Raw genomic sequence first — 53,467 nt, 5'->3', positions numbered from 1 at the left:
CTTTCTTGATAGTTGACCTTCATAAAATATCCCTTATTTTTCTGGCATTGTAGCACTTATTTGGCAAAATGGTATAAATTGTCATAATTCCGCAAGAGTGCGGGGCGAAGGAATTGTTTGGGGTGATGGTTGAGCATTTGAAGTATCAGGTAGTTAAGGGAATGATCGCTGAAATTTCCGATCCCACGATGCGGGTTCTCAAGGGTTGCGGTGTGGAAATGCTGATTATTGATGAAGCGGATCGGTTTAAGTCTAAGACGTTTGCTGAGGTGCGAGATATTTTTAAAAGTTGGAAATTCCGGTGATGGCGGCGATTCTGGCCTTGAATAAGGGATTATCAAGGATTGATTTGGAGACTCTCAAATTAGGATTTGGGGAGCGATCGCTAATCCAGTCCCAATTGTGGAAGCAGATTTAATATCCCTACTTTGTAGTTTGAGAGATTCAGGAAGCCTTAATAATAGTATGTCCATCAAATATATACACATTTCTAAGCCTGTTACTCGGGCTAGGAGAATGACCAGTAATCCCTGACTTCTCTTGATATCCAATTAAAACTATAGCTAATGAACTAGTTTCAAGAAAGTTTTTAAGATAATCACTTTTAATCAAAACACCAGAACTACTTTGTGTAGATATTTCATTAATCTGAATAGTTTTAGACTCATCTAACCAACTAGATTTACCATCCCATTTTAAGTTGTTAAAATTAACTAAATCTGGTACAGGAACCTTCAGGCTGGAAATATATTCATTTTGACTACAATCATATTCCCATTCATTACCTCTCAGAAGTTCAATTGTTGTAGATTGAGCATTTTCTGTACCTATAAGTTCATATCTTAAAGATATTTCTCCAGTTTCAAAACGCTGTTGATAAGCTATTGTCTTGGGGTACTCTGCCATTAATAATTTGTAGTCATGTGCAATATCTAAATCACCAAAGAAGGAAGTATTAGATAATGCTTCTATAATATTCTGAATATCAGAACTAGGTACATAAACACTTCTCAAAATAGTTATTAACCTTCGCTTGGACTCTTGTGCATTAGCTTCATTAGAAATAACTTTCTTTAATGAAGAATCAAGTGATAGATGTACCCATCGTTCTCCTTGATTATCAGTAATTTGTATTATTTGTTCCAGGTCAGGAAAATCTGGCAATGCAATCCATTCATCATGAGTTAACTCGGAAACTGTAGTTAAATCGTAATTAACAGGTTGATACCATTCTGTATTAATCTTTAATTCAGTTGAAAAAGCCCGTAAATCAGTTGGGTCTATATCCCGTAAATCTATACCTTGTAATCTTGGAAGAGAAGTTTCGTTTTCCCATGAATCTATCTGTCTCGGTAAATGATCTGCTAAAACTCCTGCTAAACGCTGCAATAAAATCCAGTAATATTTTTTTCCAAGTCGTTCTACCCAAGTTGGTCGCCCTCTTAAACTACCATATTTATCCATCAGATCCCGATCGTACTCGTAGCATTGTTCATCTAAACCAGGATAGCCTAATTCAGAAACACTTTTAATAAACCAACGATGTATGTTTTGTTGTTCTATTCCTAGATTTTCAAAGCTGTAATAATGACGAAGAACACGAGGTTCTAAAATATATCTGGCAAAATCAGTTCCACCAAATCCACCTGGGAATTCGTCCAGATTCATGTTTGTCTGAAAAGCTTCTTGCTCTTTTAAATGAGCGATGTCTTCTTCTGAGGGAATCTGAATAGGCAGACTGTTGTAAGGTGGTCTAAATTTACTGATATTAATAGTATTATTTAATAGATGACGACTAGAAGCTAATTCAACAATTAATCTTAGCCAATCACGAATAAGAGCATTTTCTGGGATATTACCTATATCAAAAACATGAGTATAAATTGTGTTGGCAACATCCTGAAGTAAATCGTTATCATCTACAAGCAAGATTGAACTATAAGCAGCTAAACTAACTCTTTCTAAGACATAATCATCATCAACATCAAGAAATTTAGTTAAAGTTATTTTAATAATACTAGGATGACTCACAAAAAACCTGGTTAAGCCTTTGGTTGCTCTATCTCGAACTCTTCTATCGGAAGCAGCACAACACCAACTTAAAAACAATGCCCATAAACGACTGCTTTCTTCGCTAAATGAAGATAAATCTGCTTTAAGCGACCATTCAATTAAGCGCCAAGCTCCTTTTTGCTTTTCAAAATCTTCGTGAAGCAAAGCACACCAAAATGGATCTCTAGTTGTTAAATCCTTTTTATTTAGGAAATCATTAATAAATTCAGCATTAAGGGGATGATTGGGAATTGCTGTAATTCCAAAAAGGGAATCTAACATTGTTGAACAACAATTAGAATTAGATAAACCTTCATAAACTAAATCTCTAGTTATTTCAGAAAAACTCTCAATAGCACGCCATTGAAATCCCGAACCAATAATTGGCAATAAAATTTGATAACGATCTATATTGTTATTGTTAATAACATCAGTTAGCTCAAATTTAAATTTTTCAGGTAAAATAATCGAAAATGCTTCTAGCAAGGCTTTATTTTCATTAAAAGTTTCCTTGTCAGAATCAGGTCTAACAATATTGCTTAGTTGAGCAAGTGATGGTATGGCATTGGGATTGGTAGGATTAAGCTGGTTAGTTTCAATTCCTTCCAAGAAATATAAAGCAATTAAAAAGTCTGCTACACGCTCGAATGTAAAGCGACAACACCATTTTTTAGGTGCAAGATGTCTAGTTCTTTGTTCAATAAGAGCAATTAACCCTTCTTTTTCTAATTGAATAAATAGTGAGCGTTCACTATCCTCAACAGAAAATATCTGGTTAACAACTTCCCGGGCTGTCTCTCTTGAAAGTAGTCGAGTTTTTTCTTCAGCCATTTTTGTAGCTAAAGCATTAACAGCCTTAGTAACATTGTCATCTCTGTTATCATAACGACAAACTTCTGCTATTCGTTTATTCTTCTCTTCAAAGAATAAATGTAAAAGATCAGTAAATCCCAGACTACCAAGAGGTATTGATCTAGATTCAATTCCTTGTATAGCTTGACAAACTAAATGTAAAAACAAAGGATTTGCAAACTCGGATTGTAATAATGGTGTAGCTGGTGGTTCTAACTGATAAAATTCAAAAAATTGCTTAATTGCATCAAACTCACGTCCAAGAAAACCATTATGTTCAAACTCAACCCATTCACTTGTTTCACCAAATACTTCATCTAAATAAGTATCCCGACAGGAGACACATAATTTTAATCTGGGAAAGTTAGTAATTTGTTGACATAAAGGTTTTAACCAAGATGTTTTCCATTTTCTTTTTTCTGGTGATTCATTAAGAGCATCAATATAAATTATTGCGGGTTTTTCAGTTGCTTCTGCTGCGGAATCAATCATTCCCCAAAGTTCATCTCGGCTAATATTGCTAGATAATCCCAGTTTATTAAGAATAATTTTCCAAGGTTCATCTCCAGTAAAATCTTCACCATAAAATACTAAACATATTTGTCCTGTTTTACTGATATGTAGAGCGTGATCCACAATAGCGTGGGTTTTACCAACTCCAGCGCAGCCACGAAGGAGCATAAACTGACTTATAGGTAAAAGAAATTTTGGATTACTGCTCCATTCAGCAATTTCATGTAAACATTTAAGTAAATCACGAGTTGTATCTAACTTTGCAGCAGGAAAATTACATTGATGCTCAGCTTGAAACTGTCGAAATTGGGGAGTATCTGCATTTTTACCATGGTTTTCCAGAAGTTCATTGAGAAATATTTCTTCTACTTGTATTATGTTTTCTATTAAATTATTAACCTGTAAGCTTGCTGTCTGTAAATCATTGGAAGATTGAAGATCAATAGGTTTCCTTAAAACAGATGTCAATGAAATAAGTTGATCTGTGATATTTTCAACTGTTTGATAGCTATCCTGGGCTAATTCATTGGCATTTCTAACATGACTATGCCATTCTTGAACATTTTTATTAAGTTCTTGTAAATACTGTTCAACTTGTTTTTGCCAAGTATCTTGATAAGCGAAAGCTTCTAAAGCATCAAAAGCAGGAACATTCACGGAAAGTTTTGGAGAATAACGTTTACCTGCTTGAGCTTCAGCATCATTTAATCGTTTTTTAAGCCAATCATTTGTCATCACTTCATGGTCAAACCAATAGCGACGTAAACCACCTTCTTTATCTACAGCAAGTAAATAATCTCTGAGTTTACTTTCTGTCCAAAATTCAATATCAAGATTAATATTCTTATATCTTAAGTTTTTGAGTTGTTCTTCTTTCCATTCATTAAGTTTTTCTGTTTGGCTTTTTCCTTGCTTGCCTTCTGCTTTTTTTCCTGTAGGGTTAAATGGAATACAGTATATGTATAGGGTAATTTCAGGATGATTATTCACTGCCGTTTCCAGTGAGTTTCTCATTTGATTAAATTCAGAGCTTTCTAATTTATCCTTTTCAAAAAATTTAGATTGAAGTCCCCACTTTTTACCGTTGGGTAAAATCCAAAGTGCTTCAACTCCACCATCACCCCCTGCTCCTCGAAAACGTTGAAATTGGCTTCCTTGCGGTAAGTGAAAGTTTTGAATTGAATTATCAGATAATCGGTGAAATATTTGACATGATAACTCTTCAAATGCGTCTGTCACTCCACGATTATAAGGACGAATATGTTGAAAGTTAATTTCTAGCATTACTTTTGAATAAAAATAGTTTAAACAAGAGATTGTACTTTTCTCATGGGAGAACTGCTATCTTAACCGATTGCTTCTCTAATTTAACCTCCAACTGCTGAGGTATCCAATCCAACCACACCGGAGTGACAGGCTCACCAGACTTTAAGAAATTGTTCCCCTTGCCATATCAAACTCTACCAGATCGATCGCCATGAATGAATTCCACCACAGCATAAACCGCCACGGCGAAACCGGATGCGTATACTCTGGTTCCTTCTCCCTCAATGGACAAAACTCTGTTATCAGTGACAAACAACTTGTTACTGTAGAAATTAAAAAAGGCGGCACCCAGATTTGAACTGGGGGTGGAGGTTTTGCAGACCTCTGCCTTACCACTTGGCTATGCCGCCGTCACGTCTGAAATTTGACGTTTTCTTATAGTACACCAAATCTCGAAAATTTTAACATACCTGTCAAAAATTTCGTAAAGCGCAGCTATCCCCAACGCGCGTGGGTTCCCCAAGGGTAGGGAATCGCCCTTTTTTCCCATATCCCCAAAACCCTTGTGGGAAGCTACTCTAGAACTATAGCAACGACCCGCCACACCAGCCATGACACCAGTTTCTCCCCTACTCGTCGCCCAAATCACCGACACTCACTTGTTTGCAGAGATCGATCGAGAATGGAAAGGCCTCTCAACAACCCGCACCCTCCAAGCAGTTCTCGATCGCTTGCAACAGATACAGCCGCAGCCCGACTTACTCCTACTCACAGGCGACTTGTCCCAAGACGAAACACCCGAATCCTACCAGCGCCTCGTCTCCCTCATCGCCCCCCTCGGAATACCCGCCTACTGGATACCTGGGAACCACGACAACATCCCAGTCATGGCAGAAATCTTAAATCAGCCGCCCCTTTCCCCTGAAAAATCATGGATGCTAGGAAACTGGCAATTTCTATTACTTTCGAGTGTGGAAGCCGGATGCGACGGCGGGCGGCTTTCCCCAGAAAGCTTGCACTGGCTGGACTCTCAACTGCAACAAACCGGCGATCGACCTGTTATCATTGCCTTGCACCATCATCCGCTGCCGATCGACTGTGAAATAATGGATGGAATGATGCTGCACAATGCCAATGAATTTTTAGCAATTGTCGATCGATACCCTCAAATCAAAATAGTCCTCTGCGGCCACATTCACCAAGAATTTCACCAACAGCGAAGCGGAGTTTCCTACTTGGGAACGCCCAGTACCTGTCTCCAACTTTTACCCAAAAGCCATCCGATTATAGTTGACGAAATCCCGCCGGGATTTAGATTGCTTGAATTGGCGATCGACGGTACTTGGAACACCAGAGTTGAGCGAGTTGCCGCGCAATCGCCACCAGATTAATATTTTTCGTTTTGCCTAAAATAATTATTATCAAACTCACATTCTGTTGTCAATACATCAACAGATAGATTGTTTTTAGCAGCCCCATCTATTATGATATTTATAGACCATAGATTGCAGACATAGCTAGAGCGATCGGCAACTAACAAAAATATATCTAGCAACTTTACAAAACAGGCAAAACTAAATATATGTCTCAAGTCAATGGCGTGATGATGCAGTATTTCCACTGGTACAACCCCGCTGACGGCAGCCTTTGGAATCAACTAGCGAAATCTGCAAAAGATTTAGCCAAAATAGGCGTTACATCCCTTTGGTTGCCACCCGCCTATAAAGCAACAAATGGCGATAGTGATGTGGGGTATGCCGTCTACGACTTATTCGATTTAGGCGAGTTCGACCAAAAAGGGTCGGTACGAACGAAATACGGGACAAAAGATGAATATCTGCACGCGATAAAAGCTGCCCAAGATGCAGGAATTCGGATTTATGCCGATGTTGTCTTCAACCACAAATTAGGTGCCGATGCAGAAGAAGAAGCCGAAGCCACACCCTTCCATCCCGATGACCGGAATTCCCCAGTAGGCGAATATCAAAACATCAAAGCTTGGACGCATTTTACTTTTCCCGGTCGCGACAAAAAATATTCCAGCATGGAGTGGCATTGGTGGCATTTTGATGCCATTGATTACAACGTTTACAACACAGAAGCCCATGCCATTTACCTACTCAAAGGCAAAGAATTCGATCGAGGAGTAGACTTAGAAAAAGGCAACTTTGACTACCTCATGGGTTGCGATTTAGATATGGCTCACCCAGAAGTCACCGGCGAATTAAAATACTGGGGTGAGTGGTATGTCGATACAACAAACGTTGACGGCTTTCGCTTCGATGCCGTCAAACACGTATCAGCAGAATTTTTCCTAGAATGGTTGGAACACGTCCGCCACTATGCCCAACGCGACCTATTTGCCGTCGGCGAATATTGGTCTTATGAAGTGGAAGCTTTGCACTCCTTCATCGAAGCAACGAACGGTAAAGTAGCCTTATTTGACGTACCCCTCCACTACAACTTCCAGGCTGCTAGCAAAGCCGGCAATAGCTACGACTTACGAACAATTTTTGATAACACCCTCGTCCAAGACCAGCCCACCCTCGCCGTTACCTTGGTTGACAACCATGATTCCCAACCCTTACAATCCCTAGAATCGGTTGTCGAGGCTTGGTTTAAACCCCTTGCCTACGCTTTAATCCTGCTGCGGCGCGAAGGATATCCGTGCATTTTTTACCCGGATTATTACGGCGCTAACTATAAGGATAAAGCAAATGATGGCAATGAATACGAGATTTGGTTAGACAAACATCAGTTTCTTCTTGATAAATTCTTGTTAGCGCGCCAAACTTATTCCTACGGCAATCAGTACGATTACTTCGACCACGCCAACACCCTTGGCTGGACGCGACTCGGAGATGAAGAACATCCGGGCGGCATGGCTGTGGTACTCAGTAACGGAGGCGATGGTACTAAGTTTATGGAAGTCGGACAACCGAATCGAACTTATATTGACATTACCGAACACATCCAAGAACCAATCGCAACTAATGAGGATGGTTGGGCTGATTTTAGGTGTAACGCCGGTTCAGTGTCTGTCTGGGTTCCGCAGCCGTAAGGACTGTGTTAACGGTAAAAAGTAAAAAGCAACATATCTTTTTACTTTTTGCTTTTATATCTTTGATAACTAAAATCTATCTATAGTTAGGACTAAAGTTCTCTCTCTAGTTCTATTTTTAGGCTATGCGATCGTATATTATAATGTGATTTTACATAAAAAATTATGAAACTCTCACAAAAAGTTGCCGTTATTACCGGCGGAGGGTCGGGGATTGGTCGTGCAGCAGCAATTTTAATGGCCAAGGAAGGCGCAAAAGTTGCTATTATCAATCGCACTTTAGAAACTGCGCAAGAAACCGTCCGCCAGTTGGTCGATGAAGGAGGCTGCGGGCTAGCTGTTGCAGCAGATGTGGCCGATTCGATGCAAATGCAACAGGCATTTCAAACTATTTTTGATGAATATCAAAGAATTGATATTTTGTTGGCAAATGCAGGTATTAACGGTGTATGGTCGCCGATAGAAGAGATAGAACCCGAAGAGTGGGACAAGACAATTAATACCAACCTCAGAGGAACATTCTTGGCTGTTAAGTATGCTGTTCCTTATCTGAAAAAACAAGGAGGTTCTATCGTCATTACATCGTCGATTAATGGCACCAGAAGTTTCAAGAAAGTTGGCGCCACAGCTTACTCTTCCAGCAAAGCGGCCCAAGTAGCTTTAGCGAAAATGCTGGCGCTAGAACTTGCCCCCAGCAAAATCAGAGTAAATGTTATCTGTCCGGGCGCGGTCGAGACTGACATTGATGAAAGCACGGTTAAGCGCAATCTTGATGACATTCCACTCGAGCCTGAAGCCATTCAAGACCTGATTCCTTTGACGGATAATACTCCCGGTTCTAGCGAACAAATAGCCCAATTAGTTTTATTTTTAGTATCCGATGCGTCCAGCTTTATCACAGGCACTGAAGTGTGGATTGATGGTGGCGGTTCTTTGATTTAAAATCTCTATAGCAGCAATTTAAAGAATATTGCTACCAATTACCCATTACCCATAATTAATGACTGACTATCAAGCAATTTGAGCCGGGGCCCCCGGATTTATCAGTAGGCTCAATTGTTCAATCGAAAATCGAAAATCGAAAATCTAAAATCGGTAGGCTCAATTGTTCAATCGAAAATCGAAAATCGAAAATCTAAAATCGGTAGGCTCAATTGTTCAATCGAAAATCGAAAATCGAAAATCTAAAATCGATTGAGTCTCCAGTGTTTAACAGCAGTTTGCAATGTCTGCGGCAGCCACTTATCGTACTGAGGATAAACAGGCAAACGCTGCACGAGTTGCCATCCCGATGCTGCTAAAATTTCTGTTAAAGTTTGGTGTTGCAGGTGAGGATAATCGGGATTAACTTCATCCCGCGGTCCAATTCCTCCTAAATCTCTAGCACCTGCTTCTAAACAAGCCAGCAATATCTCTGGCTGTGCAACTAAATTTGGCGGAATTTGCAACCTGATTTCAGATGGTAAAATGCTGCGGGCGATCGCAATTACTTCGGGCATTTTTGTAGAATCAAAAACTTCACCGTCCCAACTTTGCTGATTTCCCGGACTGTGTGGCTGGAGGATAACTTCTTGAATGTGATTGTAACGCGAATGAATCCGGGCGATCGCCTTTAATGTCTCAATCCAATCGGCCTCACTTTCCCCAATTCCCAGCAGCAAACCAGTTGTAAACGGAATCTTTAATTTCCCAGCCCATTCTAACTGTTGCAGCCGCAGCGCCGGCACTTTACTCGGTGCGTGCCGGTGAACAGTTTCTAACAAATGTGGGGCGAGTTGTTCTAGCATCAGCCCCATCGATACATTGACCTTTTTTAACTGTGCCATCTCCTCAAAGCTGAGCGGGCCCACATTAGTATGCGGCAAAAATCCCAGACCAAGTGCCAGTTCGCACAAATCATAAATCCGCTGCAACCAAGCTTTTCGCCGTTGACTGTGAGGGTGTACCTCGCCGCTGAGGATGAGAATTTCAATTACACCTTGAGTTTGCAACAGCAAAAGCTGTTTTTCGGCGGATGGTAGTGTCAGCCAAGGACTTTGCAGGGGTTCTGCCCGAAAATTGCAATAGGTGCAGCGGTTAAAACACTCGTAAGTGGGAACCAGAGTATAAGCAGGGCTGTAGGTGACGGTGCGGGACATTCCTTGGGACTTTTATCGATCGGACTTGCGCAACAACATATATCTGTACAGTGCGAGTTTTGCGGTTGGCGATCGCAACCCTTCATCTATCTTAACACGGACGCCAGTCCCCAATCTCGTTGCTCCGGTAGATTATGAGCATTCTTCTGCTCGTTCGATCGCCCGCAAATTCCGCCTTCTGCTTTTAAACTCCGGATACAGCAGGCCTTATAGCTTTTGATAAGCCTAGCTTATGATAACTATAAGAAAAAATGTGCTTAAAAGTCCTTTACAAACTGAAATAAAAGCTTTATGTTTATTTACATGGCGGAACACAAAGCCGTCACGAACATTGAAAACCAAATAAAGCAATCATAAGCAAATGACAACAACCTTACAGCAACGCGAAAGCGCCAATCTGTGGGAACAGTTTTGCAACTGGGTCACATCCACCGACAACCGCATTTATGTAGGCTGGTTCGGCGTCTTGATGATTCCTACCTTGCTAACTGCCACCATCTGCTACATCATCGCCTTCATCGCTGCCCCTCCAGTGGACATCGACGGCATCCGCGAACCAGTAGCAGGTTCCTTAATGTTTGGTAACAACATCATCACAGGTGCTGTTGTTCCTTCATCAAACGCGATCGGCTTGCACTTCTACCCAATCTGGGAAGCAGCTTCCCTCGATGAGTGGTTGTACAACGGCGGCCCCTACCAATTGGTAGTATTTCACTTCCTGATCGGCATTTTCTGCTACATGGGTCGTGAATGGGAACTGTCCTACCGCTTAGGTATGCGTCCTTGGATCTGCGTCGCTTACTCTGCACCAGTTGCAGCAGCCACCGCAGTATTCTTGATCTACCCGATCGGTCAAGGTTCCTTCTCTGACGGTATGCCCTTGGGTATCTCCGGCACCTTCAACTTCATGATCGTGTTCCAAGCCGAGCACAACATCCTGATGCACCCGTTCCACATGTTGGGAGTAGCTGGTGTCTTCGGTGGTAGCTTGTTCTCCGCCATGCACGGTTCTCTCGTTACTTCTTCTTTGGTTCGTGAAACAACCGAAACTGAATCGCAAAACTACGGTTACAAATTCGGTCAAGAAGAAGAAACCTACAACATCGTTGCAGCCCACGGCTACTTCGGTCGTTTGATTTTCCAATACGCTTCTTTCAACAACAGCCGTTCTTTGCACTTCTTGTTAGGTGCATGGCCAGTAGTAGGCATCTGGTTTACCGCTTTGGGTATCTCCACGATGGCTTTCAACTTGAACGGTTTCAACTTCAACCAATCGATTATCGACTCTCAAGGTCGCGTCATCAATACTTGGGCTGATGTCATCAACCGCGCTAACTTGGGTATGGAAGTAATGCACGAGCGCAACGCTCACAACTTCCCTCTCGACTTGGCTGCTGGCGAAACAACTCCCGTAGCAATGGTTGCTCCTTCTATCAATGGCTAAGTTTTAGCTATCGATTGACAAAAAGCGCTCCTAGAAATAGGGGCGCTTTTTGTTTGGGGAAAATATTTTTCAAACAGTCATGGATCCATGTACCCGTCGGCGAAGACACCGCAACTACAAAAATAAACAGTTCGCGATCGCACTCCTATCAAAGAAACCGGCTTTTTTACCCAATCTACGGGGTGCAACCCATCTTTTCATAAAAAACCCGGTTTCTGACCACCCGTGCCTCCTGGACTAATATTGATAGGTGCGATCGCCCTTGAATCCAACATCAATAATCCCGATGATATTTGAAACAGAGAGATTAGTTTTGAAACCGATTGTGGAGAGCGACCTCAACACGCTTCATAGAATTTTTATCGATGCCTATGTGAGGAGATATCTGTGCGACGGCGAAATTTGGTCGCTACAAAAGGTTGAAGAAATGCTTGCCGAAAACAAAAAGCTGTTTGCCCAAAATCAATTCGGTATGTGGTTTATCGAAACTAAGAGCGATCGAGAAACTATTGGATTTGTTGGTTTGTGGTATTTTTTTGAAGAAGCACAGCCCCAGTTAGTTTACGCACTGCTGCCGAAAGCACTTAAAAAAGGTTACGCTACTGAAGCATCAACCAAAATATTGGATTATGGTTTTGATGAACTTGGCTTTAACTATCTTGTCGCAAGTTGCGATCGCCCAAACATTGAGTCGCAAAAAGTCGCAGAAAGACTCGGAATGAAACAAGTAGAAGAAAGAATTATGAATGGAAATCCGATATTATTCTTTAGAATCGATAAGTAGTAATTAGCAGTAAAGGCGCAATGCACAAATGGCTTTCGGTGGTGGGGATTGGCGAAGATGGACTTTCGGGGCTCGGCCCGATCGCCTCTACCCTCCTCTCTCGATCTCAAGTCGTTGTTGGTGGCGCCCGTCACCTAGCAATGCTACCAACCGACGATACCCGCGAAAAATTGGTTTGGGCATCGCCTTTGCAGACAACAGTTGACGACATCCTCCGCCGCCGGGGACAGTCTGTGTGCGTGCTCGCAAGCGGGGATCCCATGTGTCACGGCATCGGCGTCACGCTGTCGCGCCAGATTCCCATGGAGGAAATGACTGTGATTCCGGCGGTATCGGCTTTTAGTCTTGCTTGCGCCCGTTTGGGTTGGCCGCTGGCCGAAGTTGAGACTTTCAGTTTGACAAATCGCCCGATCGCATCGATCGCCCTTGCTTTGTCGCCCGGGGCGCGCTTGCTGGTGTTGAGCGCTGACAGACACACGCCGGGAAAGGTGGCACAATTCTTGACGCAGCAGGGGTTTGGCAGCAGTTTGATGACCGTGTTCGAGCGGATGGGATCGGAATCGGAACGGCGGATCGAGGGGGTCGCAGCAGCCTGGAATGCAGCGGATTTGGCGGATTTGAACGCGATCGCGATCGCAGTTGCAGCCGATCGCGAAACTGTGATTTTCCCTCGTACCTCGGGTTTGCCGGATGCTGCTTATCGCCACGACGGACAACTTACCAAGCGGGAGGTTAGAGCCGTTACTCTGTCAACGTTAGCACCGATTCCCGGAGAGTTGCTTTGGGATGTGGGGGCGGGCTGCGGCTCGATCGCGATCGAATGGATGCGGAGTTATCCTCGGTGCAGGGCGATCGCGATCGAACGCCATCCGACTCGATTGCAATACATCGCCCAAAATGCCTCGACTTTCGGCGTTCCCGAACTCGAAATCGTGGCGGGAGAAGCGCCGGAAGCCCTAACAAATTTGCCTCAACCGAATGCTATCTTCATCGGTGGCGGTGTCACCGCAGAAGCTGTGCTGGAAACTTGCTGGAATGCTTTAGGTGAAGGCGGTCGATTAGTTGTTAATGCGGTGACAGTTGAGAGCGAGTTGAAAGTTTTGCAATGGCACGATCGTTATGGCGGGGAACTAATTAGAATTGGGATTCAGCGATTAGGGGCGATCGGTTCTTTTCAGGGTTGGAAACCGCTTGCACCGGTGACTCAGTGGGCGGTAGTTAAAAGCTAAAGTAAAATATTCCGAGGGCGCCATCTATAGCCTTTCTCAGATAGATGAGGTACAAGTTTAGATTTGAGATTTGAGATTGGAGATTTTAGATTGGGGGATTGGGGGATTGGGGAATTGTTAATTAATTGGTGAATACCTCATCTTTCCGAGAACCGCTATAAAATAGAGTAAGGTGCGTCAGATGCCTCAACCCTTAATAATCGCTCTCTAACTCCGCCTGAGGCCACCTACGAGTTGATTTGAGTATGATACTTGGCTTGAGCCCGATTAAAGTAAAATATTCTGAGGGCTCCATCTAAAATGTCAAATCTCAAATCTAAGAACTCAAATCTCAAATCTCATGAGACGTTAAAAAATGAGTTTTTATTACCGACTGTCAGCAGCGCTAATCACGGCAACAATTGCGAGCGTGCAACCTGAACTTGCTGTCGCGCAGTTGTCAGCACAACAAGTGGAAGAAATTGACAGAAATGAGTGCAATCCGTCAGGAGCAATCGATTTCAATGAAGCTATTCGCCTCAATCCTAACGATGCTGAAGGGTACAACGGTCGGGGTGCTGTCCGCTATGACCAGGGAGATATAGAGGGTGCGATCGCTGATTACAACGAAGCTATTCGGCTCGCTCCTAGCTATGCTGCAGCCTACGGGAATCGGGGTTATTTGCGCTCACAACAGGGAGATATAGAAGGTGCTATCGCCGATTTTAACGAAGCTATTCGCCTCGCTCCTAATGATGCTGATGCTTACTACAATCGCGCTTTTGTTCGTTCACAGCAGGGAGATCTAGAGGGTGCGATCGCCGATTACAACAAAGCTATTCGCCTCAATCCTAACGAGGCTAAGGCTTACAACTATCGCGGTTTTGTTCGCTCGCAACAGGGAGATATACAGGGTGCAATTGCCGACTACAACGAAGCTATTCGCCTCGATCCTAACTATGCTGAAGCTTACAGCAATCGCGGTTTTGTTCGCTCACAGCAGGGCGATAAACAGGGTACGACCGCTGACTACAACGAAGCTATGCGCCTCAATCCTAGCTATGGTAAAGTTTACGGAAATCGGGGTTATTCCCGCTCACAAGAGGGAGATATACAGGGTGCCATAGCCGATTTTAACGAGTTTATTCGCCTCGATCCTAATGATGCTAAGGCTTACAACTATCGGGGTTATTTGCGCTTACAAGAGGGAGATATACAGGGTGCCATAGCCGACTACAACGAAGCTATTCGCCTAGCTCCTAAGTATGCTGATGCTTACTATGAGCGGGGTTATTCCCGCTCACAAGAGGGAGATATACAGGGAGCGATCGCTGACTACAACGAAGCTATTCGCCTCAATCCTAAGTATACTTATGCTTACTTCAATCGGGCTCTGCTCCGCGATGAACTGGGAGATAAACAAGGTGCACTAGCCGATTTCAACGAAGCTATTCGCCTCGCTCCTAACGATGCGGATTCTTACTACAAGCGCGGTTTTGTTCGCTCACAACAGCGAGATATACAGGGAGCAATAAATGATTTTCAGAAAGCCTCTGAGTTGTATCAGCAACAGGGAAATACCGATTCATACAGAGATGCACAAAATGCAATTAGAGAACTCCAGAAAGATCTTGAAGTCTAACTATTTATCATAGGTACGCACCCCTCGATTACCAATTACCGGGCGTACCTCATTTAACTGAGAATTTATATAAAAATAGGTTGGGTGTCCTAAAAGTTCAACCCAACCTATTAATTAAATGAGACTTAAGAGTTTAGCCTTGATTCACCACAGTCGGTTTTAAACTTTCCTGTGACTTCGATCGATCTAAACCATTTTGAACTTCCACAGATTCCTTAATCGGTTTCCGGGCTTCAATTAAACTCAAAGCTTTGTTGACACCTTCAGGTAAAATCACTACTAAACTGCCGGCCGGCGCCTCGTCTAAAGCCTTGTTAACGGCCGTTGTTTCGTCGAGAATCAACTCGTATTCAACTTGAGATTTGTTTGCGGTTCCTGTAGAAATCGCCTCTGCAATTCCCTGGCAAATTAACTGTGCCACAACACCCGGCTCTCGCCCGCGCCTGTCAATATCTTCCTTCACAATAATGCGATCGAACATCTCGGCCGAAAGTTTGCCCAGCGTGACAAAATCTTCATCTCGCCGATCGCCCGGGGCGCCGACTACCCCGATCCGCTGTCCCGGCCAATTCAGCACGAAACTGCCCAAAGCTTTGTAGCTGTGGGGGTTGTGGGCGTAGTCTAGCAAAGCGTGATAGTTGCCCAATTTAAACAAATTCATCCGTCCGGGAGTTTGACCCACGGATGCTTGGAAGCTTGACAAAGCCGATCGAATATCTTCTATTTTCAATCCTTGGGCAAAAGCCGCCAAACAAGCTGCTAAAGCATTAGCAATCATAAACGGCGCCCGCCCGCCCATCGTCAGCGGCACGTTCACAGCCTGCTCAATTCTCAGCGTCCAATCGCCTTTCAAGATCGACAAATACCCATTTTCGTAAATCGCTGCCAGCCCGCCCGCAGCGGTATGTTTGGCAACCAGTTCGTTGTCCGGGTTCATCGAAAAATATGCAATTTGAGCCTTGACACGCTGCGCCATTTGTGATACTAGCGGGTCGTCTGCATTTAAAACTGCATAGCCTTTGGGCATTACCGACTCGACGAGGACGCTCTTGAGTTTGGCCAGTTGTTCCACGGTGTCGATGTCGCCAATTCCCAAGTGATCGGCCGCGACGTTCAAGACGACGCCGACATCGCACTGATCGAAGCCGAGGCCCGAGCGCAAAATTCCGCCTCTAGCCGTTTCCAGCACCGCTACTTCCACCGTTGGGTCAGACAAAATCAATTGAGCACTCTGCGGCCCGGTATTGTCTCCGGTTTCTACCAAATAATCGCCGATGTAAGTGCCGTCGGTAGTCGTGTAGCCAGTAATCTGACCGGTCTGCTTGACAATGTGGGCAAGCAGGCGAGTGGTTGTAGTTTTGCCGTTGGTTCCGGTTACCGCTAAAATCGGCACCCGGCTGGGTTGAGGCGAGGGGAAAAGCATATCGAAGACGGCGCCGGCGACGTTGCGGGGTAAACCTTCACTCGGGGCGACGTGCATTCTGAAACCGGGTGCTGCGTTGACTTCGACGATGACGCCGTTGACATCGCGCAGGGGTTGGGAGATGTCGGGAGTTACTACGTCAATCCCGGCGATGTCCAAACCGATAATTTTGGCGACTCTGGAAAACAGCCAGACGTTTTCTGGGTGGATTTCGTCGGTGCGATCGACTGCAATTCCACCGGTACTCAAGTTTGCTGTCGCGCGCAAAAATACTCTTTCGCCCGCGGGCACTACGGAGTCCATCGCGTATCCTTGTTTTTCCAGCAAATCCAAGCACAATTTGTCGATCGTGATCCGGGTGAGCACGTTATCGTGTCCGTCTCCTCGCTGCGGGTCGCGGTTTACTTCTTCAATAAGCTGTTCTACTGTAGACTTGCCGTTGCCCACGACGTTAGCGGGGACTCGTTCTGCCACTGCTACGACTTGCCCGTTGACTACCAATACTCTGTGGTCGCGGCCGACGTAATAGCGCTCGACAATGACGCTTTTTGTTTTTGATGCTGCGCTGGCTAAGTCGTAGGCTTCTTCTGCTGTTTCCCAGGAATTGATGTCGATCGTAATGCCGCGGCCGTGGTTTCCGTCTAGGGGTTTGAGGACGATCGGATAACCGCCGACATCTTCGATCGCCCCGCGCAATTCGTCCAAATAATGAATCACCGTTCCTCTGGGAACCGGCACACCGGCGCTGCCGAGGATATTTTTTGTCCCTTCCTTATCGCAGGCTAGTTCTACCCCCAAAACTCCCGTGCGGTTGCTCAGAGTTGCCTGAATCCGCTTTTGGTGAACCCCGTAGCCGAGTTGAATCATAAACCGGGCGCTCAACGGTATCCAAGGAATGCCGCGAGCTTCTGCTTCCTTGATCAGTGTTTCCGTACTCGGTCCGAGTGCCGCCGACGCCGCAAACTCTCTCAGATCTCTCAAATCTTGGACTAATTCTGCTTCTGGATAAGTGCCAGTATCGGCAATCCTCTGGCACATCCGCACGCCCGCCCGGGCGGCATAGCGACCTGCCTGTTCGTTTTGATACTCAATTACTACTTGGTAAATGCCTGGGGTCGCAGTTTCGCGGGTACGGCCGAACCCGACCGGCATTCCTGCCATTTGCTGAAGTTCTAGGGCTACGTGTTCGATTACGTGTCCCATCATCGTGCCTGCTTTGACACGTTGCAGGAAGCCTCCCTTATGGCCTGGAGAACAGTGATGCTCGTCCAAACTCGGCAGCGTCGCGATTAATCCTTCGTAGAAGCCAGGTATTTCCGATGTGGTTTTATCTGCCAACTCTTCTAAATCCAGACGCATCAGGACTAGTTTGTGGCGTCGGATGCTCCAGTAGTTGGGGCCGCGTAAGGTCTGGATTTTAAGTATTTTCATGACAGTTAGAGGGGTATGGGTCGGGAAATCTTATAGATAATTGGAGCATTTATTCAATTTCGATCTACATTGCTCGCTAGACTGTTCGTAGCGAACAGTTTGCGAGTGAATTTCCAGTTATGGGCCACCGAATTGAAAATTCATGCCCCAGCGATCGGGTAAAAACAAGTACAGGTCAATCGCCGGCAAAAACTCAAAGCCCGAAGGTAGAATTTTCTGTGATTCTGCCTTCTGGCGTCAGCCCGTGGCTGTTTCGGAATCTATTCTATTGTGGTATCGATGATTCGGTTCCAATGCCACTTAATTTCTGCCGAATCAATGCCAAGAGATGTTCTGCGTTAGTTGGCTGTGCGGCATTCGGGAGGCCAGCCCGACTCGGAACAGGCTGCCGATGGCATGGGTTTGCCTAGGGGCATATTGTAGCAATCTCCGTGACACAGAACGTGCAAGCGCATATTGAAGAGACTTAAGGGTTCTGTCGCTCCTACCATAGACTCATTGGTATAAAAATTTTCCCGAGAATCAACAATAGTCACAGTGCCTTTACCGAGAATTTTCATAGTATCGTCTCCCTCAAACAAGGCGCAGGTGTCTTCGTCAATACCAATAGCAAGGCGATCGGGATGGCTGGCCACAGCCGACAGCAAGCGAGCCATGCGGTTACGGTTGTGAAAATGCTGGTCTACGATGATATCGGGAATAATGTTAAGTCCGTTTGCCATGTCTACTAAAGAGCGGTTCGGTGACGCGCCACTTCCGCCGCCTGCAATCATGTGATATCCCATCACCGCAGCACCCGCGCTGGTACCGGCGAGGGTAATCTTGCCTTCGAGAGTTTCTTTGCGAATTTTCTCCATCAGCGGGGTGTCCGCCAGCAGCCCGCAGAGCCTCAGTTGGTCGCCGCCTGTGATGAATACGCCCGTACAATCTTCTAAGTAATCTTTCCAGACGGGGTTTTCGGCTTGTTCGCGTTCGCGGATGTCCACTACTTTAACGGCGCTAACGCCCATTTCGTCAAATATGGTGCGGTAGCGGTTGCTAATTCCTTCGGGATCTCGCGAAGCGCACGGAACGATCGCCAGCCGAGCGTTTGTACCCCCAGCACGGCAAAAAAAGGTATTCAGAATCTCTCGCCCGTGAACTTTGTCTTCGGCTCCCCCGATGACCATAATCGAGGTTTTTGTGCGCTGGGGAATATTGTGTTCAAGGGCTTGAGATGTCAACTGCTGCATGGTGTGTCTTCCTCTGTTGGATGTGAAATTCAATTTTGCCGTGACTGTCGGTAGAATGGGGCTTTTTAAGAATAAATATTTTTTGGTGCCAGCGAGGTGCGATCGCCGATCGCGCGATCCCGCAGTTGTTTGGGGGCGAGTTTACTTGCAGTCGCTGTCATGAAAAACAGATTATTTTTGTACAAAACCGGCCCGCCGACAAAGGAAGAGAATTTAACTTGCCAAAATTTTCAGAAATTATAAGAAATTATAAAGAATAAAGCAATTACTGAAAACTGAACTCCCCCTAAGGGTCAAACTAGAGGTGATGTATCAATGAAATTCCAATAATTGTGCGATTTGACGTTGTTACCCTATTTCCAGAATTTTTCCGGGCTCCCCTGGAGTCGGGACTGATGGGCAAAGCCTTAGCTAAAAAGATTGCTGAGGTGAATTTTGTCAATCCCCGCGATTTTACCACAGACAAGCACCAGCGAGTCGATGATGAGCCTTACGGGGGCGGAGTGGGGATGCTGATGAAGCCGGAACCGATTTTTGCTGCGGTGGAGTCGCTGCCGGTTTTGCCTTCTCGGGAGGTGATTTTGCTGACTCCCCAGGGGGAACCGATGCAGCAGGGGATGTTTCGGGAGTTGGCGGGCGCGCGCGAGCAGTTGGTGTTGATTTGCGGTCATTATGAAGGTGTGGACGATCGAGTGCTGCATTTGGTAACTCGCGAGGTGTCTTTGGGGGATTTTGTGCTCACGGGGGGCGAAATTCCGGCTTTGGCTTTGATTAATGGAGTTTTGCGATTGCTGCGGGGAACTGTGGCGAAGGAAGATTCCCTAAAGTTTGAGAGTTTTGAGGACGGACTTTTGGATTATCCGCAGTACACTCGACCGGCGGATTTTCGGGGATTGAAAGTGCCCGATGTGTTGCTGTCGGGTAATCACGCGGAAATTGCTCGCTGGCGCAGAGAACAGCAAATTGAAAGAACTCGATCGCGCCGAGCGGATTTGTACGATCGGTGGTTGCAGGAGAGGGAAGAATAGGAGAAAGGGCGATCGCACGGGTGGTCAGAAACTGGGTTTTTTGCGGTAATACTTCGTTGCAGTCCACAGATTCGGTAAAAAACCCGGTTATGAAGGTCTTGATGCGTCCAAGACCGTATATTTAAGAGCCTAATAAATTTTGGATTCGCGTTTGTAAGTCTTTGAGTTCACCAGAGCGATCGAGAAGTCCCCGATAATTTTCTAGCGTTTCCAGCATTAACCTTTCTCTCCCCCCTCCCGCAGCTTTAGGATCCCCATAACGACTGAGCAAATCAGCAAAAAAATTATCTTTTACACTCGGATCTGCCCGAATTTCTGACCAATGTTTGTCTAGCTTATCCAAGTGACCCGCTAACACCCACGCTTCCACTTCTTGGCAAGCAGCACAGCACAATAGCTTTGCACCTTTCTCTCTTGCTTCCTTTTCTAATATCGCAAACTCTCTGCTCCGATCTTTACCGTCTGCATCTGGTATAAACAGCAGTAAATATTTGTGAACATAGCTTTCAAAAATGATTTCACTCATCAATTTTTTCGCGTGATTATACCCTTAGAGTCTGGGATTACCCAGCACATCAACCTGCGCGTTTTGCTTGCCACATTCCTTCATCATCCTTTTGATTAAAGGTTTGAGGATGTAGCCGTTATTAGTTGGATCTTCAGGGATGATTAGCACTTTAAAGCTCGTAGAACTCCCTCAAACCAACCTTCGGCAAACAGTTCGCTAATCGGCTGCTTTTGAATCAAATTTAATAAAGCAGGAATTTTGCTGAGAGGGATAATATTAGTTGCTCCTGTGCTTTCATCCCGCTTACAAACAAAAGTAGTGGCATAATCGTCAGGATTCAGCCATTCTAAAATTAAAGGTGAGTGAGTAGTTGCCATAACTTGAACATTCCCAGATTTAGACATCGCCTTCATTAACTCAACTAGAAGTCTCAAGCGAGTTGGGTGAAGACCATTTTCTATTTCTTCAAGCGTAAGAATTTCCGGTAAATCTGGTTGAAAGAAAGCAGCGGTAATCGCGGCAAATCTGAGCGTTCCATCGGATAAAATAGGAGCAGGATAGTCAATATCACCCTCTTTGAGTGCAAACAATGATTCTCCTAATGCACCGGACAAAATGCTAACATCATCGAGTTCTGTGGGGGTTAATTCTTTGAGCCAGGATACAAAAGCAGATTTTTCGGTAACATCCGTAATAATTGTTTTAACTAAAGCTGCGAAATTTTCACCTCGTTCTCCCATGCGTCGCGCTGTATGCGCTTGAGAATAACCGCGCAAAATGGCAGGAGATGGGTCAAGGTGTTGCGTGTTACCGAGGGTAAGCATACACACTGCTATCATCTCGATATGATCGTGTGAACAAGTTTCGTTGCGCAATAATTGATGGAGGACTGAACGAGATTTTTCAAATTTTATATGAGGCGGTTTCCCTCGTTTGCCCTTAAAATAGCGAACTTCTATAAAAGGACTATTGGGATGATTGGAAATGGGTTCAGAATCAAAAATTGGTGAACCATTAACTTGTAATTTTTCACTGCGGACGCATCCTCTTTCTGCTGAAATACTGATAGAGTATTGTATTTCCTCTTCTGGAGCGTTGCGTAATTTAATTGTAACCAAAAACTGGATAGTTTTTTCTTCTGAAGTAGAGTGTCCGCGCGGTGTGAAGGCCGCTTTACTACTACCACCGCGAATCGAATCCCAGACTTCACTGGTAGCATTTTTCGGCTTACCGTTAAAGATTTCATCAATAGTAAATCCGTAAGCAATTCCTTGCAAGACTCGCAAAGCATCGAAAAAGTTAGATTTACCGCTGGCGTTAGTGCCGATAAACAAGTTAAGGTTGCTTAGATTTAATGTTATTTTTTCTAAGCTTTTGAATCCTTCAATAGTGAGGGATTGAATCATAGGGTTTCCTGCGGGGATTTGTGGGAATAAGTGTTGTTTTCTATTTTTTAGATGGTTCGAGCATCTATAACATTAGACAGTAAAAAAAGCTATACCTACAGAATGAGAGCGAACTCTGAAAGAGGAAGCAATCCAAAAATTAGAAATTGAAAAGCAACAGAAATAACGGTTAGCTGCCAAGTTAAGGGAGTTGGGTATTAACCATTAGAAAATTTTATTGTTTGGATATTATATCATCAACCTGAAGGTTTGGGTTGCCACATTCCTTTCCCACAAATTTCGTAAATCAAGACTCTACTTTTTCAGCTATCTCCTCACAAATATGAAATAATTGTTTTTTGGTATACTTTCCCAAACCTTAAATGTATATGAACATCCGCATCGGCAACGGCTACGACATTCACTGCTTAGTTCCCGATCGCCCCCTCATCCTTGGCGGCGTTCACATTCCCCACGAATTAGGCTTATTAGGGCACAGCGACGCAGACGTGCTCACCCACGCTATCATGGACGCTATGCTCGGAGCTCTCAGCTTAGGAGATATCGGGCTGTATTTCCCGCCAACTGACCCGAAATGGAAAGGTGCTGATAGTCTCGTATTGCTGGCACAAGTCAATCAGTTAATATTAGATAAAGGCTGGGAAATCGGCAATATTGATTCGGTGGTGGTGGCGGAACGTCCAAAGCTGAAACCGCATATTGAGCAAATGCGCGATCGGCTTTCTACTGTCCTACAATTAAAACCCGACCAAATCGGCATCAAAGCTACTACAAACGAAAAGTTAGGACCCGTGGGGAGAGAAGAAGGAATTGCAGCCTATGCTGTAGTTTTAGTCTCCAAAAAATAAAAAATTGGTTTGATAGTAGAAGTTGAATTTACTTAAACTTATACGCTAGGAAGGCTGAAACCATGCAAACTGAAACCTTGGAAGTAGAATTACCCATAGATGCGGATATTATCGCGTTGGATAAGGACGATCGGATAGTCGTGCTAATCGAGGTCAAAGTTAATCAAGCTAAAGAAAAGGCAGCCAAACAGAGTATTATCGTTCGCGCGCTCCGACAAATCAAACATTTCCTCTCAAAACTCTCCGAAAAAAATGTGGTAATTCCTTATGCTATGATTGTAAATCTCGAAAATATAATCGTTTTAAAATGGAACGGTACTGTTTTGTCTGAAGCTGTTTTATCGTTAAAAACGGCTGACATCCTTCACTATTATGACTCAAAATTAGGCGATCAGCGGATATTTGAGCCATACCTCACTAGGCTGATTGAAGCATGGTTGCGTGACTTAGCTTATAATTGGAAGTCTGAGATTCCGCCAGCATCGGAACAGATAGCAGCAATCGGTTTGCTGCCGTTGCTAGCAGGTGGAACAACAAAGTCAAGGGTAAAAATTGGTGGCGATTTTATATATAGAAACTAACTTTTTGATGAGTATTGCTACAGGGCGCGATCCTGAGGCCAATAACTTGTTACTGAGTGTACCAACATCAGTCCGCATTGCCATACCTGCTATTTGCTGCATGGAAGCTCTCTCGGCTTTAGAAGACGATATCAAGCGGCGCAACCGTTTTGCCGATGAACAGAAAAAACAAATTAGCCAGCTCAAGCGCGATCTTACTTCGCCTTATGCTAAGTCTCTTTTATTCCATGTAGAAGAGTCTTTGAATGAAAATGAAGGATTGCTCAATAATATTAAAGTACGTCTTTTTGAGGCTCTTGAATTATTGGCTGACAATGTGGAGATGATCGAACTAACACCAGATACACTGCGAGAAAGCTTGAATACAGTTTTTATTGAAGAAGACCCGACAGATAATTTGATTCTCCACTGCATCTTGACTCACGCCCAGTTACACGCTAATGAAGTCAAGGTATTTTTGAGCAATAATACAAAAGAATTTAGTGTAGCGGAAGTTCAAGATGCTTTGCGGGAAGTAGGGATAACCAAGTATTTTTCGCGCACTGAAGACTTTCTCGGTTGGTTACAATCTCAGTCATAGCTGCACGCAGGTGGTAAACTAAAAGATTATGAAAATTTCTATGATGCTACATTCAAGACTGCGCTGGCTGGCGATTTTACTGGCGGCAATTGCCACTATAACTCTGTCTGCGTGCACTCCAGCCCGATCGAACTTAGTAAACAGGCTCATCGTTCCCACCCCCAGCGGCCCGGGTACATTTAACTACCCGCTAAATCAATCTGCATACAGCGTTTTTGGCTATATGTACGAGGGATTGATCAACGAAAACGGCTTGACATCGAACCTAGAGCCCGGTTTAGCCGAGTCCTGGGAAGTTTCTAAAGATGGCAAAAAGATTGTCTTCACCCTGCGAGAGGGATTGAAATGGTCGGACGGCGAACCGATGACTACTGATGATATTATCTTCAGCTATGAAAAGATTTATTTCAATGACAAAATTCCTAGCGGTTTAAAAGATACTCTGAGGGTGGGCATGAGTCGCCAATTCCCAAAAGTTAAAAAAATTGACAGCCGCCGCGTTGAATTTTCCGTTGCAGAACCCTTTGCTCCTTTTATTAGATATGCTGGGGGAATCCCGATTTTACCAGCTCATATTTTACAGGAAGCTGTCGAAAATACAGATGCAGAGGGCAAGCCTAAATTCCTGAGTACTTGGGGCACGGATACTGACCCTAAAAAAATTGTCGGCAACGGTCAGTACCGAATGCTGAGCTATACTCCTAATCAGCGCGTGGTTTTGGAACGAAATCCGTATTTTTGGCGCAAAGATGCTGAGGCAAATCCTCAACCTTACATCCAGCAAATTGTTTGGCAAATTATCGAAAATACTGACAATCAACTGCTGAATTTTCGCTCGGGCGATTTGGATACTCTGAACGTGGAGCCGGAAGTGTTTCCGCTGCTGAAACGGGAGGAAAAACGCGGCAAATATACGGTCTTCAACGGCGGGCCGGATACTGGCAGCGTGTTTATGTGTTTCAATCTCAATAAGGGGCGCAATGCTCAAAATCAGCCGTTTGTAGACCCGGTTAAGTCTCGGTGGTTCGCGACTAAGGAATTTCGGCAGGCGATCGCCTACGGCATCAACCGATCCGCCATGACTAACAATATCTATCGCGGACTGGGCGCACCGCTGCATTCCCCAATTCCGGCGCAAAGTCCGTTCTACCTGTCCCCGGAACAGGGATTGAAAACTTACAGTTACGACTGGCAAAAAGCGAAAGAGTTACTGTTAAGTGCTGGTTTTAAGTATAATAGTAACAACGAATTGTTGGATGCTGAAGGCAACAAAGTGCGATTTACTTTGTTGATGGCTGCGGGTAAAAAAGTGCGGGAACAAATGGCAACGCAAATTAAGCAAGATTTGGGCAAGCTGGGGATGCAAGTTGATACGCAGTTCCTGAGTTTTAACACTTATGTGGAAAAGCTGCGCCTGACGCGGAATTGGGATACTTACTTGGGCGGTTTTACAGGAGGTACTGAACCCCACAGCGGCTACAATATTTGGTCTGTCAATGGGACTTTGCACAGTTTCAACCAGGGCCCGCAAGCCGGAGAACCTCCGATTAAGGGTTGGGAAGTTTACGACTGGGAACGGAAAATCGATGACCTTTACGTGAAAGCTTCCCAGGAGCTTGATGAGGCGAAGCGCAAGGAAATTTATGGGGAGACGCAGCGGATTATAGCAGAACAAGTGCCGTTTATCTATATGGTGAATCCGCTCACTTTTGAGGCGGTGCGCGATCGCGTTTCGGGAATTCGCTACAGTGCCCTCGGCGGTGCTTTCTGGAATTTGTACGAGCTGAAAATAACAGAATAGTTATTACTCAGCACTCCGCACTCAGCATTTATTAGTCTGTAGGGGCGGGTTTTACGAAGGTATGTGCGATCGACCGCATAAATAAACCCTCCCGAAGCAATCTATAGCAGTCAGCAGTCAAATTTATCAGTCATTAATTAATGGAACCTGAAATTTTACAGAAGTTACTCGAATCTGTGGCCGCCGGCGATGTGAGCCCGAGTTCCGCTTTAGAAAAATTAAAATATTTTGACTTTGAACAAGTGGGGGATTTTGCCAAAATTGACCACCACCGCACTTTAAGAACCGGTTTTCCTGAAGTAATCTGGGGCCCAGGGAAAACTCCAGACCAAATTGTGGAGATTATCGAGGCGATGCGGGGGCGAAATCCTGCTGTGATGGCGACGCGAATAGAATTGGAAGTTTTCGAGCAATTACAGCAAAAAATACCCGATTTGTGTTACTACCAAAAGGCTCGAATTTGTGCAATTTCTGCTAATTCCCCAACTCCGCAGCATCCGGGTACTGTGACTATCATCAGTGCGGGAACGGCGGATTTACCTGTAGCGGAAGAGGCAGCAGTTACTGCCCAACTTTGCGGCTTTCAGGTGCGACGTTTGTGGGATGTCGGAGTTGCCGGCATTCACCGCTTGCTGAGCAACCGGCACGTAATTGCTGATGCTGATGTGTTGATTGCGGTGGCGGGTATGGAAGGTGCTTTGGCGAGTGTGGTTGCGGGTTTGGCAGATTGTCCGGTGATTGCTGTGCCGACGAGTGTGGGTTACGGCGCGAGTTTTGGCGGGATTGCTCCTCTGTTGACTATGCTCAATTCTTGTGCGGCTGGTGTGGGTGTGGTGAATATTGATAACGGGTTTGGTGCGGCAATTTTAGCTTGTCAAATTCTGAGAACTGCTGGCAGAGTGGGGAGAATGAAAGAGGGGGAGAATCTCAGAAAGGGGGTAGATTCTGTGAGAGACAATTTTCCCTAAAATTTCCTAAATCTACTCATCGAGTACCCTAGAATCGCTGTATGAGTAAGTTAATCATTCTGAGGCAGACGAACCCAAAGGAAAGTTAATTCCAGAGCGCACCTCAATGGTTACAAGCGCTACAATAGGGCTCAACTTTTAAACCTAAAACCCGATGCAGTAGAAGCCACAAGACCAAACAAATAGTTACGGAACTCAAAGAAATTGCTCAAAAACTTTAATCATATCAAATCCGTTAGCATCGGAATAGTAAATTCGAGTTCACTGTTGACGGTTGACGCCGTGAACAGTCAACCGTCAACCGTCAACCGTCAACCGTCAACATCACGGACGGTGTAACCGGAAATGATATCAGTTATCTACGCCATCAAACTCGAATTAAAACTTAACAACAAAGAACGTAGCTTGATGGCGCGACATTCTGGTTACGCTAGGTTTGGCTACAATTACGCATTGGCTCTCTATCAGAGAGTTAAAGATTGGACAGTACCTGACTGTCAGGTGTAAGAGCGTCTAAAAATGCTCACAAACACTATCATAGAATTGCCAAGATTCACGCCAAAACTGCTAATCAACGCCGAGATTTATTGCAGAAAACTACCACATAAATTAGCCAAAAGTACACATTCGCATCGAAGATTTGAAGGTGAGCGGTATGATAGGTAATCACAAGTTAGCGGCCGCTATTTCGGATTGTGGTTTCTATGAATTTCGTCGCCAATTAGCCTATAAATATTCTATTTATGGCACAAAGTTGGAGTTAGTTGACGGCTGGTATGCCTCATCTCAAACTTGTTCAAACTGCGATCGTGTTCAATCAAGGCCATTAAAAGAACCAGTTTTCAATTGTCAACATTGCGGTGCAATTATTGAACGTGATTTGAATGCCGCGATTAATTTAGCTCGTCAATCAGAATTAGTAAGATTAGTTCGGCCTGAAGTTACGCCTGCGGACAAGTTGCGCTCCTACTCCCTTGGTAGATACAGTTCGAGAATGTTAAATCTACCGTGAGTAGATTATCGTCAAATTTATAGAACGAAATAGTTAGAAGCGCCCTCATCGGAGTCGGCGATTGAAACCTATCCTAAACTTGCTTCTGATCCCAGCAGAGGGGCACTAAAGAATACAGGCGGTATTATTAATGCCGGATTTGATATTACTTGGTGGTCAGCCAAATCGGATAAGCAGAAGAATCCCCAACATTCAACTTTTGCGCCTGATAGGTCTTGCTAGTCCAAGTAGCCACTGTTTGCAGGCTTTCTGTCAAAGAACTTTCGCTACCAAACGCTTCAAATCCCAAAGTCCACCACGCGCTGCCGTTAATGTTCAACTGAGTCAGTTCCACGGTGCAACCCTGGGGAATTGGGGCTTCCACAGGCACAGACATCAGGGAACCAGGGGCCGAAACTTGGTAAAGACGCTGCGCTCGCTTTTTCTTGACTACCACCCACTTTCCTGTCGCTACAATATCCGCCGGTACCGGCGCCATAGTGTCGGCACATACCCACTTCAGCCACTTCTCAGCCTTGCCTTCCCAGCGGTTGCCGAACTGCATCGCCCCCAACTCTCCCTGCCGCCACTTTACCTCCAATGTTTTCCCGCGCAGCTTCACTCCCAAGTAGTCGCAGCCTGGTACTAGCAAATATATGTCTTCCCGCTCTTCCGGAGGCGAAAGATACCCACCGAGACTGTCGCTTCCAAACCATTGAGCGATCGATTTTGGCAGCGCACCGCTATAAAACCATCGCATTTCCAGACTGGCCCGCATAAATTTTTCCTCCGTTCCACAATTTTCGTCAAACCCAGACTGGATTTGCCACACACCATCGACTTTTGCGCCTCTCAACTCTATCCTCCCCCCTCCGGGGCCCAGAGTCTACTGTCCACAGTCATACCCTTTTAAATTTTAGATTTTAGATTAAAGAATCGGTAAGGACTGATTCTATAAGGGTTTAGAGCTTGCCTACAGTTGCATTTTTTTGAGAAACTGCTGTCAGATCCAGGTCTTTAAAAAAAATTTCTCACAATCCTTTACATATCTTCATCAGTCTGTTACATTTATTTACAGTACATCACAAGCAATTTAAGAAAAAAACATGACTAACAGAGGCTTAATGCTGGACGACCAAGGCAAAATGAACAATTTTGCGATCGAGCCGACAGTATACGTCGATGACGAACCCCGCACCGGGTTCACCCCTTACGCAGAACGCTTAAATGGCCGCCTTGCCATGATCGGTTTTGTTTCTCTGTTGGCTTTAGAAGTTTCGACCAAGCACGGACTGATTAACTGGCTGACTCACCTGTAATTATTTTGTTAAAAATTAAACTTTCTGGCTATGGCTCGCAGGCGGTACACGAACGGCGATCCATAGCTTAACTATTTTTAGGCTCAAGGTTTGGTGAGACAATTAAAATTAAATATTTTCCTGTTACCCTACTCGTAAAAAGAATGTTCAAACGAATTGCGGCAATACTTCTGGTAGTTCTGAGCCTCACCTTGACCAGTTGTGTATCTAAAGTTACCGGACTCAAAAGCTACGTTGATACTGGGGACGGCTATCAATTTCTCTATCCTAACGGCTGGCTGCCGATCGCGGTTTCTAACGGGCCAGATGTGGTATTCCGCGATTTGATTCAGCAAACCGAGAACGTCAGCGTGGTAATCAGTCCTGTGGCGAAGGACAAAACTCTGGCGGATTTGGGAACGCCGACGGATGTGGGATACAAGCTCAGCAAAAGTGCGATCGCCCCGACTGATTCCGGCCGCGAAGCTGAATTAGTCAATGCTGAAGCTCGCGAATCGCGATCGAAAACCTATTACATTTTAGAATACGCCGTTAAGTTGCCCAACCAAGAACGGCACAACTTAGCTAGTGTAGCCGTCAGCCGCGGCAAACTGTTTACGCTTAACGTTTCCACTACCGAAGAACGCTGGCCCAAGGTAAAAGAAGCTTTTGAGAACGTTGTTAAATCTTTCTCGGTTTATTAAGCTTAAAAGTGACAGATAGAGCGATCGGCTACTGCGGTGCGAATTAATAATTAGCAATTGGTAATTGGGAAGAGTTAAAATTATAGGACGGAGGCAGAAGCCTGGTTTTTTCACTAAAATTAGTAGTGTACCGCGATAGTTTTCGGTTTAAAAACCCGGTTTCTTTATTCCCTGTGCGTCAATCCTGAATTATTAGTAGCCAATTGCTAATTATTAAAAAAAACTCACACTCAACACTCATCTCATGCCCGGTGGCATCCTTCCTGTATGGAGGGGCTGGTTGATAAATATCCGGGTTTTGAAATAAAAAATACTGGTGAACCAGCCCCTAGCAGATCTAAAATTATACCATAACTTTTCACCCTGACCCGAGCTCAAAACTTACCATTAGTATGAAGATTCCCACTTTTGTGTTAGCTTCAGCTTCTCCGGCGCGCCGCAGCCTGCTAAAAAGTGCCGGCATTCAAGCTGTGATTTGCCCCAGCGAATTTGATGAAGGGCAAGTACAAATGAGGGATGCAACTAAATTAGTGCAGGTTTTAGCAGAGGGAAAAGCTGAGGCTGTAGCTAAGTTTTTGCGGGCTAATTCTCACCCGCAAATCCCCAATCCAAAATCGTGTTTGGTGTTGGGATGCGATTCAATTTTGGTCATAGATGGTGCAATTCACGGTAAACCGAAGGATGCGGAAGAAGCAATCTCGCGCTGGCAGAAAATGCGCGGTAAAGTTGGCGAACTCTATACGGGTCATGCTTTAATTGATACTAGATTCGATGACTTTGAGCAGGCAATGGAGCGAGCGCTCATTCGCTGTCAAGTTACAAAAGTTCATTTTGCGAAAGTTACCTCGCGCCAAATTGCGGCCTACGTCGCTACCGGAGAGCCCCTCGCCTGTGCAGGCTGTTTTGCACTGGAAAGTAAAGGCGGCTTTTTTGTGGAAAAAATCGAAGGATGTCACACGAATGTGATCGGTTTGAGCTTACCTCTGCTGCGACAAATGCTCGGCAAAATGGGATATGATGTGGCGGATTTTTGGCAATCTTAAAAATTTTAGCCGGCGCCTCGGCGCAGCAGTTGAGTCTGTAGGGTACGCAACGCGCACCGATTGAGTTGGTAGTTGAGTTTGTAGGGTGCGCCGAGGCGTACCTTACGCATTAAAGTTGGTAATTATCCTAGAGCGATCGCCCCCTCCGATACAGATGTAAACCGAAGTTGATCCGGCGAAACATCCTTCACCAAACCCAGAATATTTCCGGTACTAGCTTCTCGAATCACCGTCGCCTTAGTATTCAGGAATCTAAAATCAGCCGTTCGAGGCTGTCCCGGAGGAAAAGGGCCGCTGCTATCGTAATCTCTGGCATCACCAATTGTCAAAAACCTTTCGCTCAAAACAATATCGTTTCGCGTCAATCCAGACGCCAATCCAATTACATCACCTTCAGCCGGATTGTAATCGAGAATAAAATCTGCCGGCACTTGCTCGTCATTAAAATTGCCGGCTGGAGGTGGCTGTGTCGAACCTATTTCCCCCGAAGTTGCTCCCACTTCTCTGCGGAGGACAAACACATCTGCACCTTCATTTCCCCAAAGTCTATCAATTCCAGCATCACCGATTAGAGTATCGTTTCCACTCTCTCCTACTAAAGCATCATTTCCTTTACCGCCGCGAATAAAGTCATTGTCCGTGCCTCCGTAAGCGTAGTCATTGCCTTGATCTCCGCTGAGAATGTCGCTGCCGCATTCTCCGTAAAGTATGTCAAAATCTTGACCGCCGCGAATAGTGTCGCTGCCACAGCCTCCGATTAAAGTATCTATGCCGCTGTTACCGTTCATCCGTTCTGCTGCACCGGAACCTCTGACGAAATCGTTGCCGGCTAAGGCCCGCAAACCTCCGGGAGTGTTGCCCAGAATTCCATTTGCTAATTGAACTGCGTCGTCATTGGGAGTAAGATCAAAAAAGTTGGGGTCGCTGCCTGGGTTTGGCAATGGCCCTGTGACTAATTTGATGTTTGGGGGATCGGCAATAATTGGGGCTGAATTTTGAGCTAATGCTCTAATTTTTCCTAAAGTTGTTTCTGGCATCCTAGTTTCTCCTTTTTTGATTGACTTGGTTGACATTCTGATTTTAACAAAGGTTCCCATTAAGAAACTCTGCGTGAATCTGCGGTAAAAAAAATCAAATTTCTGTCAAAATTGCCCCTGGTTATTCTGCAACAAGCCTAGCTTATTGACAGCCAACCGCCCAAATCCGCAAATATTTTGAACTGTGCAGCAATAATTCTGGGGATCGCGTACTCTATTACCCGTCAGCAGTCAGCGTGGGAAAACCAACAGACTGCTAATTGTCATCAAACGTTGAGTTAAGTCAGGAACCGTTAATATGCTAGACACTGCGATCGAATTTATTAAAGCCAGAGAAATCCTCGACTCCCGCGGCCGCCCCACCATTGAAGCTGAAGTTTACCTAGCTAACGGGGTTGTCGGGCTCGCACAAGTGCCCAGCGGCGCGTCTACAGGCTCTTTTGAAGCCCACGAACTCCGCGACGGCGACAACAAACGTTACGGTGGCAAAGGAGTCCTGAAAGCGGTCGCTAACGTTGAACACAAAATTGCCCCCGCTTTGGCGAATCTGGATGCGATCGACCAAGCACTGGTAGACAAAACCATGATTGACTTGGACGGTTCCCCCAACAAATCCCACCTCGGGGCCAATGCCATTCTCGGCGTCTCCTTAGCCACAGCAAAGGCGGCCGCCGAGACTTTAGGACTCCCCCTTTACCGCTACTTGGGCGGGCCCTTAGCTAACGTTTTACCCGTGCCTTTGATGAACGTGATCAACGGGGGTTCTCACGCTAACAATAATGTGGACATTCAAGAATTTATGATTGTCCCTGTGGGTGCGCCATCTTTTAAAGAAGCTTTACGCTGGGGTGCAGAGGTATTTGAATCCCTGAGTAAAGTCTTAAAAGCTGAGGGTTTGCTGACTGGTGTGGGTGATGAAGGCGGTTTTGCGCCTAATCTTAAATCCAATCAAGCAGCTTTGGATTTGCTGATTGCAGCTATTGAAAAAGCTGGCTACAAACCAGGCGAACAAGTTGCTTTGGCTTTGGATGTTGCTGCTAGCGAATTTTACAAAGATGGGCAGTACACTTACGACGGTGTGGCTCATTCGCCTGCGGAATTAATCGATTATTTGGATGGTTTAGCCGGACAATATCCGATTGTTTCCATTGAAGATGGTTTGCATGAAGACGATTGGGACAGTTGGGTAGCGCTGACGCAGAAAATGGGCAGCAAAGTTCAATTGGTGGGTGACGATTTGTTTGTTACTAATCGCACGCGGTTGCAAAAAGGAATTGATTTGAAAGCTAGCAATTCGATTTTGATTAAGCTGAATCAAATTGGTTCTTTGACGGAGACTTTGGATACGATCGACCTGGGTAAACGGAACAGTTATCGATCGGTCATCAGCCACCGTTCCGGTGAAACTGAAGATACCACAATTGCTGATTTAGCGGTAGCGACTCGCGCCGGCCAAATCAAGACTGGTTCTTTGTGTCGCAGCGAACGGGTGGCTAAATACAACCGTTTGTTACGGATTGAGAATCAATTGGGCAATCGGGCAATTTATGCAGGCTCGATCGGTTACGGGCCAAAGTAATACTTGGTAATCGAAAATCCTCGTTCCCGGGCTCGGCCTGGGAACGCAGATAGGCTAGGAAGAGCCTCGAATTTTCCTCGGGTCTTCGATGCAGATCCTCTGGATATCGGTTCCCAGGCCGAGCCCGGGAACCAGTTAAATCTGGATATTTCCGATCCTCAATTAAGGATAGAAAGCCAATTGCGGCAAACCCAAAGTTTCTTCCCAACCCATCATCAAGTTCATGCACTGGATGCCTTGACCGGCTTGTCCCTTAATTAAATTGTCGATCGCCGACAGCACAATCACCCTGTCAGTACGGGGATCGACTTCCACACCGATAAAACAAAGATTCGTGCCGCAAGCCCATTTTGTTTGCGGATAAACCCCAGCCGGTAACACTTTTACCCAAGGACAATTGCGGTAAAAAGCTGTGAAAATCGTAATTAAATCTTCCCGCACCAAACCCGGATCGCGCAAAGTTGCGTAAACAGTCGCCAGAATTCCCCGCACCATCGGAATTAGGTGGGGAGTAAACTGAACTTTAATATCTTGTCCGGCTAAATCGCTGCAAATTTGCTCGATTTCTGGGGTGTGGCGGTGGCGGGCAACGCCGTAAGCGCCCAGAGAACCCTCTGCTTCAGCCAACAACAGATTGACTTCGGCTTTGCGGCCCCCTCCAGAAGCACCGGATTTGGCGTCGATAATTGCTGTTTTTGGCACGATGAGACCTTGTTTGAGCAAAGGTGCCAGGGCTAATAAACTAGCAGTGACGTAGCAGCCGGCACAGCCTACTAACTTAGCGTCTTTAATTCGATCGCGATACAATTCTGGCAAACCGTAAACAGCCGTTGCAGCCAATTCCGAGTCCGATCGTTCGCCGCCGTACCAAGCTTTGTAAGTTTCCAGATTTTCAAATCTGTAGTCAGCCGACAAGTCCAAGACTTTGCAGCCTTTTTCGATCAGCGTCGGTGCCATTTGGCAAGCTAAACCGTTCGGCAGGGACAGAAACACAACTTCACATTTTGCCGCTATTTTGTCTAGGTCGATCGCCTCGACTGTCAAATCAATGCAGTTAGTCAGATGCGGATAAAGGCTGGAAAAAGGTTTTCCCGCACTGCTATCCCCGCCCAAATAGACTACTTCAGCCGCTGGGTGATCTGCCAGCAGTCGCACAAGTTGCACGCCGCCGTACCCTGAAGCGCCGATAATTCCTACAGGCACACGTCCAACATCTCCCATTTTCCTTTATCCCCTCAGCAGTTGAAGTCAAAAACGCTTGAACTTTTGCTGCATTGTAGTACCAAACGCCAACTTTGGTAGCAAAGAATTGTGTTGTTTTGTATTGGAGGTGGATTTTTGTTAAGTTTCCGGTGTGTGACCCCGCCCAAAAACGGATACAAAGCCCCGACTCCTTTCCTCGAGGGCCCAAAATTTTAGACTTCCAGATGCAAAGCTGCAAGTAAATCTAAAATCTAAAATCTAAAATCTAAAATCGACTGACCGATCGCCAAAACCCTAAAATTAACAAACGGATCTGCGATCGTGCTATAAAAAACTTACTTTAACCCCTCCCCAAACCGGAGATTAAGATTTTTCCCTCGAAGCTCGAACCTCGAAGCTCAACATCCATCCGTTAAATCTGTTAAATCTTGTACACGGCTTCGTTGCCGAACGAACTATGGGCATAGTTGTAGAAAACGTATCAAAACAGTTTGGCAGTTTCCAAGCACTCGATCGAGTCAGCTTAAAAATTGAATCAGGTTCCCTAGTCGCATTGCTGGGCCCGTCTGGTTCCGGCAAGTCTACGCTGCTGCGGCTGATTGCCGGTTTAGAAATGCCCGACTCCGGCAAAATCTGGCTGACCGGCCAAGATGCCACCAATACTAGCGTCCAAGAGCGCAATATTGGGTTTGTGTTTCAGCACTACGCGCTATTCAAGCACATGACAGTGCGAAAAAACATCGCTTTCGGCATGGAAATTCAGAAAATACCGCCTGCGAAAGTCCAATCGCGGGTAGAAGAATTGTTGAATTTAGTGCAATTGGGAGGATTGGGCAATAGATACCCGTCGCAACTTTCAGGAGGCCAGCGGCAGCGGGTGGCCCTCGCCAGAGCCCTGGCTGTGGAACCGAAAGTGTTACTGCTAGACGAACCTTTTGGAGCTCTCGATGCCAAAGTTCGCAAAGATTTGCGTGCTTGGTTGCGGCGACTTCATGACGAAGTTCACGTTACCACAGTCTTTGTGACGCACGATCAAGAAGAAGCGATGGAAGTTGCCGATCGAATTACGGTAATGAATAAAGGTAAAATCGAACAAGTAGGCACACCCGCAGAAATTTACGACAATCCAGCGAGTGCTTTCGTAATGAGTTTTATCGGTCCCGTCAATGTATTGCCCAGCAGTTCGAGGATGTTTCAAGCCAACGGCTTTGAATCAGCCCACCCGGAGATTTTCTTGCGCCCTCACGACGTACTAATTGAAACTACAGAAAATAGTGCAACAGTGCCTGCAAGAATCAGTCGCTTGATTCATTTGGGATGGGAAATTCAGGTAGAATTAACCTTAGATGACGGTCAAGTAGTAAACGCTAATTTGACGAGAGAAAGATTTGATACCTTGCACTTGCAGCCCCAGCAAAGAGTGTTCGTAAAGCCGAAAGATGCCAAGTCGTTTCCACTTTTTTATTCAATCTGATACCAATTCTGCCAACTACAGCTAAATTGAGATTGGATACGAAACTTAAAGGGACACGGCGCCGTGCCGTGTCCCCGATCTTTTATACTGACAACTGTCCCCTGACTACTGCGCGCTGAGTTAGTTTTTGATGTCGCTGACAGCTTTTTTGACTATTTGCTCAAAGGATGTAGTGTTTGTGTTGGAAGGATTTTTCATTTTGTCAATGTCAGCGGCTCCCTGAACTTCGTTGGGTCCTTCGCTCGCTTTTTTTTGAGTTTCTTCCAAGGACATCGGTTTTTTCAGGACAACTTCCTGAGATTCTTTTTCAATACCCAAAAGTTGGTCTTCACCTTTGGTGGGGCTGCTGGTAACGGCAAAAGCGGGGAAAGCATTAGACACAAACATCAAGGCACAAAAACAAACAGCTATTAAAGTGCGAACTAAACGCTTGGCAGGGAAGTTAAAGCCGATCAAAGACATAAACGATTTCTCCTTTTTTACAAGTTTTATTGACTGAAATTGTTGACAAGAGATGCAATCAAGTCCAGCATAGTCTTTCGCTCAAGTCTGATAAAAGCAACTGATACTATTAGAAGTTGAACTCTTTAAAATTGAGCTAATATATATTTAGCTGAAAAAGCTGGGCTTTGAAATCATTCTCAGGGAAGATTTTTATTTATGTCTTCCGCTAGTTGAATATTATTATGTTTTCTGCTAGTTGAAATTTAGACTTATTGCATCAATCTTTGATTGATAGGGAAACTGCAGATGCAACGCAGAGGCATTTCAAGTCAAGAGAGCGAATGCCTACAATTCAAGTAAGGAGAAATTATGCGTCCAAGACCGATCGGGAAAAAATGGTTTGACGCGCGAATTATGGCGTAAGGTGCGCACTGCGCACCCTAAAGATAGAAATTATGCGTCGAGGACTCAACTCAATTATATCGTTTCCGGTTGCACGGGCACGCTCGAGTCAAGGTCAATAGTTCCACATTCCCCCACGGACGAATCCCAACGGACGGCGGACTATCCCAAACGGTGTCACCGGAATTGATATTACTGCTGTCGCACGGGAACTTGGCATTTTGCGAGATAAGTTTTAATTTCTCCTACACTGAGTTGGCCGTAATGCAGCAGGGAAGCCAGCAGTGCAGCTTCTGCTTTGCCCTCAGTCACGGCTTTGTAGATGTGGTGACAGTTGCCGGCGCCGCCGGAAGCAATGACGGGAATTTCGACAATTTCGGCGATGCTTCGGGTTAATTCCAAATCGTAACCGGCTTGAGTGCCGTCCGAGTCCATGCTAGTCACCAGAATTTCGCCAGCGCCGCGCTGTTCGGCTTCCTTGGCCCAGGCGATCGCATCTAGGCCAGTATTTTCTCGCCCTCCGCGCACGTACACGTCCCAGCCAGGATTATCCGCATCTTGCCGTTTGCGGGCGTCGATCGCCACTACAATGCACTGATTGCCAAATCGATCGCTCGCTTTGTCAATTAAACTCGGATCGCGGACTGCCGCCGAATTAATACTCACCTTATCAGCGCCTGCCCTCAATAAACTTTTAATCGTGTCTAAGGATTGGATACCGCCGCCCACCGTCAAAGGGATAAATACTCGATCTGCCGTGCGGTACACCACATCAATAATAATGTCCCGATCTTCGTGAGTCGCGGTAATGTCCAGAAACACCAACTCATCCGCGCCCGCATCGTTGTAAACCTGAGCCATTTCTACCGGATCGCCAGCATCTTGAAGGTTGACAAAATTGACACCTTTGACCACGCGACCAGCTTTCACATCCAGACAAGGCAAAATTCTTTTCGACAACATAAAATTCTCGTGTTTCTAATTTATTAACCGCCGCAGCCAGTCCAAGGCTTTGTTGATATCTTCAAAAACATGAAGTAAAGCCACAAATCTTAAAGATACCTTGTGTTTAACAATCCTCGGTCTGAGCCGGAGAGCCATTTTCCAGTTTTTTGGGGTCCCTCACCATAAATAAAACTTAGCTCTCCGTGGAAGCCGTGACATTCGGTAGAATATGAGTAGATAGTTATATGTTTGGCAAAAAGCCGCAAATTTAACTGCCCAGATACATCTTAGGGGTGAAAAGTATGACCCTTTGGCTTATGATCTAACAATAACCACCTTCTCCGGCGATCGAATTGTGGTTTGGCAATCCTGTAGGGAGCCGGTGCATCGATCGACTAAACAATTTTAGATTTGAGAACGGCCGATTTGAGGTTTTTTAGCAGTAATCTCAGTTATAAGCGGTCTGGTAAAGTTAAAATTTAAAGTTTAAAACCTCAAACCAGTTGACTTGATGTAGTTTCTAAGGCTGTGGTGACTTTGCAAGCCCATCCACATTTGGTACTTCGTACAGAAAAAAGCGGCAATCGCTACTTGTCGCTCTCCGGCAGCAATTGCTGGACAGTAGGGCGGAGCGATGACAATAATTTTGTATTGAGCGATCGCTGGATTTCCCGTAATCACGCGATGTTACAGCAAATGGAGACAGGAGAGTTCTACTTGATAGACTTGGGGAGCCGCAACGGTTCCTTTGTCAACGGGCGGCGCGTCAGTATTCCTGTCACCCTCAGAAATGGCGATCGGATTATTTTCGGTCAAACCGAATTGGACTTCTACAACCCAACCGCCGGCCACCGGCACAATCCAAGACACGACACAGACTCTGAAGATTTTACGGCGACTTTGACGGTGCGCAGCCTGATTAGCGTCATGGTAATGGACATCCGAGACTTTACAATTTTGACTAGGCAACTAGACGAAACCCTACTCTCAGAAGTCATCGGTAATTGGTTCCGCCAAGCAGGACAGATTATTCGCGAAAACGGCAGTTGGGTGGACAAATACATCGGGGATGCCATCATGGCCGTCTGGTTCCACAAAACCAGCGATGTCAGCAGCGAGGAAATGATGCGGATTTGCCAAGCTTTGAGCGCACTGCACAAGGCAACAGACGAACTCAGCAGCCGTTACCCCCTGCCTTTTCCTTTACGAGTCGGCGCCGGCATCAATACCGGTTATGCAATGGTGGGAAATTCTGGCAGCAACCACCGATCGGACTATACCGCCTTGGGTGATACTGTAAACGCAGCATTTCGCCTGGAATCTTGTACCAAGCAACTCGGCAAGGATATCGCTGTGGGAGAAACGACCTATAAATACCTCACCAAATTGGGTGCCCAGGTCGCTTTCGAGGAGCACACCGTTACTTTGAAGGGTTACGACCATCCCAGCGTGGCTTACGGCGGTACTTATGCTGACTTGAACGCTTTTCTCAAAAGGAAAGGAAAGAATTTTCGATAGCTAGAAAATTGGGCGCGGGGCAAAAATTAACCCTTAAAATGGCAGTCCCAGTTTTTAATTGCGAGGGTCTTTGATAAACTTTCCTGCCATGCCTCAATTTAGTCATTAGTCATTAGTCAACAGTCAACAGTCAACAAGCATTCCGGTAAATTTCACACCTTTATCATATATCGTCCGTGGTGTCAATAGGCAAATGTAAATTTTCTAACAGCCCTCTACCTGTTGCGGATTTATCTGAAAAACTGCATAAGCAAAATGGTAGTCTCTACATAAATGCTGTGTATGAAATTGGGAGACAAAACTTCATGAAACGATTGGGTCGTCTATTGGCAGTATTGGGCTTAGTGCTGGGCTGCTTTGCATGGGCTGGAGACCAAAGCGCGATCGCGGCGACCTTGAGCCGTATCGTCTTGCCATCATCCTCGCTCCTGGCTGTTGAAGCTCCGGTTAGAACCAATCGCGCCGATGAGAAGCTTGCCACAGAGTACGGCAAAAAACTTGATTTGAACAACAGCGCCGTCCGGGACTTTCGGGAATATCGAGGGTTGTATCCCACTTTAGCTCGACTAATTATTAAGAATGCTCCTTACGAAAAAGTTGAGGACGTACTCAACATTTCAGACTTGACGGAAGCTCAGAAAAAACTGCTGCAAGCTAACCTGGACAAATTCACTGTAACTGAGGTTGAATCAGTCTTTATTGAAGGAGACAACAGGTTGAATAATGGTCTCTACGACTAGGTAGCGGCAGGCCTCATTTGAAGGCAGAAGTCATTGGGCAGAAGGCAAACGGCCGAAAGAAAAGATTTTTTTTCTCTTAGGCTGATGACTTCTGCCTTTAATTTATCAAGACTTACTTTCAACCACCATTCGCCAAAAGCCGGCAAAAATTCCCTAGCTAGATTGAAATAAGCGGGTTGCCCAGATTCCTCTGTAGACTCAATTCTTTAATCTAAAATCTAAAATATAAGCTCGCTCGAGTGACATTAATTCAACTCCCTAGATTCATCTGTGGAGTCAATCCTAAAATCTAAAATCTAAAATCTAAAATCTAAAATCGACTGGCGGCAGACTTATGACTGACAAATTTGACGTATTGGTAATAGGTGCTGGCGCGGCGGGTTTGTACACAGCACTTTGCCTGCCAGAGCATTTGCAGGTGGGCTTGATCAATAAAAATACCCTGCCTGTTTCTGCTAGTGATTGGGCTCAAGGAGGGATTGCTGCGGCGATCGCCCCTGAAGATTCCGCAGCGCTGCACATTCAGGATACACTGGCTGCCGGAGCAGGTCTTTGCGATTTGGAGGCGGTGAAATTTTTAGTCGAGGAAGCTAGTGCTTGCATTGACTCCCTCGTGAAAATGGGCGTTGCATTCGATCGCACCGGCCCAGATTTAGCCCTCACCCTAGAAGCAGCCCACTCCCGCCGCCGAGTTCTCCACGCCGCCGACACTACGGGCAAAGCCGTTATCAGTACGCTGACAGCAAAAGTATTGAGCCGCAAAAACATTCAACTCATATCTCCTGCCTTTGCTTTGAGTCTGTGGCTAGACAAAACCGGGCGCTGTCAGGGGATTAGCTCGATTTGCGGCTCACAAGTCAAGTGGCTGCAGGCCCAAGCCGTGGTGCTGGCGACAGGCGGCGGCGGACAGGTTTTTGCTCAAACGACCAATCCGTCAGTAAGTACCGGGGACGGGGTGGCAATTGCGTGGCGCGCCGGGGCGCTGCTGCGAGATTTAGAATTTGTGCAGTTTCACCCGACGGCACTCAGCAAAGTGGGCGCGCCTCGCTTTCTCATTAGCGAAGCGGTGCGGGGAGAAGGAGCTCATTTAGTTGACAGTAAGGGATATCGCTTTGCTTTTGACTCTCACCCCAGCGGTGAACTCGCCCCTCGGGATGTTGTCAGCCGCGCAATTTTCCGCCACTTGCAGAAGACGGGGGAACCTCATGTTTGGCTGGATTTGCGCCCGATTGCGGTCGATCGACTGCGCTACAGGTTTCCGAATATTATTCAAGTGTGCGCTGACTGGGGAATTGATATTTTTTCCGAACCGGTGCCGGTGACGCCCGCCGCCCATTACTGGATGGGAGGGATTGTGACTGACAAGTTCAACCAAACATCCATTCCGGGTTTGTATGCGGTGGGAGAAACTGCCAGCACGGGGGTACACGGCGCTAATCGGTTGGCGAGCAATTCGCTGCTAGAATGTCTGGTTTTTGGGGCGCAGATGGGACTTTTGCAGCTAGAAGGTGGAAAGCCCAAAACACTCACAGATGAGTTCGATACCGGGGAAATCTTGGAAAAATCGATTTGTCTTCATGACATTGAGGCGATCGACAAGTTGCGGGTAGAATTGCCGAATTTGGTGTGGCAGAGTGCGGGAATTTGCAGGGGACAGCGGGATTTGGAAAGTGCGATCGTCCAAGTTGAGATTTGGCGGCAAGAATTTGCCTCTTTGCCTTTGAGTCAAACTTTGGTGAAGTTGCGGCCAGGAAAAATCCTTGATTTCTCACTTGCGGATCAGGAAACCAGCCTGCAGTTGCGAAATTGGGGAGAAGTTGGCAATTTATTAGATATCGGCTATTTAATTCTCAAAAGTGCAGCTTTCCGGACTGAAAGTCGAGGCGGACATTACCGACTTGACTATCCCCTCACCGATCCGAGTTGGTGCACTCACACTTTAATCCAGAACACCAATTGGTACAAAGAAAGCGTTAGAAGCACACAAGCCCTATAAGTGTTCCGATTTAGTGATTAAACTATAGCGCTAGCTGGGGGGTAACAAGGAAGCCGAAACCTTGACACAGAAGGGATGAGAGCTGGGTTACCAAAAAAAAGATGGGTCTGCTATAGTGACAAGCAAACCCACAAATCAAAACAATACTAATGCAATTTGATCGCCAGCATCTAGCAAAGCAATTGGGCCGCGCCCAGTTCCTGATGTTGCTGCTTCTGGCTCAACATCATTCAAGCCTAAAAAAAAGTCAAACTAGAAACAATAGCAAGACTCTTTCCAATCTGGATAACTTGTGAATTCAGAGGTAGAAAGTTACAAATATTCTTGGATTTACCCAGCTTAACGATTAGTAGCTTATTGTGACCTATCATCAGTTATTGGCTAGAGAAATTGGTTCCCAAAAAATCGAAACAGGAGTTATACCTAGCGATTGACCGCAGAAAGTGGAAAAATCTCAACTTGCGTCATGTCAGCGTGATTTAGTCAAGAAGAGCCATTCCCTTAACCTGGAGATTGCTGCCGCACATAGGCAATAGTAATCAGGATCAACAAGAAAGTGTACTCTCCTCAGTTTTAGCCAAATTCAAATATTATCAAATAGTGCTGCTAAAAGACCGCGACTTTTGTTACCTAGATTTAACCACTTGTCTCCAGGCTAGGAATATCAAATTTTGTTTAAGGTTGAAGAAAGCGAATTTTATAAAATAATAATTAAATAGGGCAGCCATTATATGAGTTATTAATTAAACCGGGATCGCCTTATATTATAAAAAAAAAGAATCCGTAAAACAAGTTAGTTTCAGGATTTTCCTGGTAGCTAAATAAAAAAACGCAATCAAACCACAAAAGAGCCTTGGGATATCTTGACCGATCGGGGAAGTTTAACCGCCGCCATCCAAGGGTATAAAAGAAGAATGGGGATTGAATAATTGAATAAATCTTCCAAGACTGTAAAAGTGGGGGGTATAATCTAGAAGGCACTGGATTAAGATAAAACCGATTAAACTCAAGGATTTTAGTGATATTTCAGGTTTATCTAAAGTCAATACTCCCAGGGTATGAAATCAACAGACATCAGAAAAAAAAATAGGTCTGTCGTCCCATATAAGCCGGGATAATATCTCGAAAACGCAGTACATTTGGTGTGGATTTAGATGGAGAAAACTAGGTGAAAAACTTGGAACTATATCACCAATTGGCCGCAGAATTAACGAGTAAATCCTCCCACAAACGCCGCCCCCTCTGCGAGGTATAAGGGTCCAAACTCTTATCCGCTCTACCTCCTAGCTCTCTTGTTACCCCTTCAGGTTACTAAGGTAGTCTACGACACAATAACAGACCAGTAGCGTTCACTGTAGCACCGCCGTCCCAGTGTGAAAAATCTCCGAGAGCGTAATTTGAGAAGAGAGTCTAGGATATGTTTTTTCTGTAGTATACTTGTTTAAATAACATTTAACTTGCAGAGGTTGACGATGAAACCTTCAGAACAAATATCAACACCGCCCAGTGTCTTTGATGAAATCTTTCGCAAGAGTCCAGATCCTTGGGGATACACCACCAGGTTTTACGAAACCAGTAAATTCCGAGCAACTATCAGAGCTTTGCCAAAAGTCAAATTCAAAAATGCTTTTGAAATCGCCTGCGCCATCGGTGTACTGACAGAGAAACTAGCTCCCAAATGTGAGAGACTACTGTCTGTAGACTATTCGGAACCGGGATTGGTCGAAGCGCGGAAACGCTGCAGTCATCTCCCGCAGGTGCGGTTCGAGCAGATGCAGATTCCCCAACAGTTCCCGAATGAAAAGTTCGATTTGATTTTATTTTCAGAAGTCGGCTTTTTTTTGACTATTCCAGACCTTTTGGAAACCAAACAAAAAATTATTGACGCTTTGGTTCCGGGCGGATATTTGTTGATGGTTCATTTTGGCTTGAAGGCGACCGATTATTTTCTCCACGATGGCGATACTGTTCACAATACTTTTCTCGAAAATTCTGAATCATCTTTGAAACATCTTGGCGACCCTCGCAAAAAGTTTTTCATGCTAGATTTATTAGGCTATCACAAACGCTATCGGATGGATTTGTTTCAGCGTTTGTAGATGATACAAACAGATAGAGTCAGATAGCCTGCATCTATAACTGTCCTGACGCACGCGGTCAAAAATCCGGTTTCTGTGTCAATCTATGACTGGAAAAATCCACGATTTTTCTCAGAAACCGGTTTTTTTGCGTCCGCGACTCTACAATTAAGCTGGGAGGGTAACAAGGAAGCCGAAACCGTTAGATAGAGAAGAAATGTTCCCAGACTGTAAAAGTGGGGGTGATATCGTTTCCGGTTGCATAGGAATGATAAAGTCAAGGCAAATAATTCCACATTCCCCCACTCCCAACGGACCACTCCCAACGGACTATCATTCCGGTGTAACCGGAATTGATATGATAGCTTAGAAAGCACTGGATTAAGAGGAGAGCGATTAAACGCAATGATTTTGGTGATGTGTCTGGCTTATTTCCAATCAACCATGGGCGGGTGTAAAATCAGCAAACATCACGGACAAAAATATGTCTGTCGTACCAAAGAATTTGGGAGAATCTATCGAAAACGCAGCACCTTTGGCGTAGGGTTAGATGGAGAGAACTGGGTGAAAAACTTGGAACCATATCACCGCGAGGCCGCAGAATGAACCAATTTGTCCTCCCATAAACGCCGCTCCCCTCAGCCAGGGATAAGGGCGCAAACCATTATCATTTCTATCTTATAGCTCTCTTGTTACCCCTTCAGTGGCCCTAGTAACCCATCGATTCATCAATACCAATGGCATCTTGATGCACATTGCCCAACAGGGTTCCGGTCCGTTAGTCGTCTTGTGCCACGGTTTCCCAGAATCTTGGTATTCCTGGCGGCACCAGCTAACAGCACTGTCCGAGGCCGGTTACCATGTCGTAGCGCCAGATCAACGCGGCTACGGTCAAACCGATCGACCCGAACCTATCGAAGCTTACAACATTCTCGAATTAACGGCAGATATTGTTGGTCTTGTTGATGCCCTAAATCAAGAACAGGCGGTCATCGTGGGTCATGACTGGGGGGCTGTTGTTGCCCGGTATTGCGCCCTGTTAAGACCAGACATTTTTAGGGCGATCGTTCTGCTGAGTGTCCCTTACAAGCCAAGACTTTGGACTTCCATCCGTCCTACAGAAGCGCTGAAACGCATGGTAGGCGAAAACCAGCAGTTTTACCAGTTGTATTTCCAGGAACCAGGATTGGCCGAGGCCCAATTCGATGCGGATGTCCGCAAGACCATAAGCATCTTACTCTACTCGGGTTCGGGAGACGCACCGCCCCAGCATCGATTGCGCCCTCTCTTCAGTAAGTCTGAGAAGTTTCTTGACACTGGCACCCTGCCAGAGACGCTTCCTGCTTGGTTAACCAAACAAGATATCGACTTTTTTACAGGCGAGTTTGAACGAACAGGTTTTCGAGGCGGGCTCAACTGGTACCGGAACTTGGACCGATCCTGGGAACTAACAGCTTTTCTGAGTGGGGCTCCGCTGCGCCAGCCTGCACTGTTTGTAGCAGGGGAGGAAGACGTGGTAATTGCGATGAACCGAGACGCTGTTGATGGAATGGGGGAAAAAGTGCCGAACTTGAAGAAGAAGGTTTTGTTGCCAGGTGCCGGACACTGGATTCAACAAGAGCGTCCAACAGAGGTTAATCAATTGCTGATTGAGTTTTTGGCTAGTCTAAATATCTAACTGGATGCCATATTTCCGCAATGTGTCAAGTCGCAACCTTAAGTAAAAACGGCTCTTAAACCTCTACTAATTGTGGCTGGAGTAACGGATACATGAGTCTCGTCCTCAAACACGTGTGTTATCAGTTCCAAATTCTGATACTGCCTATCTTGCATTATCCCAGCCATCTCCTGGAAACCCGCGACCATGCGATCGCTTTCACAAGAACCTACTGACATGAACACCTTTGCTGATAAACGGGTGTTGTTAGCCGCAAAATCCTTTTCATAGTTGAGAATCGCTGATTTGTCCCACCATACCGTCGGGCTGCCAATGATATAGCGCCGGAAAGTATGAGGTTGGTGGAATAACGCATAAAGTGCGAACAAACCACCAAATGAACTACCGCAGATAGCGCTATCTTCAGGAATAGTTCTGTAAGTTGTATTGACAAAAGGCATTAGTTCTTTAGCAATAAATTGGAGAAAATTGGCTGCTCCACCTGAACCAACATATTCGGGAGCATCAGGTTGTACAGCTTTTAAAGTTTCTTGGTACCATGTATCAACGGTGGTGATGGTATAGTCTCGCGTCCTGAAAGCTGCTGCCTCTGTAAAACTGTCGATCGGATAGCCAATACCGACAATGATAATTTCCGGTATTTCCTTAAGCATTGCCAGAAAGCGAGCTGTTTCTGTAACTGTGCCAAAAACTGCATTAGCATCTAGCACGTAGAGGACAGGATAGGCTTTGTCAGAATTAGCGTATCCGTGTCCAAGAGCAACAAAGATTCGGAATTCTTGCTCCACCTTTGATGACCGTAGTGAGTGTATCTCTGTATCAGGAATTGTGACCTGCGGATGTTGTATTGACATATCTTTTATTGAAAATCCCGCGCAGTGTCAATAGCTGTGAGGCTACGGACTGCGCTTTTAACCGTCAATCGCTTTCCATCGCGTGTCTCAAGCTAGGGCCCACAAATCTCGTTGATGGTGAATGTCCGCGAGTAGGAAATTAAAAAATTGGGTTCAGCGCGTCCCCGCACCGTCACTTCTGGGGTTCCCGTTCGGGTCTGGTTCGTATTGTTTGGGGTAATTTGGAAACCTAGAGGTTTGTGCAAGTGTCCAAACCGTGGAGGTCGATCGATCTTTTGTTAAGTTGGTGGTTGAGTTGCTGGCAAGTTGAGTCGCATTTGCGGTGCCAACTGTATTCAGTTGCAGGCAGGTCGCCAGAGTAGCCGTTGTTGTGAGTTGAATCAAAGTACGCATAGTATTCACATGATTATTCAAATCACTGCCTTAAATGCACGTTTGTACCACATATTATATCTATCTATTTGCGTATTTCCCCCGCTCTGTTTACATTTTCTTTAATTAACTTTCGTAATTTTACGCAAACTATTTTAATTCAAGGCTTTTTAGCGATTTTAATTTGGTTTCGGGTGTCAAGTTGGGATTTTTGTAATATCTGTAACATTTAGCAATACTTCGGACAGTTTTTGATTGCCCACCGTAAAATAAGGGTTTCAGGGCGATTAAACAATCAAGCTGTCAACAGAAAATCAAAGGTTTCAGACTATCACATAAAAATAGTCCGGACTATTGATTTAGATGAGACGGCAATTTCCTCTCATAAGTTTTATATTTATGTAAGTCTATCTAATGACAGATGACTGATTATACAATATATATGTATGAAGCTCCAATACTTCAGACCTTTTTTTGAACGGTTTCAAAAAGCTTACAGGGCTTACGGTTTCCGAATCGAGGTATGTTTTCTTTCGTTAGCTGCACATCGGGCGCCGGCAAATAATATCGCCCCCAGAGTCTAATTAGGGTTTGAGGTCTAAAACTTGCTCAAATTTTGTCCGAAGTTTTGACATTTTAAATTAAAAAATTACATAGTTGGGAATGGCTTATGAAGCTCGTGGTTGGAACCTTACCTACAGTTTTCTTGTTTTTTTAACTGGTATTAATTAATAAAAGTGATATTGATTTTTCCCGCGTTCCTTAGCACGATACATCGCAACATCGGCATTTTTGACTAAAATCTCTGGCTCTTGACCGTCAAAGGGATATAAACTAATGCCAATACTTGTAGTTACAGAAACTGTATGTTCTTCTAAAATAAAAGGCTGGATGATGCCGTCGCAAATTTTTTCAGCTACTTTTGCAGCTTCCTCCGGGCCTGGAATTGCGGGCAGAATGACTGTGAACTCGTCGCCACCCAACCGCGAGATTGTATCGCTGCCGCGCAAACATTTTTTGAGCCGACTGGCAACTGTTTTTAAGAGTAAATCGCCCACATTGTGTCCGAGAGTGTCGTTGATTGACTTAAATCCATCTAAATCTAAAAACAGTAAAGCTACCAATTCCTGATTGCTGGAGGCTTTTTCTAGAGACTGATGCAAGCATTCGTAAAACCTTTTGCGGTTGGGCAAACCAGTGAGAGCATCGTGATCGGCTTGGTGGCTGAGTTCAGCATTTTTTTGTTCGAGGGCTTTTGCCCGGAGTTGGCGCTCAGTAATATCTCTGATTGCTCCGACTAAAAATAGGTTGCCTGCAGCATCTTTATGCAGGGATCTTTTAGTTGCAATCAGATGCGTAATTCCGTGAGCGTCGGTAAAATATTCTTCATTTTCTCGCGGCTGGTGAGTTTGCAATACTAATTCGTCTTGCTGCCAAAATATATCGGCTTCGCTTTGGGGAAATAAGTCGTAATCTGTGTGGCAGGTTAACTTTTCTAAAGGATAGCCGATAAACCGACAATATGCCTGATTCAAAACAACCCAGCGGTGATTTCGATCTTTGACAAAAATCGGGTCGGGAATTGTATCGATTAGTGATTGTAAAAATTCTTTAGACCGTTTTAATTCTTCTTGTAAATGAGCCAGATAACCCACAACTGCGCAGCCAGAACCCAAAAGACTGAGGATTGCAGGAATTAATGGCAGCCACCAACCGGCTAAAAAAGCTAAGTATAAACTGCCGCTCAGACCGAGACAGATACTTGACAAACAGCAAGCCGATCGACCCAGCGATCGCAAATTCCAACTTACACTTGCTCCCGCCCAAGACCAGAGTAAAATCCACAGCAACTCCGCAGCCTCTGGCCAGACATCGATCCCCCCGCGGCCATCGAGGGCAGCACTTAAAATTTGGCTCAACAAATGAGCCTGAAGCTCGACTCCCGGTATTTGCTGGGGAGGAGCAAACCAACCGGAGCTGTAAGAATTTTGGTAAAAGTCTTTGAGGCTGGGAGCATTTGAGCCGATCAAGACAGCGCGCGATCGCACAAAATCAGCGGGTACTTTGCCAGAAAGCACGTCGCTCATCGATGCAGTGCGGAAACTGCCTCGCGGGCCGCGCAGGTTGGTCAAAATTTGATAGCCGCGACTGTCCGCTCGAACGTAAGCACCGTCATTCGGTTGAAAAGGCCGAAAAACCCCCTTGCCTAACTGCAAGTATTTAGGATTGGCTTTTGCTGATTGAGGGGAAATTCCTTCGCTTTCGAGGTAACGCAAAGCCAGTTTCAGCGCGAAACTTTGATGAGTTTTGCCGTCTCCTGGCCAAGCGTAGAGCAAAGTTCGGCGCACTTTTGAGTCAGCGTCGATGACAACGTTGTTGAAACCGATTCGATCGAGCTTGTCGAGTACCGGAGGCGGTCGAACTCCGAACCTGGTTTCGTCTGGCATCAACTCAATGCCGATTAAGTTGGGAATAGTTTTAAACGTTTTGAGCAATTCGGCGTTACCCGGTTGAGTTGGCAAATCTCGGTAAACGTCGAGGCCGATCGCCCGCGGCTTGCCAGCGTGCAATTTTTGCAGCAATTGGGCCAATACAGCATCCGAAATTGGGTAGCCGTATTTTTGTAAGTCAGCTTCTTTAATTTCTACAATGACGATGCGCGAGTCAATTGGTTCGGCCGGTCGCCAGCGCACAAACTGGTCGAAAGCAGCCCATTCCCACACCTGAAAAAATCCTAACCACCGCATTACAATGACCGTACCGGCAACTGCACTCGCAGTAATCAATACTCGGCGTTCTCGAGCGAGCCATTTTTTGATAGTTTCTAGCATATTTTTGAGATTTTTGCCTCGCCCTTCAAGCATCTAAGCTACTAATACATATAGCTTTTACATCTCCGGGGCGATCGGCTCAGTCGATTTTAGATTTTAGATTTTAGATTTTCCAATTTTTTGGTTTTTCGGTGCGGGTGAGTCGAGGGATTTTAGATTTTAGATTTTAGATTTTAGATTTTCCAATTTTTTGATTGTTCGGTGCGGGTGAGTCAAGGGATTTTAGATTTTAGATTTTAGATTTTAGATTTTCCAATTTTTTGATTTTTCGGTAGGATCGGGCTGCAACGGCAGAAACCGGGTTTCTCAACCAAAATATATCATTTCAACAATGAGTCTGGAAGTAGAAACCCGGTTTCTTTAGTTTTTGTGTATAGCAGATGTTGAAGGAAGAAGGAATAAGGAAGGCCCAAGTTGCTATCGACTGCAATTGTTTCAGCAATTAAGAACCTTCTCAAACTCTGGCACGGTTGCTATAGAGGTTGTTGGGTAGATGAGGTACACAATCAAACTTAAAAATCTTCGCAGCACGGGTTTCGGCGTATTAGATTTTTGTGTTCGCCGCTAAGCTGCGGAGCATCTGGCATTGAATGCATAGACGGGCTAGGAGGGCCTGTTCCACAATAATTGTAGAAAAATTGACTGTCAAATTAGATGCACAGCAGCTTATCTACCTAGTTTTTAGTAATTGTTTATTGATTATAGATGGATGCAAAATTTTAGATTCATTGCCCAGCACGATACAACTATCAACTCAGCTAAAAATCCGGAGCTTTCCTGGCAATAAACCTAAAATCTGCCATCTATAATCTCAACCTTTTCTATCAGTTTTGAAAGTTTCGCGGGCCGGTGTAACCCGATAAGTCAGCGAGTTTCTCCAAAGATTGCGTGCCGGAATAAAACTGACCTTTAATCTCCCAAGTGGGGAAACCTTTAATATTCCCACCAGCAGCTTGGCAAATTTCAGCGCGGGAATTTTGCCCCCTGGGATCGCATTCAAAATAATCAATTATTTGGGCTGCTTCTTTGCCGAACAGCATTTTTTGCTCGTGACAGTGGGGACACCAGTAAGCGCCGTACTCTTTAGCGCCGATTTCTCGGAGGTGGCGGGCCAAAGCAAGTTCTGCCGGGCCGGAGGTTGTAGTGACGGCAGGGGCTACATTTCCGGGGGTAGAGACAGAAGTAGCAGGTGACCTGACGCTGTTATAAAGTCCTAAGGCGCCGATCGAACTCACCATTGCCACCAAAATGCCTGTAAATACCAACTGTCCGATATCTTCCCACTCGCGCCCGACTAGCACCAGCACAAACAGCGACAGTGAAAATAGGGCGGAACTGAGGCAATAAATACACACATCCTTAATTTCAAAAGCCATCAAATACATCAAATAGCTGCTGAAAATTACCATCGCAGCGGTGATGATAAATAGCGCTTGCCAAGTTTTGTTTTCTAGTTGAGAGTGCAGTCCTTTATTGGTGTTGGGGTTGACGGCTTTGGGGGCCAATGCCAGGATTGCTATGCTCAGGTAAGCCAGACAGCCTAACAAACTTAAAGGCACTGTGCCAAAGACTGTAGCGTAGGGACTGTTGAGAACTTTGTCGCAGCCGCTGGTGGGACAAATGACCGAGCCTGTCGTGAATTTAGCGATCGTGAGATAGGCCGTTTCTACGACGCCGATGGCTGCGATCGCTCCCATCACAGTTCTAGACCAGCGATGAATCCAAGGGGTTGAACGTCGGCGAATCATTTTTTGATTTGGTAAGTGGTAATTGGGACGTTGAAAGAAAAAGGAAGTTCGGCAACGAGCAATCTACGGGATTTAACGGATTTAACCGATGAATGTTGAGGGAAGAAGTCAAAAATCAGAAGTCAGAAGTCAGAGCAAAAAAACAGCTATCCGTGTATTAGTGACTTCCGGAGCGTGAATCAAGGGAATTGGGAATTGATAATTGGGAATTGGTGATTGGTGATTGATAATTGGTGATTGATAATTGATAATTGGTGATTGATAATTGATAATTAGTGATTAGGAATTGGTGAGTTTTTTTCACTGTTAGCTCTTCGTTTTAAGCTATTACCGATTACCCGTTACCGATTACCCATTACCGATTACCCATTACCCCTTCCCATTTTACGTTTTACTTGTGACTTTGCCCGGTTCCGGTGTTGATCCTCTTGAGCCATTAGCGTCTCTGTTTTCCTGTTGGCGCTCTTTCTGTGACAAGCTGCGGCGGGCGGCTTCTACAAACTGACTGACGCGGATCGGATCTATCGGCTGCTCGATGCGGCCGTTTCGCTTCAGGGAACTCGATACAATTACGCCGTCAGCGGCCTGCATGAGGGTGGAAATGTTTTCCCACGAGGCGCCACTACCGATGAAAACTGGAATTCCTGCCGCTGCTGCACTCGCGAGTTCTAAGTCTTCGAAATTGGGAGGGCTGCCAGTTGTCCAACCGGAAAGGATCACGGCGTCAGCTAAAGCGCGCCCGATCGTCTCCTGGACGGCTGTGGTCAAGTTGGGGCTGCCTAACGGTCGCCCGTGCTTGACTAACACGTCTGCTAGTATTTTGACATCGCTTCCCAATTCCCGGCGGTAGCGCAGTAGCTGGTGAGCTTGACCTTCAATTAAGCCTTGGTCTGTAGCCATGATGCCGTTGAGGACGTTGACGCGGATGAATTGAGCACCCGTGCAGGAGGCGATGGCGATCGCGCTGTGGGCGTCGTTTCGCAGCACGTTAATGCCGATCGGCAGCGTCACGAGATTGGTTAGCCTCTCGACTACCAGAGTCATGGCACTTACCACAGCCGGATCTACGCTGTCTTTGGCAAAAGGAGCGTCAAAAAAGTTCTCGACTATGATACCGTTTGCGCCACCAGAAGCCAGCGCTGTAGCCTCTTGCTCGGCTCTTCCGATAATAGCTTTGAGGTTTCCGCCCCAGCGGGGAGAAGTTGGCAAAGGCTGTAAATGTACGACACCGATTATGGGATTCGGCGTTTTGAATATTTGTTTTAAGTCCACGGATTTTCCTGAAACCACCAAGTTCACTGACGGCTGACGGCGGATGAGTCACGGTATATTCTAGAATTCTATAGCAAATATGCTGAGAACCCCGTGTCTTTAGACCGGGGATGAAAGCTAGAGGCAGGCTTTAGCCTGCAAGTTACCTTCCATTGCTTTGCTTATCGTTGAGTCTACAAAATGCTACTCTATTTTCTAGAGCCAGGGAAAACGAGCAATGTTAAACCTTAGTTACGAGTACAAATTGAAGCCAACCGCAGAGCAATCTCAAGAACTTGAGCGGGTTCTAATGGTTTGTCGCAAGGTTTGGAACTACGCTTTGCGGGAACGCAAGGACTGGATCAACTCTCTTGACACTCCCCGCCCTATAAGGACGGGGATTCTTTCATCGCCGGGAGCGCAATCGCTTTACCCTCTGAAAGCATCTTGACCGTGTGTCCCACGGCTGCAAGTCCTCGAATCAGAACTACTTGAGCGGCTGCAACGTCTCTATC

Annotated in this window: 45 protein-coding genes, 1 tRNA gene and 2 pseudogenes; 28 read left to right on the top strand and 20 right to left on the bottom strand. The window is 45.5% G+C overall.

Annotated elements, in window-relative coordinates; all coding sequences use genetic code 11:
* Positions 1-77 precede the first annotated feature (77 nt).
* The gene (locus QUB56_RS24415) at positions 78-305 is read left to right on the top strand and encodes a TniB family NTP-binding protein (RefSeq protein WP_332958725.1); all 228 of its coding nucleotides are present in this window, start codon (positions 78-80) and stop codon (positions 303-305) included.
* Positions 306-444: 139 nt separating this feature from the next.
* Here the strand turns inward: QUB56_RS24415 and QUB56_RS24410 are convergent, their stop codons facing one another.
* The 3 genes from QUB56_RS24410 to QUB56_RS24400 all read right to left on the bottom strand — a co-directional run bounded on the left by QUB56_RS24410 (position 445) and on the right by QUB56_RS24400 (position 5,093).
* Entirely contained in the window at positions 445-4,701 is a 4,257-nt protein-coding gene (locus QUB56_RS24410; protein ID WP_332958723.1) for a hypothetical protein, read from the bottom strand.
* A 144-nt stretch (positions 4,702-4,845) separates the two neighbouring features.
* Positions 4,846-4,995: a hypothetical protein gene (locus tag QUB56_RS24405; RefSeq protein ID WP_332958722.1), complete on the bottom strand. Its 150-nt coding sequence runs from the start codon at positions 4,993-4,995 to the stop codon at positions 4,846-4,848.
* 27 nt (positions 4,996-5,022) lie between these two features.
* A tRNA-Cys gene (locus tag QUB56_RS24400) sits at positions 5,023-5,093 on the bottom strand.
* Positions 5,094-5,294: 201 nt separating this feature from the next.
* Between QUB56_RS24400 and cpdA the strand changes: the two genes are divergently transcribed.
* The 3 genes from cpdA to QUB56_RS24385 all read left to right on the top strand — a co-directional run bounded on the left by cpdA (position 5,295) and on the right by QUB56_RS24385 (position 8,686).
* Positions 5,295-6,074: a 3',5'-cyclic-AMP phosphodiesterase gene (cpdA, locus tag QUB56_RS24395; RefSeq protein WP_332958721.1), complete on the top strand. Its 780-nt coding sequence runs from the start codon at positions 5,295-5,297 to the stop codon at positions 6,072-6,074.
* Between the two features lie 191 nt (positions 6,075-6,265).
* Entirely contained in the window at positions 6,266-7,744 is a 1,479-nt protein-coding gene (locus tag QUB56_RS24390; protein WP_332958720.1) for an alpha-amylase, read from the top strand.
* A gap of 165 nt (positions 7,745-7,909) precedes the next feature.
* On the top strand, positions 7,910-8,686 hold the full coding sequence (locus QUB56_RS24385; RefSeq protein WP_332958718.1) for an SDR family NAD(P)-dependent oxidoreductase: 777 nt from the start codon (positions 7,910-7,912) through the stop codon (positions 8,684-8,686).
* A 242-nt stretch (positions 8,687-8,928) separates the two neighbouring features.
* On the opposite strand, the gene cofG is transcribed toward QUB56_RS24385, so the two are convergent.
* Positions 8,929-9,882, bottom strand: coding sequence for a 7,8-didemethyl-8-hydroxy-5-deazariboflavin synthase subunit CofG (gene cofG, locus QUB56_RS24380; RefSeq protein WP_332958714.1), 954 nt, complete (start codon positions 9,880-9,882; stop codon positions 8,929-8,931).
* Between the two features lie 361 nt (positions 9,883-10,243).
* Between cofG and psbA the strand changes: the two genes are divergently transcribed.
* From psbA to QUB56_RS24360, 4 genes are all read left to right on the top strand, one after another.
* Positions 10,244-11,326 carry a photosystem II q(b) protein gene (gene psbA, locus QUB56_RS24375; protein WP_332958712.1) on the top strand — a complete coding sequence of 361 codons (1,083 nt, stop codon included), beginning with the start codon at positions 10,244-10,246 and terminating at the stop codon, positions 11,324-11,326.
* Positions 11,327-11,612: 286 nt separating this feature from the next.
* A complete protein-coding gene (locus QUB56_RS24370) occupies positions 11,613-12,110 on the top strand; it encodes a GNAT family N-acetyltransferase (protein ID WP_332958710.1) in 498 nt (165 codons plus the stop codon).
* A 20-nt stretch (positions 12,111-12,130) separates the two neighbouring features.
* On the top strand, positions 12,131-13,339 hold the full coding sequence (gene cbiE / locus QUB56_RS24365; protein WP_332958709.1) for a precorrin-6y C5,15-methyltransferase (decarboxylating) subunit CbiE: 1,209 nt from the start codon (positions 12,131-12,133) through the stop codon (positions 13,337-13,339).
* Between the two features lie 355 nt (positions 13,340-13,694).
* Positions 13,695-14,960: a tetratricopeptide repeat protein gene (locus QUB56_RS24360; RefSeq protein ID WP_332958708.1), complete on the top strand. Its 1,266-nt coding sequence runs from the start codon at positions 13,695-13,697 to the stop codon at positions 14,958-14,960.
* A 133-nt stretch (positions 14,961-15,093) separates the two neighbouring features.
* Here the strand turns inward: QUB56_RS24360 and cphA are convergent, their stop codons facing one another.
* A complete protein-coding gene (gene cphA, locus QUB56_RS24355; RefSeq protein WP_332958707.1) occupies positions 15,094-17,814 on the bottom strand; it encodes a cyanophycin synthetase in 2,721 nt (906 codons plus the stop codon).
* Positions 17,815-18,152: 338 nt separating this feature from the next.
* Positions 18,153-19,046, bottom strand: a complete 894-nt coding sequence (locus tag QUB56_RS24350) for a cyanophycinase (protein ID WP_332958706.1) — start codon at positions 19,044-19,046, stop codon at positions 18,153-18,155.
* A 332-nt stretch (positions 19,047-19,378) separates the two neighbouring features.
* Between QUB56_RS24350 and trmD the strand changes: the two genes are divergently transcribed.
* Complete coding sequence (gene trmD, locus QUB56_RS24345; RefSeq protein WP_332958704.1) at positions 19,379-20,074, top strand: tRNA (guanosine(37)-N1)-methyltransferase TrmD; 696 nt, start codon at positions 19,379-19,381, stop codon at positions 20,072-20,074.
* 121 nt (positions 20,075-20,195) lie between these two features.
* Here trmD and QUB56_RS24340 read toward each other — a convergent pair whose 3' ends face one another.
* From QUB56_RS24340 to QUB56_RS24330, 3 genes are read right to left on the bottom strand one after another with little or no spacing between them, the layout of a single operon-like run.
* The gene (locus QUB56_RS24340) at positions 20,196-20,600 is read right to left on the bottom strand and encodes a hypothetical protein (RefSeq protein WP_332958703.1); all 405 of its coding nucleotides are present in this window, start codon (positions 20,598-20,600) and stop codon (positions 20,196-20,198) included.
* Between the two features lie 24 nt (positions 20,601-20,624).
* A complete protein-coding gene (locus QUB56_RS24335) occupies positions 20,625-20,750 on the bottom strand; it encodes a hypothetical protein (RefSeq protein WP_332958702.1) in 126 nt (41 codons plus the stop codon).
* Positions 20,744-21,988 carry an AAA family ATPase gene (locus QUB56_RS24330; protein ID WP_332958701.1) on the bottom strand — a complete coding sequence of 415 codons (1,245 nt, stop codon included), beginning with the start codon at positions 21,986-21,988 and terminating at the stop codon, positions 20,744-20,746. Before QUB56_RS24330 ends, QUB56_RS24335 begins: the two co-directional genes overlap by 7 nt.
* Positions 21,989-22,356: 368 nt before the next feature.
* Between QUB56_RS24330 and ispF the strand changes: the two genes are divergently transcribed.
* From ispF to QUB56_RS24295, 7 genes are all read left to right on the top strand, one after another.
* Positions 22,357-22,836, top strand: a complete 480-nt coding sequence (ispF, locus tag QUB56_RS24325) for a 2-C-methyl-D-erythritol 2,4-cyclodiphosphate synthase (protein ID WP_332958699.1) — start codon at positions 22,357-22,359, stop codon at positions 22,834-22,836.
* Positions 22,837-22,898: 62 nt separating this feature from the next.
* Positions 22,899-23,417, top strand: a complete 519-nt coding sequence (locus QUB56_RS24320) for a hypothetical protein (protein WP_332958698.1) — start codon at positions 22,899-22,901, stop codon at positions 23,415-23,417.
* Positions 23,392-23,997, top strand: a complete 606-nt coding sequence (locus QUB56_RS24315; protein WP_332958697.1) for a PIN domain-containing protein — start codon at positions 23,392-23,394, stop codon at positions 23,995-23,997. The genes QUB56_RS24320 and QUB56_RS24315 overlap by 26 nt, the downstream gene beginning before the upstream one ends.
* Before the next feature lie 40 nt (positions 23,998-24,037).
* The gene (locus QUB56_RS24310; RefSeq protein ID WP_332958724.1) at positions 24,038-25,798 is read left to right on the top strand and encodes an ABC transporter substrate-binding protein; all 1,761 of its coding nucleotides are present in this window, start codon (positions 24,038-24,040) and stop codon (positions 25,796-25,798) included.
* Between the two features lie 140 nt (positions 25,799-25,938).
* Positions 25,939-26,766 carry a nickel pincer cofactor biosynthesis protein LarB gene (larB, locus tag QUB56_RS24305; protein ID WP_332958696.1) on the top strand — a complete coding sequence of 276 codons (828 nt, stop codon included), beginning with the start codon at positions 25,939-25,941 and terminating at the stop codon, positions 26,764-26,766.
* A 345-nt stretch (positions 26,767-27,111) separates the two neighbouring features.
* Complete coding sequence (locus QUB56_RS24300; RefSeq protein ID WP_332958695.1) at positions 27,112-27,273, top strand: helix-turn-helix domain-containing protein; 162 nt, start codon at positions 27,112-27,114, stop codon at positions 27,271-27,273.
* 148 nt (positions 27,274-27,421) lie between these two features.
* Positions 27,422-27,778 (top strand): transposase, encoded by a 357-nt coding sequence (locus tag QUB56_RS24295; protein WP_332958694.1) that lies wholly within the window; start codon positions 27,422-27,424, stop codon positions 27,776-27,778.
* 145 nt (positions 27,779-27,923) lie between these two features.
* On the opposite strand, the gene QUB56_RS24290 is transcribed toward QUB56_RS24295, so the two are convergent.
* Positions 27,924-28,535 carry a hypothetical protein gene (locus tag QUB56_RS24290; protein ID WP_332958693.1) on the bottom strand — a complete coding sequence of 204 codons (612 nt, stop codon included), beginning with the start codon at positions 28,533-28,535 and terminating at the stop codon, positions 27,924-27,926.
* 328 nt (positions 28,536-28,863) lie between these two features.
* On the opposite strand from QUB56_RS24290, the gene QUB56_RS24285 reads away from it, so the two are divergent.
* The 3 genes from QUB56_RS24285 (at position 28,864) to QUB56_RS24275 (ending at position 30,802) form a co-directional block, all read left to right on the top strand.
* Positions 28,864-29,076: a high light inducible protein gene (locus QUB56_RS24285; RefSeq protein WP_332958692.1), complete on the top strand. Its 213-nt coding sequence runs from the start codon at positions 28,864-28,866 to the stop codon at positions 29,074-29,076.
* Between the two features lie 143 nt (positions 29,077-29,219).
* Complete coding sequence (gene psbP / locus QUB56_RS24280) at positions 29,220-29,759, top strand: photosystem II reaction center PsbP (RefSeq protein ID WP_332958691.1); 540 nt, start codon at positions 29,220-29,222, stop codon at positions 29,757-29,759.
* A gap of 392 nt (positions 29,760-30,151) precedes the next feature.
* Complete coding sequence (locus tag QUB56_RS24275; RefSeq protein WP_332958690.1) at positions 30,152-30,802, top strand: nucleoside triphosphate pyrophosphatase; 651 nt, start codon at positions 30,152-30,154, stop codon at positions 30,800-30,802.
* 122 nt (positions 30,803-30,924) lie between these two features.
* Here the strand turns inward: QUB56_RS24275 and QUB56_RS24270 are convergent, their stop codons facing one another.
* The gene (locus QUB56_RS24270; protein ID WP_332958689.1) at positions 30,925-31,839 is read right to left on the bottom strand and encodes a calcium-binding protein; all 915 of its coding nucleotides are present in this window, start codon (positions 31,837-31,839) and stop codon (positions 30,925-30,927) included.
* 298 nt (positions 31,840-32,137) lie between these two features.
* Here QUB56_RS24270 and eno point away from each other — a divergent pair, with 298 nt between their 5' ends.
* Positions 32,138-33,418, top strand: coding sequence for a phosphopyruvate hydratase (gene eno / locus QUB56_RS24265; protein WP_332958688.1), 1,281 nt, complete (start codon positions 32,138-32,140; stop codon positions 33,416-33,418).
* Between the two features lie 162 nt (positions 33,419-33,580).
* Here eno and argC read toward each other — a convergent pair whose 3' ends face one another.
* Positions 33,581-34,639 (bottom strand): N-acetyl-gamma-glutamyl-phosphate reductase, encoded by a 1,059-nt coding sequence (gene argC, locus QUB56_RS24260; RefSeq protein WP_332958687.1) that lies wholly within the window; start codon positions 34,637-34,639, stop codon positions 33,581-33,583.
* 439 nt (positions 34,640-35,078) lie between these two features.
* Between argC and QUB56_RS24255 the strand changes: the two genes are divergently transcribed.
* Complete coding sequence (locus tag QUB56_RS24255; RefSeq protein WP_332958686.1) at positions 35,079-36,095, top strand: sulfate/molybdate ABC transporter ATP-binding protein; 1,017 nt, start codon at positions 35,079-35,081, stop codon at positions 36,093-36,095.
* Positions 36,096-36,215: 120 nt separating this feature from the next.
* Here the strand turns inward: QUB56_RS24255 and QUB56_RS24250 are convergent, their stop codons facing one another.
* A complete protein-coding gene (locus QUB56_RS24250; protein ID WP_332958685.1) occupies positions 36,216-36,557 on the bottom strand; it encodes a low temperature-induced protein in 342 nt (113 codons plus the stop codon).
* A 576-nt stretch (positions 36,558-37,133) separates the two neighbouring features.
* Positions 37,134-37,904 (bottom strand): imidazole glycerol phosphate synthase subunit HisF, encoded by a 771-nt coding sequence (gene hisF, locus QUB56_RS24245; protein WP_332958684.1) that lies wholly within the window; start codon positions 37,902-37,904, stop codon positions 37,134-37,136.
* Between the two features lie 510 nt (positions 37,905-38,414).
* Here hisF and QUB56_RS24240 point away from each other — a divergent pair.
* The 6 genes from QUB56_RS24240 to QUB56_RS24215 all read left to right on the top strand — a co-directional run bounded on the left by QUB56_RS24240 (position 38,415) and on the right by QUB56_RS24215 (position 45,896).
* Entirely contained in the window at positions 38,415-39,404 is a 990-nt protein-coding gene (locus QUB56_RS24240; RefSeq protein ID WP_332958683.1) for an adenylate/guanylate cyclase domain-containing protein, read from the top strand.
* Between the two features lie 305 nt (positions 39,405-39,709).
* Positions 39,710-40,144 carry a photosystem II complex extrinsic protein PsbU gene (gene psbU / locus QUB56_RS24235; RefSeq protein ID WP_332958682.1) on the top strand — a complete coding sequence of 145 codons (435 nt, stop codon included), beginning with the start codon at positions 39,710-39,712 and terminating at the stop codon, positions 40,142-40,144.
* Positions 40,145-40,478: 334 nt separating this feature from the next.
* Positions 40,479-42,140 (top strand): L-aspartate oxidase, encoded by a 1,662-nt coding sequence (nadB, locus tag QUB56_RS24230; protein WP_332958681.1) that lies wholly within the window; start codon positions 40,479-40,481, stop codon positions 42,138-42,140.
* 1,472 nt (positions 42,141-43,612) lie between these two features.
* Positions 43,613-44,239, top strand: a complete 627-nt coding sequence (locus QUB56_RS24225; protein WP_332958680.1) for an SAM-dependent methyltransferase — start codon at positions 43,613-43,615, stop codon at positions 44,237-44,239.
* 384 nt (positions 44,240-44,623) lie between these two features.
* Positions 44,624-44,824, top strand: a complete 201-nt coding sequence (locus QUB56_RS24220; protein ID WP_332958679.1) for a hypothetical protein — start codon at positions 44,624-44,626, stop codon at positions 44,822-44,824.
* Positions 44,825-44,921: 97 nt separating this feature from the next.
* A complete protein-coding gene (locus tag QUB56_RS24215; RefSeq protein WP_332958678.1) occupies positions 44,922-45,896 on the top strand; it encodes an alpha/beta hydrolase in 975 nt (324 codons plus the stop codon).
* Between the two features lie 38 nt (positions 45,897-45,934).
* Here QUB56_RS24215 and QUB56_RS24210 read toward each other — a convergent pair whose 3' ends face one another.
* The 5 genes from QUB56_RS24210 to btpA all read right to left on the bottom strand — a co-directional run bounded on the left by QUB56_RS24210 (position 45,935) and on the right by btpA (position 52,973).
* The gene (locus QUB56_RS24210) at positions 45,935-46,750 is read right to left on the bottom strand and encodes an alpha/beta hydrolase-fold protein (protein WP_332958677.1); all 816 of its coding nucleotides are present in this window, start codon (positions 46,748-46,750) and stop codon (positions 45,935-45,937) included.
* Between the two features lie 153 nt (positions 46,751-46,903).
* A complete protein-coding gene (locus QUB56_RS24205; protein ID WP_332958676.1) occupies positions 46,904-47,143 on the bottom strand; it encodes a hypothetical protein in 240 nt (79 codons plus the stop codon).
* A gap of 707 nt (positions 47,144-47,850) precedes the next feature.
* Entirely contained in the window at positions 47,851-49,986 is a 2,136-nt protein-coding gene (locus QUB56_RS24200; protein ID WP_445243391.1) for a CHASE2 domain-containing protein, read from the bottom strand.
* Between the two features lie 791 nt (positions 49,987-50,777).
* Entirely contained in the window at positions 50,778-51,701 is a 924-nt protein-coding gene (locus QUB56_RS24195; protein ID WP_332958674.1) for a vitamin K epoxide reductase family protein, read from the bottom strand.
* A gap of 384 nt (positions 51,702-52,085) precedes the next feature.
* Positions 52,086-52,973 carry a photosystem I biogenesis protein BtpA gene (gene btpA, locus QUB56_RS24190; protein ID WP_332958673.1) on the bottom strand — a complete coding sequence of 296 codons (888 nt, stop codon included), beginning with the start codon at positions 52,971-52,973 and terminating at the stop codon, positions 52,086-52,088.
* A 217-nt stretch (positions 52,974-53,190) separates the two neighbouring features.
* Here btpA and QUB56_RS24185 point away from each other — a divergent pair.
* A pseudogene (locus QUB56_RS24185) lies at positions 53,191-53,334 on the top strand (helix-turn-helix domain-containing protein); the annotation flags it as partial.
* A 4-nt stretch (positions 53,335-53,338) separates the two neighbouring features.
* Here the strand turns inward: QUB56_RS24185 and QUB56_RS24180 are convergent.
* Positions 53,339-53,467 (bottom strand): annotated as a pseudogene (locus tag QUB56_RS24180) (RNA-guided endonuclease TnpB family protein); the annotation flags it as partial.

The sequence above is a fragment of the Microcoleus sp. AR_TQ3_B6 genome (assembly GCF_036702785.1).
Taxonomy (GTDB): Bacteria; Cyanobacteriota; Cyanobacteriia; order Cyanobacteriales; family Microcoleaceae; genus Microcoleus.
The sequence above is the reverse complement of the archived record's forward strand: the minus strand, read 5'-3'. Positions and strand labels throughout refer to the sequence as shown.

Excerpts from the sequence above, each read along its gene's own strand:
- QUB56_RS24220 (WP_332958679.1), top strand. The coding sequence starts at position 44,624 with ATGATTTTGGTGATGTGTCTGGCTTATTTCCAATCAACCATGGGCGGG.
- QUB56_RS24275 (WP_332958690.1), top strand. The coding sequence starts at position 30,152 with ATGAAGATTCCCACTTTTGTGTTAGCTTCAGCTTCTCCGGCGCGCCGC.
- QUB56_RS24300 (WP_332958695.1), top strand. The coding sequence starts at position 27,112 with ATGATATCAGTTATCTACGCCATCAAACTCGAATTAAAACTTAACAAC.
- QUB56_RS24205 (WP_332958676.1), bottom strand. The coding sequence starts at position 47,143 with ATGCGTACTTTGATTCAACTCACAACAACGGCTACTCTGGCGACCTGC.
- cofG (WP_332958714.1), bottom strand. The coding sequence starts at position 9,882 with ATGTCCCGCACCGTCACCTACAGCCCTGCTTATACTCTGGTTCCCACT.
- argC (WP_332958687.1), bottom strand. The coding sequence starts at position 34,639 with ATGGGAGATGTTGGACGTGTGCCTGTAGGAATTATCGGCGCTTCAGGG.
- QUB56_RS24360 (WP_332958708.1), top strand. The coding sequence starts at position 13,695 with ATGAGTTTTTATTACCGACTGTCAGCAGCGCTAATCACGGCAACAATT.
- QUB56_RS24200 (WP_445243391.1), bottom strand. The coding sequence starts at position 49,986 with ATGCTTGAAGGGCGAGGCAAAAATCTCAAAAATATGCTAGAAACTATC.
- QUB56_RS24410 (WP_332958723.1), bottom strand. The coding sequence starts at position 4,701 with ATGCTAGAAATTAACTTTCAACATATTCGTCCTTATAATCGTGGAGTG.
- psbA (WP_332958712.1), top strand. The coding sequence starts at position 10,244 with ATGACAACAACCTTACAGCAACGCGAAAGCGCCAATCTGTGGGAACAG.
- cbiE (WP_332958709.1), top strand. The coding sequence starts at position 12,131 with ATGCACAAATGGCTTTCGGTGGTGGGGATTGGCGAAGATGGACTTTCG.
- larB (WP_332958696.1), top strand. The coding sequence starts at position 25,939 with ATGGAACCTGAAATTTTACAGAAGTTACTCGAATCTGTGGCCGCCGGC.
- QUB56_RS24255 (WP_332958686.1), top strand. The coding sequence starts at position 35,079 with ATGGGCATAGTTGTAGAAAACGTATCAAAACAGTTTGGCAGTTTCCAA.
- psbP (WP_332958691.1), top strand. The coding sequence starts at position 29,220 with ATGTTCAAACGAATTGCGGCAATACTTCTGGTAGTTCTGAGCCTCACC.
- eno (WP_332958688.1), top strand. The coding sequence starts at position 32,138 with ATGCTAGACACTGCGATCGAATTTATTAAAGCCAGAGAAATCCTCGAC.
- ispF (WP_332958699.1), top strand. The coding sequence starts at position 22,357 with ATGAACATCCGCATCGGCAACGGCTACGACATTCACTGCTTAGTTCCC.
- QUB56_RS24285 (WP_332958692.1), top strand. The coding sequence starts at position 28,864 with ATGACTAACAGAGGCTTAATGCTGGACGACCAAGGCAAAATGAACAAT.
- QUB56_RS24330 (WP_332958701.1), bottom strand. The coding sequence starts at position 21,988 with ATGATTCAATCCCTCACTATTGAAGGATTCAAAAGCTTAGAAAAAATA.
- QUB56_RS24270 (WP_332958689.1), bottom strand. The coding sequence starts at position 31,839 with ATGCCAGAAACAACTTTAGGAAAAATTAGAGCATTAGCTCAAAATTCA.
- hisF (WP_332958684.1), bottom strand. The coding sequence starts at position 37,904 with ATGTTGTCGAAAAGAATTTTGCCTTGTCTGGATGTGAAAGCTGGTCGC.
- nadB (WP_332958681.1), top strand. The coding sequence starts at position 40,479 with ATGACTGACAAATTTGACGTATTGGTAATAGGTGCTGGCGCGGCGGGT.
- QUB56_RS24210 (WP_332958677.1), bottom strand. The coding sequence starts at position 46,750 with ATGTCAATACAACATCCGCAGGTCACAATTCCTGATACAGAGATACAC.
- QUB56_RS24310 (WP_332958724.1), top strand. The coding sequence starts at position 24,038 with ATGATGCTACATTCAAGACTGCGCTGGCTGGCGATTTTACTGGCGGCA.
- psbU (WP_332958682.1), top strand. The coding sequence starts at position 39,710 with ATGAAACGATTGGGTCGTCTATTGGCAGTATTGGGCTTAGTGCTGGGC.
- QUB56_RS24320 (WP_332958698.1), top strand. The coding sequence starts at position 22,899 with ATGCAAACTGAAACCTTGGAAGTAGAATTACCCATAGATGCGGATATT.
- cphA (WP_332958707.1), bottom strand. The coding sequence starts at position 17,814 with ATGAAAATACTTAAAATCCAGACCTTACGCGGCCCCAACTACTGGAGC.
- cpdA (WP_332958721.1), top strand. The coding sequence starts at position 5,295 with ATGACACCAGTTTCTCCCCTACTCGTCGCCCAAATCACCGACACTCAC.
- QUB56_RS24340 (WP_332958703.1), bottom strand. The coding sequence starts at position 20,600 with ATGAGTGAAATCATTTTTGAAAGCTATGTTCACAAATATTTACTGCTG.
- QUB56_RS24390 (WP_332958720.1), top strand. The coding sequence starts at position 6,266 with ATGTCTCAAGTCAATGGCGTGATGATGCAGTATTTCCACTGGTACAAC.
- QUB56_RS24195 (WP_332958674.1), bottom strand. The coding sequence starts at position 51,701 with ATGATTCGCCGACGTTCAACCCCTTGGATTCATCGCTGGTCTAGAACT.
- QUB56_RS24350 (WP_332958706.1), bottom strand. The coding sequence starts at position 19,046 with ATGCAGCAGTTGACATCTCAAGCCCTTGAACACAATATTCCCCAGCGC.
- QUB56_RS24225 (WP_332958680.1), top strand. The coding sequence starts at position 43,613 with ATGAAACCTTCAGAACAAATATCAACACCGCCCAGTGTCTTTGATGAA.
- QUB56_RS24295 (WP_332958694.1), top strand. The coding sequence starts at position 27,422 with ATGATAGGTAATCACAAGTTAGCGGCCGCTATTTCGGATTGTGGTTTC.
- QUB56_RS24250 (WP_332958685.1), bottom strand. The coding sequence starts at position 36,557 with ATGTCTTTGATCGGCTTTAACTTCCCTGCCAAGCGTTTAGTTCGCACT.
- QUB56_RS24385 (WP_332958718.1), top strand. The coding sequence starts at position 7,910 with ATGAAACTCTCACAAAAAGTTGCCGTTATTACCGGCGGAGGGTCGGGG.
- QUB56_RS24290 (WP_332958693.1), bottom strand. The coding sequence starts at position 28,535 with ATGCGGGCCAGTCTGGAAATGCGATGGTTTTATAGCGGTGCGCTGCCA.
- QUB56_RS24370 (WP_332958710.1), top strand. The coding sequence starts at position 11,613 with ATGATATTTGAAACAGAGAGATTAGTTTTGAAACCGATTGTGGAGAGC.